Genomic DNA, 57,671 nt, shown 5'->3' on the forward strand with positions numbered 1-57,671 from the left:
ACTTTCGACAAATGCAGAGGCTCCTCCTAAAACAGCTGCAAACCACATCCAGAAAATAGCTCCAGGACCACCAACAGTGATAGCAATCGCAACGCCTGCCATATTTCCAGTACCAATTCTTGTAGCAGCTCCAATAAAAAAAGCTTGCATAGAGGAAATTTCATGCCTATTCTCTTTTATTTTGGGAGATTTTTCAAAAATAGAACGAAAGACCTCTTTTAGTAAAACAATTTGCATGAATTTCATTCTCACCGTAAAGTAGATTCCTATCCCTAATAACATAACCACTAAAATATATGTCCATAAAAAGTCATTCACTGAATTGACAATTACTTCAAACAAAGCCATCTCCCCTTTGTGAATCTGAATATTTGAAATAACACAACTTGCAAGCGCTTACTTTTATGATAGTAAAAATGTTATGATCAATCTATAGAGGTTTTCTGATGATATCAATCGGTGCATCCGATTTAGGGAGGCTTGAAGTTGGAGATCAAACAACTAATGATGTTCCAAACAGCATCAAAAGTATTAAACTTTACAAAAACTGCACAAATGCTTGGTTATGCTCAATCTAGCATCACAGCAAATATTGTGGCATTGGAAGAAGAGCTAGGAACCCCTCTATTTGAAAGGCTTGGAAAAAGGGTGATCTTAACAGAAGCTGGCAAACAATTTCAACAATATACGGATAAAATTTTAGGTTTAACAGGGGAAGCATTAGAGGCTGTTGGCGGGATGAATGAGCCAAGCGGCATTTTGAGAATATGTGCATCTGAAACACAATGCACCTACCGGCTTCCTCACATTTTAACGGACTTTCAAACAAAGTATCCAAAAGTCGAACTGATCTTTCGCCCAGGAATAGCGGAAAAAGATGTTTTAAATCTATTACTAGAAGGACAAATTGATGTCGCCTTATTATCCATGAATCCTGTAGTATCCTCGCATTTACTTGTAAAAGAATTAAAAGATGAACCGATGGCCATTGTATGCTGCCCAACAAATCCTTTGAGCAAAAAACAAAAAGTATATCCAATTGATTTGAACGAGCAAAGATTGTTGTTAACGGAAGACTGTGATTATCGCTACGCCTTTGAACATTCATTAACACAGGCGGGAGCAAAACCGCGAAGTAAACTAGAATTAGCAGATGTAGAAGCCATAAAAAAATGTGTAATGGCAGGCTTAGGAATCGCTGTACTTCCTGAAATTTCTGTGAAAAGAGAAGTTTCAGAAGGCAATATCATCAAAATCAATTGGATGGAACCTTGTTTCTCAACGAAAATTCAACTGTTTTGGCATAAAAACAAATGGATGTCCCCTGCTTTAAAGGCATTTATTGATTTAACAGAGGATTATATACTCATGAACGGCTAGCAGGGATTAACTCTAGATTAAATAAAAGAAGGCTGTTATAACACTTACTGAAGAGATTTGATCATTCTAAATAACTAAACAAAGCTAATCAGTGGCTGTGTATGTTTTGTTTCTTATATTTAGAATGGAAACCTCTGAATCTTAAAAGACTATTTACACAAAAAAACTTACAGGATATACTCTCCCGTAAGTTTTTTCGATTATTTACATTGAATCATTATTTAGAAATCATCCCATGCGGGTCAATGACAAATTTCTTCGCTACACCTGAATCAAAGTCACTGTATCCTTGAGGGGCTTGATCAAGGTTAATGACGGTTGCATTCACTGCTTTGGCGATTTGTGCTCGTCCGCTTAAAATGGATTTCATTAGGCTGCGGTGATATTGCATAACAGGGGTTTGGCCTGTCACAAAGGTATGGGCTTTTGCCCAGCCGAGTCCAATTCGCACTTTCAGTGATCCAACTTTTGCATCAGCATCCACTGCACCTGGGTCTTCTGTGACGTAAAGCCCTGGGATTCCAAGTTTACCACCAACTTTGGTAATATCCATAATTGTATTTAAAACGGTTGCAGGTGCTTCTCCTTGATCTCCATGACCTGAAGCTTCAAAGCCGACACAATCGACGGCACAGTCTACTTCTGGCTCTCCTAAGATATTGGTGATTTGTTCACCGATTCGATCATGTTTTCGTAAATTGATCGTCTCGCAGCCAAAGCTTCTGGCCTGCTCCAGCCTTTGTTCATTCAAATCACCGACAATGACCGTAGAAGCGCCAAGGAGCTGAGCGGAATGCGCTGCGGCAAGACCTACTGGCCCTGCACCGGCAATATATACAGTTGAACCAGGCTTTACTCCAGCCGAATACGCACCGTGAAAACCTGTCGGGAAAATATCGGAAAGCATCGTCAGATCAAGTATTTTTTCCATCGCTTGATCTTTGTCTGGAAATTTCAGCAGCTGAAAATCTGCATATGGTACCATGACGTACTCGGATTGGCCGCCAACCCATCCGCCCATATCAACATACCCATAGGCAGAGCCGGGACGGTCCGGGTTTACATTTAAGCACACATGGGTTTTTTGTTCCTTACACATGACGCATCGTCCACAAGCAATATTAAAGGGAACGGACACAAGGTCTCCTTTTTGAATAAACTCCACATCTCGTCCTACCTCAACGACTTCACCTGTAATTTCATGACCAAGGACGAGTCCTGCAGGCGCAGTCGTACGACCTCTCACCATGTGCTGGTCACTTCCGCAAATATTCGTCGTCACTACTTTTAAAATGACGCCATGCTCACATTTGCGCCCCACATTGGCTTTCGGTACACCCGGGCCATCTCTTAAAATCAAATCAGGGTATCCAATATCCTCAACTGCTACATTTCCTGCTCCTTTATAAACGACACCTTTGTTTCCCGACATTTTTTCATTCCTCCCTTTTTGTTTAAAAATGAAGTCTCTACAATTTTCTCTACTTCTGAAGCAATTCCCTGCTTCAAATGGCACAATTGATTAAAAAAAGCGAAAAATGTCTATCACGGAGAGAAAAATGTATTTTCCAGTCAAATAAAAAAAGAAAATATTGAAAAAAAAGCTAAACTTTTGAAGAACGGTGTCGATATAAGGAATAAGCCAGACAGGTATCCTTAATCGACAAACAAATTCCTTATATATACTATCATTCCTTACACACCTGGCTGGCGCCTACATCATATACAAAAGTCTCTTCGGTGAAGAGACTTTTTTTATTCGTTCAAACATGATTCAATTACACGCAAAGAAGCTCCTCTCACGAAGAGCCTCTTTTTGAATGCTTGTTCATTACCTGGGAAATATTTTCATCATTTTAACGCTTTGATACAGATGTATGTATCATAGTGATAAACCGAAACTTCTCTAAAGTGATACGCTGAAAATAGTCGGCTAATCTCTTGTTCACTATACGATGAAAAAGAATGTGACCGCTTTTGTTCCTTCATCAGTTCCTGCTGTTGGAAAGATAAGAATACTTCTCCATCCACTTGAAGAACACGGTACACTTCCTTCATGACTTGCTCAATATCCTTCAAGTAATAAATGGTCTGCACCGTAAATAATTTATTGAAAGATCTATCTTCAAACGGTAAATGCTCGGCTTTACCAAGAGTCAAGACGGCTTTATCCTGTTCCACAAGCTTCTTATGTTTTCTTTTTGCATATTTGATCATATGACGAGAGGCATCCACTCCATATACTTTACCGCGATCAAGTTTCTCTGCTACCTTCGATAATGTCATGCCTCTTCCAGTACCAATTTCTAAAATCCGGTCATTTTCTTGTATATTTAAGAGTTGAATCGTCCATTCATTGATATTATGATGATTTTTTTCCATATAGCGGGCAACCCATTTTGAGAACAAGCCTTTTGGTTCCCTCATTTGTTTTCCAATCCAGCTTTGAATCAATGTTAACACCTGCTTTGCACCAGTAAATAAAACTATTTACGAATTTTCTTACTTTTCATATCGGCTCACGCCTAACAAAGTTTAAGACCTAGTCCTAATTATTTGTTATTGATTAGACGGCACCTTTTCAGAAAATGTTTCGCAGAACTTAAAAAAATTTTCATCTGCATAGGCGTTTTCATTAATTGTGCTTAGATTGATTTCGTTTTCTGCATGAGCTGCATATTTTATGAATGTATCTTGATTAGATAAAGGTGGTGCTAGATTATGGGCTTTGGTGGAGGTTATGCTGGAGGCTGCGGTGGTTACGGTGGCGGCTTTGCAGGCGGATTCGCATTGCTTGTTGTACTGTTCATTTTGTTGATCATCATCGGTGCAAGCTGGATTTGCTAATGTAAAAGGAGCAGGAAACGATAACGTTTCCTGCTCCTTTTCTTTAATACCAATAAGCTCGGTACTGATACATATATTGTCTGAGCATTTCCTCTTGCTCTCTTTGCATTCGGTACGGATTACCGTATCCATGCTTTAAGGAATGCGGAATGGATGTATATCCGTGCCCCACTGACGGAAACCTCATATATGGTGACATCGACATTCGTTGATCACCTCACAATCTCCTTTTACGGATATCATATGTGCAGATGATCAATGTGGAGCGTGTCTAAACCTGGTCCTTCTCCATCGTATAACAATCAAGCATTGCAAGCATCATAAACATGTCAATCTCCTCCTTTTCAAATTTTTCTTTTCGTGTTTTAGTTCATATACTTTAGTTGTTTCTGCTTCATTTCTTCATAAAATGTTTCGACTTGTTGTTCATAAAGAACCGTTTCAATGTCTTTGTATTTTCGTCGGATCGTTAATGTGATAAAAAATAAATGGATTGTCATATACGCTCACCTCCCTTCAGTTCGCAGCACGCGAAATAGCCCACAGATCTTCTTTGTCAGTTGACCTGCGGGCACAAAAATGCAGATCAAAAGACAGTGTCTTCCAACCTGCAATGGATGATACGTAAAATCCTCGTTTACTTTAACAGTTTTGAAGCGTGTGCACCGTATAAGGTAAAGGAAGGACACGAGCTCTTCCACAGGCTGATGACATGATGAAATTGTTGTTGAATTGATCACAAGTAGATACGAATAACATATTCTTCAGCCTCCTTTACGTTTTTAATTACTTTGTTAGTATATCCAGCAAGCACCATTTTGTAAACCTGTTTTTAGTAAAATAGATGAATTTTGTGTGTTTGACTAAATTTCTACAGTGATTCTTGTCCGATTGTCCAATACAATCAAAAAAAGCCTCCTCACGTATATGAGGAGACTTTTCGAATTAATCTTCATCTAGTTCTTGCAGTTTCTTTTGAAAAAAGATCGCGCGTCTCACACAAAGAAAAGCTGCTAATAAGAAAACACAATCAATTCCCATCATCAGCATTTTTGGAGATGCTTCGATGTGTTGGTTTGGTATGATCGTACCAATATATAAAAAGGTGCTGACAGCAAGCAAAATAAAAGCGTACTGCTTGTAATCTGTCACTAAACCACTCCACTTTTTCTTCACTTGAATCACCTTCCTGTTTAACATGTCTATTGATAGCTTAACATAGTAAAAGAAAGGTAGTGGCATGTAAATCTATCCATTCACTAGTGCATTTAGTCCCTGCTTCATATCATTCAGTAAATCATCCACATCTTCAATCCCGGCGGATATACGAATTAACCCATCAGTGATGCCAAGCTCCTCGCGGCGGTCTTTTGGAATGGACGCATGAGTCATTCGAGCAGGAACAGAGATTAAGCTTTCAACCGCTCCAAGGCTTTCTGCGATCGTAAACAGCTTAAGCTGACCTAAAAAGACATCGACATGTTCTTCTTTTCCAATATCAAAAGAGATCATGCCGCCGTAGCCTGATGCTTGCGTTTTTGCAAGTTCATGTCCAGGATGAGCATCAAGACCTGGGTAATAAACACGTGTCACTGCTGGATGTTGTTCTAAAAACTCAGCGATTTTCTGTGCATTTTGCTGATGTGCTTCCATTCTTAGTCCCAGCGTTTTGATTCCTCTCATGAGAAGCCATGAATCCTGCGGTCCAAGAATTCCACCTGTAGAATTTTGAACAAAATGCAGTTCTTCTCCAAGCTCTTCTGTCGCTGTTACAACAAGCCCGCCTACGACATCGCTGTGGCCGCCTAAATATTTAGTGGCACTATGCAGGACAATGTCCGCCCCATATTCAATCGGCCTTTGGAAATAAGGTGTGAAAAATGTATTATCAACAATCATTAAGATGTTGGCTTCTTTTGTCAATTGGCCGATCGCTTTGAGATCAGTCATTTTGAGTAAAGGATTGGTTGGTGATTCAATGTAAACCGCTTTTGTTTCAGGTAAAATCGCCTTTTTCACTGCTTCAGGATCACTTGTGTCAACAAAGGTCGCTTGAATACCAATACGATTGAGTACCTTTGTGATGACGCGGTACGTTCCGCCGTATACGTCATCTGTCAGGATAATATGATCTCCGCTGTTAAACAGCATCATCACTGCCGTAATGGCAGCCATTCCTGAACCAAATGCGTAGCCGTTTGCTCCTCCTTCAAGGTCACGAATGACGGTTTCTAGTGCCGTTCTTGTTGGATTCGCTGTTCTTGAATATTCATATCCTGTATGCTCGCCTGCTTTCGGCTGCTTATAGGTGCTCACTTGGTATATAGGTACAGACACAGCGCCTGTTTTTTCATCACCAGTTGTTCCGCTGTGTATCATCATTGTTTTTGGTTTCATCTTATTTTCCTCCCTCATAAATACCTTTACTTAAATACCGTTCACTGCTGTCAGGAAAAATGGTGACGATGACTGTCCCAGGTGCTGCCTTCTTCGCTTCTTCTAAAGCGGCAAATAACGCTGCACCCGAAGAACTCCCGATGAGAACGCCTTCTTTTTCAGCAGCTTCTTTCACCATTTGGAAAGCATCATCATCACTGACGGTATATATCTCATCGAATAAAGCAGATTCCATATAATCTGGGATAAATTCAAGACCGATTCCTTCCGTTCTATGCGGACCCGGATCTCCTCCATTTAAAATCGATCCTTCAGGTTCGACAACAACTGTTTTTAACGCCGGATGCTGCTCTTTTAAATAGGCAGCACACCCTTGAAAAGTTCCGCCAGAACCCGCTCCTGAAACGAATATATCGATGTTTCCTTGCAAGTCGGACCATAACTCTGGACCAAGCGTTTTATAGTAAGTCAATGGATTTACTTGGTTTTTAAATTGTAAAACGCAATAGGCATTGCCAAGGCTTGCCTCTAGTTCAAGGGCTCGATCAATCGCACCCTTCATGCCCTCTTTTCTTGGTGTATGAATGATCTCTGCACCGAGCGCCTTCATGAGCTGTTGTTTTTCTTGACTAAAATGTTCTGGTACGCAAAAAATGGTACGCAATTGATGCTTTCTTGCACTAAGGGCAAGCCCAATGCCTGTGTTTCCAGCAGTTGCTTCAATGATGGTTCCGCCAGGGCGCAATTTACCAGATGCCAATGCTTCTCTTATGAGCATATCACCTAAACGGTCTTTAATACTTCCACCCGGATTCATCATTTCAAGCTTTGCATATACCTCTACACCTTCCGGGATGCCAACCCCTGACAGTTTTAAAAGCGGTGTGCGGCCAATTAATTCTGTAATATCCTTTATGACAGCCATATAATTCCCTTCCTTTGTATGGAAAAGAAGGGGGAATCCCCTTCTTTTATTGAGTTTGCTTTATCATACGCAAGACAAGGTCGGTTGAGTGAATCGCTGCTTGCTCAAGAAATCGATCAAAGGAAACATTGGATTCTTTCCCTGCAATATCAGATAGCGCTCGAACAACAACAAATGGCGTTCCAAAGAGCTGGCAAACTTGTGCAACAGCTGCAGCTTCCATTTCCACCGCATATAACTCTGGAAACTTCTCTCTCACAAACGCTACACGATCCGGATCATTCATAAATGAATCTCCGGTTGCAATCGTTCCTTTTGCCACTTGAATATGATCGATCTCTAAAGCCGACTCCTCAGCCAGTTTCACAAGCTTTTCGTCTGCAGTAAAAGCAGCTGGCAACCCTGGTACTTGTCCGTATTCGTAATCAAAGATCGTGACATCCACATCATGATGCCTTACATCAGTAGAGATGACAATATCCCCTACATTTAATGTGTGATGGAAACCGCCAGCTGATCCTGTATTGATCACATAATCCGGCTGAAAGCGGTCAAGCAGAAGTGTTGTGCTGACCGCTGCATTCACTTTTCCAATCCCTGATTTTAATAAAATCACTTCTTTATCTTCATAAACACCTGTTGTGAATTCACACCCAGCGATGTTTTCTTGTGTAGCATTCTTTAGTTGATCTCTTAATATCGTCACTTCTTCTTCCATTGCACCTATGACTGCGATTTTCAAATCAAAAACATCCTTTCATTCCCTTTTCTTCGCTTCTACGATCCAAACAAAATCATTCATTTGATGAAAGGACGTACTAAAACCTTCTTCTTCAAAGATTTGCTTTAGCACATCGATGGATGGATAATATTCCGTTTCTAAATCCTCAGCAAGCTGATCGAATCCTGCCGCTTTCGCTTTGTCGATTTCAGCTTGATGTGCTGCTTGATTTTGAAACATTGTATCAGCAAAGACTATTTTACCATCTGAGTGAAGGATGTTGCTATAGGTGTGAATGGCTTGTTTTTTTTCTTCGTCCGTTAAATGGTGGAAAGCATATGAACTGACAATTGTATCCGGCTCAAATGGCGGCGCTGGAAATGATAAAAAATCCCCATCATGAAACACATCGGGTATTCCCTTTTGAAGAGCCGCTTTCTTCATAGCGTCTGATGGCTCAACGCCAAATACGTTCTTATCAGCTGCGAGCAGTGCCGCTGTTAGATTCCCCGTGCCGCTTCCAAACTCAAGAACATCTTGACCTGCACGGCGAACTATTTCTTTTAAAATAACCGGATACCGGCGAAACACTTCTTCATACTGCTCATCATGACCACTTACCGTGTCATCATAAGAGTCAGCCCAATGATCAAATAAAGAAAGAAACTCACGTCCCATTTTCTTTCCCTCCACTTTATCTATTTATTCCTATGCGTATAGTATGCTTTAATCCGTCGAACAGTTCCTATCCTACCACATCTTCAGTTTCTTTCCTACTAAAAAATACTGGTAGGGGTCGAAAAATATTTGCTCTTTTAGAGGAGAGAGATTAAGATGAATGAAGAGTATGGTGAGGTGGATCAAATGGATTTTCAGTTGGATTTTCTAAAGGATAAAATTGAATTCTTTGAAGCATCGTCTTTAAAAGAACTTGAACAAAAGATCCAAAAACAAATTGAACATAATCAGGCAATTCTGCTGACCGTTCATTCTGTCAGTCATCAAACGACTGTGATCGATGACCGGATTTTGTATACAGCGGTTGTTCATTTTAAGGCGAATATCTAAAAAAAGATAGCATGACTGCTATCTTTTTTTCATGTTTATTTTAATTTCTCAACCTTTACAGGTTTCCAGCCTTTTTCATCTACCCATGTGATTTCCACGCGGTAGCGTTCGCCTGTTGATTTATCACGGATGGTTCCCTTTGCGTCTTGAGGACCTCCGTTATTTCCTAACCAAAGAACTGTCATTTGATCTTCTGAAATTCCCGTTGCATAGGACATGGCTTTCATCATTTCTTTCCAGTCTTTTGAGTTAGAATCATAAGTTGCTGTATGTGAACCGGATTGCTCTGTTCCAACAGGCTCCCAGTCATCGCTTTCGTAAGTTTTGTCTACGTCACTCGTTGAGCCGCCATCTGTTTCTTTGGCGTCTTTTAACGCATCTTTATGAGGCTCTTTTTCATCATCTGACTTCTTCGTATCGTTGTCTTGATCAGATGAGTCATCTTTTTTTGCATCTGAATCATCGGATGTGTCTTTCTTTTGATCTTTCACATCTTCATCTGATTTTTGTTTATTTTCACTTGTTGCAGGCGCCGTTTTAGAAGGTGCATCCGCTACATCTGTGTCTTTCGGTTTATTAAAAATTAACAAACTCGTTGCGACCACCAAAATAAGCACCACAACGATACCAATTAATATGTTAAGCACCATATTCGCCTTTCTGCGCTTATCACGATGTTCAAATCGAGAATTTCTACTCAAAATCTCTGCACTCCTTTGCCTCTGTTCCCTAAGTCGTTACTATTCTAACATGACATGAAGGGATGTTCTATGTCTGTTTCTTTTCAATTTCGTTGACCTTTTTTACAATATCATAAAACGCATCATTTGTCTTAGCCTGGCCACTTGCCTCGTCAAGGTGAACAACGACTAGTGCGTATTTTGGTTTTTCCACCGGAAAGTATCCAGCAAACCATTTATGATAAAGCGGATTCCCCTTTTGATCTTTACTGCCGGTTTGGGCAGTGCCTGATTTCCCTGCCACATCGAATGGAAGGTCTTGAAACCTTCTTCCTGTTCCTTTGTCAGACGTCACCACCTGCCTTAAGTACTTTTGCAGCTTTTGAGCTGTATAGCGGTCAATACTGCCTCCTTCTGGTCGTTTGTTTTGAAAGGTTAGCATCGTTGTTCCGTTTTGATACAGCACTTTTTCAGCGATTTTCACTTCTTTTCGTTCTCCGCCTCTTGCAATCGACGCCATCATATTGGCCATTTGCAAAGGAGTCGTTTTGACATTTTTTTGCCCTATTGCGGTTTGAGCAATGGCTTTTTTGACATGCTTGTCTCTTTTATCCCCCCACACATTGCCGGTTTCTTCACGATCAAACTGTTTGAAATGCTGCTTATGATAAACATCCCCTTCCCAGCCAGCTCGATCAATGAGTCCAAGCTTTGCAGCCGTCTTTTCGATGATTTGATCATCTGTTTGGATCAGCTTGCCAGCAAGTGTTGCAAAGGTATAATTACAGCTCTGCGAAAAGCTCTCAGACAGATTGAGCACTTCCTGCGTTCCTTCTGGCTCTCCATATAAATTCTTTCGACAGTCATACATCGTTTGTGGCTGGTCGAGGTTTTTTTCAATTGCTGCGGCAAGGACAGCGGTTTTAAAAACAGAGCCTGGTGCCATGGCAGTCAGCATGTAATTTCTTGCTTCATGCCGGTTTTTGCTTGTGACGTTTGGCGTACTTGCCATCGCCAGCACACTGCTGCTTTCAATGTCGAGCAGAACAGCACCGCCCTTTTCGACGCCTTTGTCTTTCAAAACCTTCTCCATTTCAGCTTGCATGTTTTCATCAATTGTTGTTTGAACTTGAAGAGGATAAAACGAATGAGCCTCTGCTGTATATTTGACGTCCATCCCAAACAAAGGGTTTCCTCTTCCGTCCACATGATATAACAATTTTGTGTCTTGCTCAGGTAATAGAAATTCGTCAAAGGTGCTTTCCAGCCCAAAAGTACCGATTTCTGTACGGATGGAAAGCTCTTTTTTATCAGGATAACGCTCTCTGAGCAATTCTGGATTCTCACTCGTGAAGCCCAATGTGTGGAGGACAAGTCTTTTTTTGTCCTTCTCTTTCATATATACGCCGTACACACCTGAATATTTCATATCATTGATGTCTTTCAGCTTTTTTTTCGTGATGTCATCTTTGAGAATCAGAGGTTTTTTGGTTTCTGTCAGCTGTTTTTTGAGTGCATCTTCTTCCATCTCAAGAATAGAGGCGGTTTGTTTTAAATGAGGAAGATCATATTGCAGGAAAGGAAATAAGATCACCGCAGGCTGTTCTTTTGTGAGAAGCGCCTCGCCGTTTCGATCTAAAAATTCACCGCGGCCATCTGAAATGACCACTTCTTCTGTACGCTGTTTGACACTTTCTTGTATTAAATTGATATCAAGCTTTGAAAAGGATTCTGTGAAAAACAATTGAATTTCTGCCAGTCTCATGAGAAGACCGAGCAGCAGCATAAAAATAATAGCACCTGTCCATTGAATTCTACGTTTTTTGCGCATAAAAACACCTCGTCCCTATTGTGGACGAGGTGTTTATCGTATAAACGTTATTATGAAATTTTTACAATTTGGACGAACATTTCTCCGCCAGGTGTTTGAACGGTTACTTTGTCGTCTACTTGTTTGCCTAACAGGCTTTTTGCAATTGGTGAATCGTTTGAAATCTTTCCTTCGAACGGATCAGCTTCTGCACTTCCAACGATGGTGTAAGACTCTTCTTCTCCGTCTGGTAATTCAACAAAAGTGACTGTTTTACCAAGTGAGACAATATTTGAGTTTCCTTCATCTTCGATAATTTTGGCATTGCGAATCATATTATCAAGCGTAGTGATACGCCCTTCTACAAACGCTTGCTCTTCTTTAGCAGAATCATATTCCGAGTTCTCAGAGAGGTCTCCAAAGCTTCTCGCAATTTTAATACGCTCTACAACCTCTTTACGTTTAACCGTTTTCAAATATTCAAGCTCTTCTTCTAACTTAAGTTTTCCTTCTTCTGTCATTGGAAATACTTTCTCTTGTGCCATGAATCATTCACTCCTTCTATTAATCCTCATCATACATATTTTCTGCACGTGAGTGACGACTGAAATATACAAGAATGAGGACTTTTTCAGGCCCTCATTCCTTCTGTCCCATATTTGTAAAAGTCCATCTTACATGGCGTCCCTTTTAGATGCAACTATTATGCCTTTTTTTCAGACAGAACCATTATCAGTGGTCCAAAGATGATCTATCTCCATCGCACAAACTATGGAAAGGCACAGGAAGCTCCTGTACCTCGTTCGCCATTTCGATCATATGTAGAAGAATAGCTTATCCATTCTCCATCTTCCAATACATAATATGGTCAGTGTACGATATGTCTATGCTATATTATTACAAAATTGCTTTTTGATCAAGAATTGTTTGAAAATTTGTGATGATTTGTTTGTCGTTTTTTTAATATACTTTTTTAACTTCATTCTTTCGCTATGTGGTAGTGATTTCTCCATCTCTTCTTTTCTTCATTGTTTTATTATCATATCAAACCCTTAAGATTCTTTCTGAGAATGCTGCTTTAATAAAAGTTCACACATAATTAACAAATATTAACAAGGAAATATTTGGTTTTTGTTGAATTCTATCAATGCAAGACCAAATACATGCTAGGGAGTGTTTTAAATGAACATGAAGAAAACAATTGTTTCTGTTCTATCCATCTCTACATTATCTTTTTCACTAATGGGCATGGCTTCGGCCAAAGAAACAGCGGATGTCACAGTCAATAGCAGTTCTTCTGGATTTCAAACTTTAGATGTGATTTCGATTCAAAATTACAGTTTACCTTTAAGAGTTGGTGAGCGCTACTCTGTCTATGATTCTGCAGCTACACGTTATTGGACAGATAACCAGAGTGTAGCTTCTGTTAGCTCTAGTGGACTAGTGACCGCTCATTCAACTGGTAAAGCCACTATCACTCTTTATAAAGGATCATCTGTCTTAGGACAAGTTTTCGTGACTGTTTATTAATATGATGTTGAAAAGACCTTTACAATGTAAAGGTCTTTTTCTTCTCCACCATTTACTCTGCTCGGTTTTGAAGAATGGTTTGAATTTTTGTGACCATTAAGTCGATCGCCACATGATTTTGGCCGCCTTCTGGGATGATGATATCGGCGTACCGCTTAGTCGGTTCAATGAATTGATTATGCATCGGTCTGACAACAGATACATACTGTTCAATGACAGAATCGATTGAACGGCCTCTTTCTTTCGTATCGCGTAAAATGCGGCGAATGATGCGCAGATCTGCATCTGTATCAACATACAGTTTAATATCCATTAAATCTCTTAGGCGTTCGTCTTCTAGTGCAAAAATGCCTTCAACGATGATAACATCCTTTGGTTCAACATGGACAGTCTCTTCTGAACGTGTGTTGAGCTTGAAATCATATATTGGTTTTTCAATGGATTCGTACCTTAAGAGCTGTTCCAAATGCTCAAACATCAGGTCATTGTCGAATGCGAGCGGATGATCATAGTTCGTAAGCAGGCGCTCTTCAAATGGCATATGACTTTGATTTTTGTAATATAAATCTTGCTGAAGCATGAGGATGGAATGTCCTTTAAATTTTTCATAAATTGAATTGGTGACGCTCGTTTTACCTGAACCCGAGCCGCCAGCAATTCCAATGACAACTGGTTTACTCCTCATGTGCCTGTTATTTCCCCTTTCTCATCATGTTGCTAGGGTATACTTTTTGATTGAGCTTGAATTTGACGATTTGCAGCGGATGACGAGCGGCATCTAGTTCATTTCCCTTTTCATCCCAAATCGTCTCAATTTTGCATGTGAAATTCTCAATTTCTGGCCCGAAAAATTCGACTTCGTCCCCTGCTTTAAAGAAGTTACGCTGCTGCAATGTGACGATTTGTTCTTTTTCATCATAATGAAGAACGAGACCTGCGAAATCAAAAGTCGTTTTCTTTCCATGAATGCCAAACATTTGCTCATCCGTTCCCGGTACACCTTCGAAAAAGGCTGGTGCTGTGTCACGGTTTGCACATTTATCTAATTCATCTAACCATTCCTGCTCAATGACAAAATTGTCCGGGTCCGCACAATAGGCGTCGATGACTTTGCGATACACACTCACGACAGTTGCCACGTAATGAATTGATTTCATTCGTCCTTCGATTTTCAAGCTGTCAATTCCCATTTCAATCATTTGAGGAATGGATTCGACAAGCTTTAAGTCTTTTGGACTCATCGCAAATGGTGCGTCTTCCTCTCCAAATAATGGCGCTTCCTCAGAACCTTCTAGTTTATAAAGATCATAATCCCAGCGGCAGGATTGGCAGCAGCCCCCGCGGTTAGAATCTCTTGCCGTCATATGGTTACTGAGCACGCAGCGGCCAGAGTAAGCAATACACATCGCACCGTGAATGAACGTCTCAATTTCAATATCGACCTTTTCTTTCATTTCTCTAATTTCCAGCGCACTTGTCTCGCGAGCAAGCACCACACGCTCAAGCCCTTCTTCTTTCCAAAACTGAACAGCCTTCCAGTTCGAAAGAGATTGCTGTGTGCTTAAATGAACTTCAAGCTTAGGTGCGACACGTTTACACGTTTCAATAATCAGCGGGTCAGCCACAATAATGCCCGCTACTCCAGCGCCTTCAATCCCTTGAAGGTATTCCTCCAGCCCGTCCATGTTTTCGTTGTGGGCAAAGATATTCGTTGTCACATAGATTCGTGCACCATATTTATTTGCAAATGCGACACCTTCAGCCATTTCTTCAATTGAAAAGTTATCGGCATTTGAACGAAGTCCAAATTCTTTTCCGCCTATAAAGACAGCGTCTGCTCCGTAATGTACAGCAATTTTCAGCTTTTCCAAATTTCCTGCTGGTGCAAGCAGTTCTGGTTTTTTTGTAATGACACGTTTCCCGTCAATCATTTCAGAAATACCATCTTTCAATAGTGCCATTTCCTCTGCCTCCTCTTATATTAATAAACCGTTTCTTTAAAGAAGAACCCTGTATCAATTGAACGATTCACTGGCTGAATCTCTTCAATCCGCTTCACCCAGTCCTCTTTCTGATCTTCATACGCGTCTTTGTCAGTCGCTAATAAATCAATTGCTTTTCTATATAAAGACGTCACCTCTGTCATATAAGAAAGTGACTTTAAAATTCCATCAATTTTAAATGAGTCGATGCCTGCATCAACAAATTCCTCTAATTCGTCAATCATACACACATCATTTGGACTCATAATATGAGTGCCGTTTGCATCCTCGAAAATAGGGTATTTGTTTTGACGCTCTTGGTCATGAAGGAATAATCCTTCCTCCATATTTCTGCCTTCGACGTCCATTTGTTTGCCCTGGTATTCAAAGTAGTTGCCAACGAGCGTACGTTTTGATTGGAACATACATGTCATGCCATGGACTTGAATTTCGATTTCCACCTCGGCATTTTCTTTGATGTCGATGACACTGTCCATGTTCAGTTCTTTGGCAAGAACAGCACGCGTTGCACCTTTTCTGCCCCAGTAGTTACAAGTGTAATAGTTTGTCCCAGTCGTTTCTGTACTCCAGTGGAGATTCAGGCTTACCCCTGTTTCTTTAGCGGCCATGATCACAGCTGGGTCTCCAAAGACGACGCCATCTACGTTTAATGCATCGAGAAAGGTTAAGTAATCTCCAAGCAGCTGCACACGATCATTATGAAAAATCGCATTCATCGCCACATACACTTTTTTGTGATGCTTATGTGCAAGCTCAACCGTCTGTTTCACATCTTCTCTTGAAAACTCGCCTGCAAGACGAATACCGTATGTTTGTTCGCCTATTAAGAATGCATCAGCTCCCGCCTCAATTAATGGCAGTACATCTGACACCTTGCTTGGCGTCACAAGCAATTCTGGTTTTTTCATGATTGGTCACCTCTTTTAGTACTAATGGCGATCCCGTCTCCAACTGGAATAATACACGTTTGGAAATCGGGGTTTGACATAAGCCATTGATTGTATCGATCAATTTTTCCAATTAATTGTTTTTTTCTTTTATCTTCTATTTCTTCTTCATAGTTCGTTGCCACTAAACCTTTAAATAATACGTTGTCTGTAATAATCATTCCGTCATGAGCAAGCATCGGTTCAAACAGCTCAAAAAAACGTTTGTACTGACCTTTTGCGGCATCAATAAAGATCACATCATAGGGCGCCATCGTTTGGACTGTTTTAGCCGATTCTATGGCATCACCAAAGAACACGTGTATTCTTTCTTTTAACTTTAATTCCTCAATGTTCCCTGTCGCTTCTTCATAGCGTTTTGCATTTCGCTCAATCGTAAAAATTTCAGCATCTGGTAGAGCTGTCGCCATTCGAATGGCGGAGTAGCCTATTGCTGTTCCAACCTCAAGAATTTTCTTCGGCTTTTTCATCGACAGCAGCTGCAGTAAAAGTTCAATGCTCACCTTTTCCATAATTGGCACATGATGCTCTTTTGCATATGCCTCTAATTGAGCGATTGCATCAGGACTTGGGTGAATTAAATGTTCAATATAATCATTCATTTGATCATCTTCGATAGTCATTATTTGTCTAGCTCCTTCATGACCTGAAAAAGAAGAGTCCTGCCTGTTGCAGCTCTCTTTCTCGTCAATCTTTCGTTCATCTAAGTAAAACAACCCGATATATTTTACCACAAAGAAGTGGACATTGCGAACCTATAAAATGGATATTCCAACGAAAAAAACTGCAGGCAATCTTGAATTGTCTACAGTCTTTTTCGATTCACATGTACATTAATTGCTGCCTGTGATGTATTTGGCTTTCGCTTTGTTGTGCTCATTTAACGTTTTTGTAAAGACGACTTCTCCATTTTTCTTCGCAAGGAAGTACACATAATCCGTTTTATCTGGATGCAGTGCGGCTTTCCATGAAGATTCGCCAGCATTTGCAATAGGTCCAGGCGGCAGGCCCTTGTTGTTATACGTATTATAAGGAGATTTCACCTTGAGATCTTTGTAATAAACACGGGATTTATGTTCACCCAGTGCATAAAGAACAGTTGGATCGGTTTGAAGCGGCATGTCCTTTTTCAACCGGTTATAAAAAACACTGGAGATTTTTGCGCGATCCGTCTTTTCCGTTGCTTCCATTTCAATCAGTGATGCCATCGTTAACACATCATGTATGGACATGTTTCTCTTTTTCATGTCTTTTTCATACGTTCTCACGTATTGATCTGTTTGTTTAATCATCGTTTCAATGATCGTTTCGAGTGATTCATCCTCACGATAAAATGGATACGTCGCAGGGAATAAATAACCTTCTAACGGATGTTTCACCTGTTTGCCATTTACCTGTGATGTCACCGTTTTCGGATATTTTTTCATTAGCGTTTGAATAAACGCAGGATCATCCAGCTTCGCTTGCACTTCTTTCGCTGAAAAATTCGTCTGGTTTGCAATCACTGCCGCAATATCAGACAGCTGTTTTCCTTCTGGAATCACAAGCTGAAAGGCATAGTCTGTCCCTCCAGATGTCAGCTTTTGAATCAGCGTGTCTGCGTCCATCGTTTGTTTCAAATGAAAGTATCCCGCTTTAAAGCCGGACGCATTTTTGTATTTTGCATAATAAGTGAAAATCGTGTCATTCGAAATGAGCCCATTTTCTTTTAAAATGCCCGCAATCTCACGGACAGATGTCCCATTAGGAATATGAATATTAATCGTTTGTTTGCTTTTTTGATCGACCGGTCCAAGTGCTGATTTAACATATAAAAAGCCTGATAATGCTGCAATGATGATGACAGCAAGGACAGATAACAGGACGATCCCCATTTTTCTTTTGAAAAATGGTCGTTTCTTTTGTTCTGAAAACATGCATGGCCCTCCTCACATCTAGCTTTTATAGTACATGATTCGACGGAGTTCGGCAATTACTTGCTCATGCATGTCTTGACAGAACTTGACATAATACGGCTAAACCAACGCCGCCGCCACTCCCAATAGCAGCCATGACATAGCTTCCATTCGGTAAGGCGCGCGCTTCGTAAAACAGTCTCACCATCATCGCAGCCCCTGATGCGCTATATGGATGACCAAGACAGAGTGCACCGCCTCTTTTATTGATTCGGTCATAAGGAATATCCAGCGTACGAGCAATCATCGCTATTTTCAGAGCAAAAGCTTCATTGATTTCAAACAGTGCAACATCCTCTGCCTTGATTTTCTCTTGATGTAGAAGTTTCTTCATCGCATCAATCGGTGCAGCAGCTGGAAAATTGGGATGCATCGCCGTCACAGCACTTCCGGCATATCGCAGCATTGGCTGAAAACCATTTGCCTCCGCTAGCGCTTTTTCCATCACAACGACCGCTGCTGCACCATCTGCTTCTTTGCAGCTATTGGCGGCAGTTACAGATCCTTTCCCCGGTGAAAATACAGGCTTTGCCCGCTGGATCAGTTTTGCCATCGGTCTTATTTTAGCGGCCGCTTCATCTATACTCAGTCCGTCAATTGAAACGATCTCTTCTAAATATGTACCACGTTTGATTGCATCTATACTTCTTTCCCAGCTTAATTGCGCATAGTCATCTTGTTCTTTTCTTGTCACAGAGAATCTCGTAGCGGTCAGCTCTGCTGCTTCTCCCATAGCCGGATCTCCTATCCATTCCGGTGAAAAGCGGGCTCTTTCTTTCATTGGTGATCTCGAAATGCTCTCAGTCCCGCCAGCGATATACATTGAGCCTTCTCCTGATTGAACCATGGCGCAAGCTGTTCGGATTGCTTCTAGACCTGAGGCACACTGCCTATCAACCGTCATCCCGGGTACCAAGAAAGAAAGCCCTGCTTCTAATGAGGACAGACGGGCCATATTCCCGCCGCCTCCTACAACATTTCCTAATATGATGTCGTCCGGCGTCATCCCTTTAGACAAATACTGAATAAGAGGCGCGGCTAATTGCTCTGGACGATAATCCTTCAGCATCCCATTTTTATCACCGAAGGGTGTCCGTTTTGCTTGTACAATTACTGCTTGCATGACAATTGTCCCTCCGCCCACTTTTTCATACTGGCACGTGCTATTTTTCCTCCGGATGTTTCAATTATTTGATCCATGACAAGCCATTTTTTAGGCACCTTGTAGGCCGCCAGTTTTTCTTTGACAACTTGCCGAATCCTCTTTGTGTGCTGTCCTTGTTCAATAATAGCAACAGGGATTTCACCCCAATATGGGTCAGGAACGCCAACTACAACCGATCGCTTCACTTCTGGCAGTTCATTTAGCACACGCTCAATTTCCTCTGGGAAAATATTCAGCCCTCCATAGACGATCATGCCATTTTCACGGCCGCTCATATGCAAATAGCCATCTTCATCCAGCCAGCCCATATCATAAACTGTCAGCCACTCCTTCGGCTGTTTCTCCTCATGTAAGTAGCCTGCAAAAGACATCGGGCTCTTCACATAAATTCTTCCTGTCTCATTTGGCTGGCAGACTGTTTGATCAGCTCGCCTCACTTCAATTTGAATGGGAGAAAAAGGCCGTCCGACAGATGAAGGCTTTTGCAAAAAGTCATTTGAAGATAAGTAGGAAACAAAGCTTAACTCTGATGTGCCGTAAAAATCAAAAAATGTCACATGCGGATAGTTGGTCACGAGTTGTTTCTTTGAAGGAGTGCCCCAATCTGCTCCAGATGATATGACAAGAAGCGGATTGTCTCTCTCAAAAGCGTCTATTTCCAGCAACGATTCTGTTATCGTAGGGACAGTATACATCACAGTAATGTCTCCTGCCTGTAAGGATTTTTTCGCTTTCACTGGCGTAAATTTTTCTAAAATCGTCACTGTGCCGCCAAAGTATAATGTACTGATGGCACCATATAAAAAGTGAGAGGATAAGAGTGTACCAGCTATAAGAACATGATCTTGATGAGTAATTCCAAATGTATCGGCTGTTGTTTGAAAGCTTTTGATCCATGACTGCTGGCGCCTGATAAATGCTTTAGGTGAACCAGTTGATCCTGACGTAAATCCCATATAAAAGATAGGGTCGATCTCGCTGTCGCATTTGTTAGATGGACCTTGTGTGATGAGGCTCATTTTTTCCTTGCATTCAGATAAAGAAAGAACCTGCAAATCTTCGCTGTACTTTTCAAATCTATTTAAATATCGATCCTCGATAATGAGGAGAGCTGCCTCACTTAACAAAAGCTTTTTAGCACATTCCTCACGGCTCCATCTCGGGTCAAGCGGGATAGCTGTCCACCCTGCACAAGCAGCGCCAGCAAATATTTGGAGAAAAGAAGCACCATTTGATAATAAAAAGGCAACTCTTTTTTGCTCATGAGCCGTTTGTTGTAACCATTGCGCTGATAGCCGGACACGCTCATACCAATCTTGATAAGTGATCCTTTCTTGTCCATCAATGATGGCGATATGATCTGGGTTCATTTCTGCATGTGATGCATAGCTTTCCGTTATTCTGTTCAAACTGTTCAAACTGCACGCCTCCCTTTATGCACATCCCTTTTTCGATATGACATAGCCGCAATGATTTTCACCGTGAGAACAGCACATATGCCCGCTTTGATGAGATCACCTGGAATATAAATCAGACTAAGGAGAGCAGCCTGAGTGACCTTGATATCCATCATCATCGCTTGAAAAGGAATGCCGCATAGATACAAAATTCCGATACTGCATACCGTAAAGATCATAAAAAGGTGCAAAGTGGTCACTTTTTTCAGACGGTTGATCCACAAACTAATCATGAGGGCAGCCACTGGATAAGCAAGTAAAAATCCACCGCTTGGTCCAAAAAAGACCCCTATTCCGCCTCTGCCACCTGACAAAAGAGGTGCGCCTGATGCCACAACCAAGAGAAACAGAAGTAAACTGATCAGTGCCTGTTTTGGCTTTAACAGCCCACCAGCAAGCAAAAGACCTGCCGTTTGCATTGTGATGGGTACAGGTGTAAATGTAAGTAAAATCGGCGGGATCAATCCTAACATCCCGATCACCGCAGTCATTAGCGCCATTTGCATCATATCTTGAATTTTCAATTTCCATACCCCTCACTCAATTCATTGTTAAAAATAGAGTAAAAGGTACAGTCTATTATGTCAACATGAAATAAAATAAAGTTAACATATAAACCATAAAAAAAGACCTGTGAAGAAAGATCACGAAGATCCGTTCACAGGCCTTTTATTCGTTCTATTCTTCGTCTTCTTCTTGATCTAAGAACGTATTTAACGTTTCTTCAATCATGTCCCACTCTTCATCCGTTTCAATAGGCTCTAGCTCGCCATCTTCACCGTTTTCATTCGGTGTGAAGCTTGATGCATGAATTTCAATTTCTTCATTGTCTTGCTCAGAAATTGGGTAGTAAAGAACATATGATTTGTTAAAATGGTCGCTTTCAAAAGTAAATAGTACTTCGCAAAGCTGTTCATTTCCATTATCATCAACGATTGTAATTTGCTTTTCTCCGTGTTCCATTTGATTCACCTCATTTTAATTTAAGCTGTCTAAGTACCCTTGCAGGATCATAACAGCCGCCATTTTATCAATGACTTTTTTACGCTTTTGTCTGCTCACATCTGCAGAGATGAGCATTTTTTCCGCTGCCATTGTCGACAGGCGCTCGTCCCAAAGCACAACAGGAACATTGTACGTGTTTTCTAACACTTTCGCAAATGATTGGCTGGCTTCACCTCTAGGACCGACCGTACCATTCATATTTTTTGGAAAACCAAGTACAATTTTATCCGTTCCATATTGCGAGACGATTTCAGACAGGCGGCTGAGACCGAAGTCTCCGCCTGCTTCATCAATTTTAATTGTTTCAATCCCCTGCGCTGTCCAGCCCATTTCATCACTGATCGCAACACCAAGGGTTTTCGTGCCTAAATCTAAGCCTAAAATTCTCATGTTTTACGCCTCTTTATGTGTCTCTAAGTACGATTTAACCAATTCCTCAATTAATTCGTCTCGTTCTATTTTACGAATTAGGTTGCGAGCATCCTGATGTCTTGGAATATAAGCAGGGTCGCCTGACAGCAAGTATCCGACAATTTGATTGATCGGGTTGTATCCTTTTTCTTGGAGTGCGTCATGTACTGTAATGAGCACTTCATTCACATTGGTTTCAGCTGAATCATCAGAGAAGTTAAACTTCATTGTCTTATCAAATGAACTCACTGCTTCTTGCACCTCTCTTCCAACATTCTACTAGCAAGCTTTTTTCTAAACGCTCATCTAATACCATTATTCTACACTACATCGCCTGATTATAAAACGGATTTAACAGATTCTTCGACAGTTGCCAGTGCTTCTTCTAGCTTTTCTGGTTGTTTTCCGCCTGCTTGTGCCATGTCTGGACGTCCGCCTCCGCCTCCGCCACAGATTTCAGCTGCCTGTTTCACAAGTTTCCCTGCATGCAGACCTTTTTCGATGACGTCTTTTGTCACTCCTGCTGAAATGTTTACTTTTCCGTTTTGAACGGCTCCGAGCACAATGACAGCTGAGCCTAATTTGGCTTTTAAGTCATCAACCATTGTTCTTAAATGGTTCATGTCTTTCGCGTTTACTTTTTCAGTTAACACTTTCACTCCGCCGATTTCTGTCACTTTCTCTAAAATAGAGCCTGCTTCAGCCTGGCTTAATTTTGCAAGAAGAGATTCGTTTTCTCTTTGAACCTCTTTTAAATCTGCCTGCAATGAAGCGATACGTTTTGGTACATCCTTCGTATTTGACTTCAGCTCACTCGCTGCCTTCTCTAAAATCGCCAGCTGGTCATTTAATTCTTCGTATGCCCCTTTACCAGTCACCGCCTCAATCCGGCGTGTTCCAGCACCAATACCCGATTCAGAGGCAATTTTAAACAACCCGATTTCCGCAGTATTTTGAACGTGACAGCCGCCGCATAGCTCGATGCTGTAATCGCCTACTTGGACAACTCGGACAATATCGCCATACTTCTCGCCGAAGAGCGCCATTGCACCCATTTCTTTTGCTTCCGCAATCGGCTTCAGGTCAATAGCAACAGAGATGCCTTCCCAGATCTTTTCGTTCACAATTTTTTCTATCTGAGACAATTCCTCTTTTGTGACTTGTCCAAAGTGAGAGAAGTCAAAGCGAAGTCTATTTTCATTCACCAATGATCCTGCTTGGTTCACATGGCTGCCCAAAACGTCTTTTAGCGCCTGGTGCAAAAGATGTGTCGCTGTGTGGTTTTTCACAATGCCTTTTCGAAGAGCTGATTCCACTTCCGCAGTGACTTCAAGTCCTTTTTTGGCTGTACCGCTAACGACGATACCCTCATGAACATGCTGACCATTTGGCGCCTTTTTCACGTCTTTGATGTCGATAATCACTTCAGCGCTTTTCAATGTCCCTTTATCAGCCACTTGTCCGCCGCTTTCCGCATAGAAAGGTGTTTCATCTAACAAAATTTGTACTGTATCGCCTTCATGTGCTTCTGTGATAATTTCACCATTTTGAAGCAATTCGACAATATGGGCATCTGCCGTTAGATTTTCGTAGCCAACAAATGTGCTTTCTACTTTAATATCTCCTAGAGCACCGCCTTGAACCTGCATACTGCCGACATCTTGTCTCGCATTTCTTGCACGTTCACGTTGCTTTTCCATCTCAGCCTGGAAGCCTTCTCGATCCACTGTCATGTTTTCATCTTCTGCGTATTCTTCTGTGAGCTCGACAGGGAATCCATACGTGTCATACAGCTTAAATACATCTTCACCTGAAATCTGTGTGCTGCCTTTGTCTCTTTCTTTTTTGATGACTTCTGACAAAATAGCTAAGCCTTCGTTCAGTGTTTCATGGAAGCGTTCTTCTTCATTCTTGATGACTTTTGCAATAAATTCTTCTTTCGCTTGTACATCTGGGTAGAAATCCTTCATGATTTCCGCCACTACTGGAACTAGGTCAAACATAAACGGGCGATGGATGTGAATGGTTTTTGCATAACGCACGGCACGGCGAAGCAAACGTCTTAGCACATACCCGCGCCCTTCATTGGAAGGAAGCGCTCCATCACTTACAGCAAAGGCAACCGTTCTAATGTGGTCAGCAATAACTTTGAATGCTGTATCTTTTTCCTTTGTCTCGCCATAGCTTTCTCCAGAAATGGTTTCAACTGCACGAATAATTGGCATGAATAGATCAGTATCAAAGTTCGTAGGCACGTTTTGAATGACAGATACCATTCGTTCAAGACCCATCCCTGTATCTATGTTTTTCTTCGGAAGCGGCGTATATGACCCATCTGGATTATGGTTAAATTCAGAGAACACTAGGTTCCACACTTCTAGATATCGCTCATTTTCTCCGCCAGGATATAATTCTGGATCGTTCATATCGTTACCGTATGATTCACCGCGGTCATAGAAAATTTCTGTATTCGGTCCACTTGGGCCCTCTCCAATATCCCAGAAGTTCCCTTCAAGGCGAATAATACGTTCTTCAGGTACACCGATTTTATCTCTCCATAGAACATACGCTTCTTCATCCTCTGGATGGACAGTGACAGATAACAAATTCGGGTCAAAGCCAATCCACTCGTCACTTGTGAGGAATTCCCACGCCCATTCGATCGCTTCTTCTTTAAAATAATCTCCAATCGAGAAGTTGCCGAGCATTTCAAAGAACGTATGATGACGTGCTGTTTTCCCTACGTTTTCAATATCATTTGTACGAATCGATTTTTGCGCGTTGCAAATACGCGGATTGTCAGGTACGACGCGGCCATCAAAGTATTTCTTTAATGTTGCCACGCCGCTGTTGATCCACAAAAGTGTCGGATCATCATGCGGTACGAGTGATGCACTCGGTTCTACAGCATGTCCTTTTTCTTTAAAAAAGTCTAAAAACATTTGGCGTACTTGAGCTGAAGTTAAAGTTTTCATTCAAAAATCCTCCCTTTTCATTCATCAATCTCCACACAAACGAAAAAACATCCCGCCCTATGCAAGCACAAAACGACTTACACAGGGACGAGATGTTCTCGCGGTACCACCCTGATTATAGACAAATTCGTCTATCACCTTCACATCCGATAACGCCGGAAGAGAGCGGCAGTGTTTATCTGCACTCGGGACTAGCTTCCGTTAAAGGTCTGATAAGGCTTTTCTCAGCAAAATAAAGCCTCTCTCTGAAACAGCTTTTTAACGTACTCGGGTCCGTCATTGAATTCAGTATGTAGTATGAATCGAAATTATTATAGACAACTCGGCTCCTCTTGTCAATGAACGCTTCGCCTCATAAGGATATATTGCACAATGATCACCCTGATTATAGCGGCAGTTGGTACGGCTAAAATCATGCCTATTAAACCAAATAACTCTCCACCAGCAAGCAAGACTAGCATAATGACGACAGGATGCATATGAAGACTTCTCCCTACGATAATCGGGCTGAGGACGTTACTTTCTAAAAATTGCAGCACGGCAACTGTAATCAGCACAATAATAACCGATTTCACTGAGATGGTAAACGCAATAAAAACAGCGGGAATCGCGCCAATAATCGGTCCAAAATACGGAATAACATTCGTTGCGCCAATCAGCATACCAAGGACAAGCGGGTACGGGATATGAAACAGCCAGAGCACAATGGCTGCTGCACCCCCAATGAATGAACAGACAAGCAGCTGTCCTCTAATATAATTACCAAGTGATTCATCAACTGCCTTTACAAACGCATGTCCCCTCTTCCGAAATGAGGGCGGCGTCAAATACCATGCAGCCCGCTTCATCGTATTCATATCCTTCACCATATAAAAAACAAGAAAAGGGATGAGCGCTGCAACTAATGCGTAATCAAGTATTACTTTACAGCTAAGAATCATCCGCTCTGCGCCGTTCGCTGCATATGTCTCCGATTGAACAATTAAGCGGTCCAAGCGGTCGTGAAGTCCGTCTGGCCAATGGCTTGTATGATGATGAATATGTGATAAAGCGCCATTATACGTTTCCGCAAGCACAGGAATTTGTTCTGACAGCTCATTTAACTGCTTGATCATGACAGGCGCCCCTTTATAAACCGCAAGCCCAATCCCGCCAAAAAACAGGACATAAATCAATAAGAGACTTAGAGTCCTTGGTAAGCCCCTCGAGTGCAGTTTTTCCACTATCGGATAAAGCAGATAAGAAATAAAAATAGCAATGAGCAGTGGAATCAGAACTGCCTTTAACAACAAAAAAATAGGCATCCATAACTCGTCGAGCTGCAATAAAATGAGCAAGGATGCAAGGACAAGCAGAACCCCTGCAGCATATATCAGAAATTGGATCGGACGTTTCTTCACCTTTTTCACCTCTTTTCTTATTGTTTAACCATCTTCTGCAATTATCCATGTAAATAAAATTTGTCCTAACTTTGTTAAAAATGAATACACATGAAACATACAGCACCATCCAAAGTTACTAAAATGTCTCCACTGAATTCCACCATGTACAAGAGGAGGTTCTTCATGATCACATTCGAAGAAGTCAATAAGCATTATGGCCAGTTCCATGTACTGAAAGACATTAACCTACATATTCAAAAAGGTGAGGTCGTCGTGATCATCGGTCCTTCAGGATCAGGTAAAAGCACGATGCTCAGATGCATCAATCGTCTTGAAAGCATTGATGAGGGAAAGGTGCTTGTCAACGAAGTGCCTGTTCAGCATCCGAAAACCAATATCAATCTTGTCAGGCAAAATATCGGGATGGTATTTCAGCATTTTCATCTCTATCCGCATAAAACGGTGCTTGAAAACATTATGCTTGCGCCAATGAAGGTGAAAAAGGTGAGCAAGGAAGAAGCGAGGGAAACAGCCGAATTTTATTTACATAAAGTCGGTATTCCTGATAAAGCTGACGCCTACCCTTCAAGACTCTCAGGCGGACAGCAGCAGCGTGTTGCCATTGCAAGAGGGCTTGCGATGAAACCGGAGGTCATGCTGTTCGACGAACCGACATCAGCTCTTGACCCAGAGATGATCGGAGAGGTACTAGATGTGATGAAGCAGCTCGCACGAGAAGGAATGACCATGGTTGTCGTCACACATGAGATGGGATTTGCAAGAGAAGTGGCTGACCGTATTGTCTTTATTGATGAAGGCAGAGTTCTTGAAGAATCAACACCGGCTGCATTTTATGAGAAACCGCGTGAGAAACGCGCTCAGCTCTTTCTAAGCCGTATTTTAAATCACTAGGGGGAATGATTTTAATGAAAAAAATGAAACGCTTTGGCCTACTACTCTTTATGACTTGCTGTATTGCCGCATTAGCAGCTTGCGGATCTGCTGAAAAAGGCTCGACTGATGCAAAAAAAGGAAGCTCTTTAGAAACCATTCAGAAAGACAAAAAAATCATATTCGGGGTCAAGAATGATACACGTCTCTTCGGTCTAAAAAATCCTAGCAGCGGAGATATTGAGGGGTTTGATATCGATATTGCAAAAGCCATCGCAAAGGAAATGCTCGGTGATGAAGGAAAAGCAGAATTCAAAGAAGTGACATCAAAAACGAGAATTCCTCTATTGCAAAAAGGAGATATTCATGCAATCGTCGCAACCATGACGATTACCGAAGAGCGTAAAAAAGAAGTCAATTTCTCAGATGTATATTTTGAAGCAGGACAATCACTGCTTGTGAAAAAAGGAAGCGACATTCAATCGATTGATGATTTGAAGAAAGGGACGAAAGTGCTTGCAGTGAAAGGGTCTACTTCTTCTCAAAATATCCGCGAAAAAGCACCTGAAGCGTCTGTATTAGAATTTGAGAACTATCAGGAAGCTTTTACAGCTTTAAAATCAAACCAAGGGCAAGTGCTGACAACTGATAATGCGATCTTATTTGGTATGGCAGATGAGGACTCAAATTACGAAGTCGTCGGCGGCACCTTTACAGATGAGCCTTATGGCATTGCTGTCAAGAAAGGGGATAAGGAATTAACAACGGCCATTAATAAAGCCCTAAAGACATTAAAAGACAATGGGGAGTATGACAAGATTCATCAAAAATGGATCAAAGAATAATGGGTTGACTTGTTAAGAATGATTTTCTCAGGGTGAGCCGCTCATTGGCTCCCCTGTTGATCAGGAAGGAAGTGAACTGATTGCTGCGGTTTTCCATTCTCACTGAAAACTTCAATCTTTATGTAGAAGGCTTTAAATATACCATTGGTGCAAGTGTCATTGCTTTGATTGGAAGCTTTTTGATCGGTACACTCATTGCCATTATGAGGATTGCGCCACTCAGGCCGCTCAACTGGTTAGGAACGGCTTACGTGGAATTTATTCGGAATATTCCGTTATTATTGATTACATTTGTCTTCTTCTTTGGGTTACCCGTGCTGGGTATTGTAGCAGATGGCTTCACCGCTGGCACAATTGCTCTTGCCATTTATACTTCTGCCTTTATTGCTGAAGCCATTCGCGCAGGGATACAAGCTGTACCGCTTGGTCAAATGGAAGCAGCCCGTGCTTCAGGTCTATCCTATAGCGGGACAATGCGGTATATCATTCTGCCGCAAGCGATTAAAATTGTCATTCCCCCTCTTGGGAATCAATTTATTAACCTTGTCAAAAACTCCTCTATTTTAGGAGTCATTGCAGGGTTTGACCTCATGTATCAAGGAGACCTCATCGCTTCTAGAACATTTGTGACATTTGATGTCTACATCTTTGTTGCCATGTTCTATCTGCTATTAACGATTCCGCTCAGTTTAGGCGTTGGTTATTTGGAAAAAAGATTAGCAAGAAGCCACTAGAAAGGAGGACACATTATGGATTTTCTAGGTGCCTACCAGCCTGATCATCTCGCCTTTTTACTTGAAGGATTTGCTGTCACCTTAAAAGTGGCTTTTATCTCCATCATTTTGAGCTTTCTCATTGGATTAGTCATTGGCACATTGCGGTTCGCTCAAATTCCGGTTTTATCAAAGATACTTGCAGTCGTCGTCGAAACCATTCGAAACTTGCCGCTCTTATTGATCATCTTTTTCACCTATTTTGCACTGCCCGAAATTGGCATTAAGCTGAGCATTACAGCCTCGGCTATCGCAGCTTTAACCGTATTTGAATCAGCAATGCTGTCAGAAATTATTCGAAGCGGTTTAAAATCAATTGATAAGGGGCAGATTGAAGCAGCCAGATCTTCTGGTTTAACTTATATCCAAACGTTAAAAATGATTATTATGCCGCAGGCTTTACGCCGAATGGTGCCGCCAATTGTCAGTCAATTCATCTCTCTTTTAAAAGATACGTCACTAGCTGTTGTCATTGCTCTTCCAGAACTACTGCATCACGCTCAAATATTAAACGGTCAGAGCCAATCTTACTTACTGCCCATTTTCCTATTAGCGGCAATGATGTATTTTGTCGTCAATTTCAGCCTATCATTACTGGCGCGCCGATTAGAATATAGGCAGGCATAAAAAAGGACATCCGCTTTTAGCACTTAGCGGATGTCTTTTTGTTTACATCATTCTCATAACGCGTTTTCTTAGCTTTTTCATATCCCGCTTTGATGGCATATCATATCGGCTTGCAAAGTGATATGCGAGTGCGCCTGCACCAAGCGTTAATAGTGAAGAAGTCATTTTGCCCATTCGAAATTCCCCCTTAACACTTATAGTTGAATTGAACGTTCATCATCACTAAACAGATCATCTAAGCTGCTTAGTGTTCCGTCTTCTTCCACTTGGTGTGTAGATATTTTGCCTTTTGACAGCGTCAATTCAATAAAACAGCCCCAGCAATAATATTGATTGACCCCAATTTTTCCGATGTCTTTACATTTGCAATTTGGGCAAATGAGCATAATCAGCACCTCTTTACGTTCGGTTTAGAACAAGTGCTTCCTTTTGAACGTTGATCAAGGTTCCGGCAGCCTGAAGCTGTTTTCGAATCCCTGATAGCTCTGTAAAGAAGCCGTCCGAGAGTTCATATGCTACGATTGTGCCCGAATTTGTGCAAAAGTATACATCTTCCAAAATGCCTAAATTTTCACCGTCAGGCGACTGCATCATTTTCTTTTTTAATTTAGAAAATAAGAGGGATGGGGCGGAGGAATCCATGCCTACTCCCTCCTGGCAGCTCACATATAAGCCTTTGTCTGTCAGCTGATCCCCAGCCGAGAATGGAACGAGTGCACAGTCTTTCTTTTTCCCATCTAACACATATCCTCCGCAGCTGCCTCCGGCTAATAAGCAAATATCTTTTATGGAACCAAGTGAATGAGACGTTTCACCAGTATAGATTGACATTCCTTCAAGCTCTCGACATGTTCTCAAAATGTGCTCAACCACCTTTTGCGGAACAGTCTTATCGTGTGCGTTTGCTTCAAGACTCATACGAAGAAATGGCTTCCATGAACGAAATATGCGAATTTCTTTTCATGCTAATAAAGGCTTCCACATCTGGAAGCCTTTTATTCATGCATAAAATCAAATGGAGTGATTCCCTCCATACCAATATTTGCATCATGCACGCTAAACGGCAGTTCTTTTTGAAGTGCTGCAAGCTCCGCATCCATGACCTCTCCTGTTTGCACGAGCCGCATCGTTAAGGACGTTTGTCTGAGCGAATCCTCATTGTTTTTCACGCCCCACTCCAGTGCTGATTCCTCGCCGCACAGGATTAAAAACTTTTTACTTCGTGTAATGGCTGTGTACAGCAGATTTCGCCGAAGCATTCTGTAGTAGCTTCTCAAGACTGGCAGTACAACAATGGGAAATTCACTACCTTGTGATTTATGGATGGAGCAGCAATAGGCATGTGTAAATTGATGAAAATCCTTTTTAGTAAAAGTGATTTCATTCCCATCAAAGGAGATCACAGCCATATCTTCTTTTTCCGTGTTTTCTTTCGCATAAAAAATCGAGACAATTTCTCCAATATCACCGTTAAAAATATTGTTCTCCGGCTGATTCACAAGCTGAAGCACTTTATCACCGGTCCGGTACACCACATCACCAAACGGGATTTCTCTGCCCTTTGGTTTTTTAGGATTCAAAATGTGCTGCAGCATTTTATTGAGCTCATTAATGCCTGCTTTTCCTTTATACATGGGCGCAAGCACCTGAATGTCTTTAGCTGAATAGCCTTTTTGAGCAGCATTGCTGACCACTTTCTCAATGACTTCTTTCATTTGATCAGCTGAGCATTTTATGAAGGAACGGTCTTTTGAACGTGCGGTAATATCCTTTGGCAGGACACCATTTTTCATATCATGTGCAAGTTCAACAATGCTGGAGCCGTCTGCCTGCCGGTAAATATCTGTGAGGGTAACAGCTGGTACGGCTTGTGATGCAATCAAGTCTCTTAACACTTGGCCTGGTCCGACAGACGGAAGCTGATGTTCATCTCCCACCATGATCACTTGGATATGGTCAGGAATGGCTTTAAACAAGTGATTCGCAAGCCAAATATCTAGCATACTTGATTCATCAATGATGACAAGCTTTCCTTCAATCGGCTGTTCTTCATCATGCGAGAAGCCCTCTGATCCGTTCCAACCAAGCAGCCGGTGAATCGTCACAGCTGGAAGCCCTGTTGATTCTGTCATTCGTTTAGCTGCTCGTCCAGTTGGCGCCGCAAGCACAAATGGAAAGGATTCATCTTTTTTGTAATCACTCGGATTAAGAGATACACCGTGAAGGTCGCTGTAAAGCTCAACAATCCCTTTAATGACAGTTGTTTTCCCAGTCCCAGGTCCGCCTGTTAAAAGCAGCATTGGGGACATGAGTGCCTTTTGAATCGCTTCCTTTTGTGTCGGCGCATACTGGACGCCCAGCCGTTCCTCGAGCTCACCAAGGGCTAGAAGGAATTCTGATTCAGGAAATTGATCTGCATATTCCGTTTGGGAGACGATTTTTTGTATACGTTTGGCGACACTTTGCTCGGCATAAAATAAGGACGGATGATAGCAGCGCTCATCTTCAATGATCATCTCTTTCCCTTCGCCAAGTGCAATGATCTGATTGGCGACGTCCATTTCCGTCACTTTGTACTCATTGCCTGTCTGATTGAGTAGCTTGCGGGTTTCGACGATCAAATCCTTTGTTTGTATGTACGTGTGACCGTCCTGAAGACTGGCTGTCTCCACTGTATAAAGCAAGGCTGCACGGATCCGCTCTGGGTCACTTCCTGAGATGCCGGTTCTAGCACCAAGTTCATCTGCCTTAATAAACCCGATCCCTTCGACATCCTTGACGAGCTGATACGGGTTTTCTTCAATCTTTTGCAACGTCTCACTCTCGTACACTTGATAAATTTTCATGCTGAGCTGCGGGCCAAAGCCGTATTGATTCAGGCTGATCATGATTTTTTCCAATCCTTGATGCTCCTGAAGCGCTGCGGCCAGCTTATCTGCCTTCTTTTTTGATAAGCGCGGAACGTCATATAAAACCGCTGGGTCACGCATAATTTTATGAAGCGTCTGACTGCCAAGCTGTCCAACAATTTCTTCCGCCGTCTTTTTGCCTATCCCCTCAAATAAATCACTTGAGAGATAATGAATAATTCCTTGCTTTGTTGTAGGTACTTCTTTTTGAAAATGAGTTGCCTGAAACTGTTCTCCAAACTTCGGGTGGCTTGTGACTTTGCCATAGAAGGTGTAAGTTTCTTCCTCATGAAGTGCTGGGAAGTAGCCTGTGACAGATACTGTTTTTTCCTCTAAGTTTTCCGATGTTTCAATGACTTTCACCTTTAACACCGAGTAAAAATTACTTTCATTATGGAAAATAACGGCTTGAACTGTCCCCTTTAAAAACGGTTCGTCCTCAAGCTTCATTTGATCTGGATGTTCCTGCACAGGTCTTCCCTCCTTCCGTCTCTATTCTGCTTCTTGAATTAACTTTTGCGCATGCAGTGCCAGCATATGGTCAGGCTGCACATCAATCGCTTTTCCTAACATCTCAAGTGCTTCGTCTTTTTTCTCTAAGTATGCATATGCAACCCCTAAATTATAAAAGGCATCTGCGTGCTCGGGATCACGCGCAATCACCTCAGTAAAGGTTGTCACCGCTTCTTCCAGCAATTGTTCATTGGCTAAGCACATGCCAAATTGGAATCTTGCTTCATTATCATCCTCATTCAGTTCGATGGCACGCTGAAGATAAGGCATCGCAAGCTTTGGCTGCTCTAATTTGATGAGCGTCTGCCCCAGCATATAAAACAAATCACTATTTTCCATGCCCGCTTTTAGTGCTTTTTCAAAATAGTCTTTTGCTTTTATAAAGTCTTCTTTTAATGTGTATACATTTCCTGCCCCGTAATAGGCTGCAGCTGCAGCGGGATCAAGTTCAATTGCTTTTTGAAAGAAATTTAACGCACGTTCAAATTCATTGATGCTTGACAGCAAGTTCGCAAAGTTAATATATGGAACTGGGTCTTTCGGGCTTTCTTCAATGGCTTTCGTAAAAGCTTCTGCTGCTTTTTCGATGTTTCCCTGATTTAAGGCTTCTATGCCGATTTCGTTATGATTCATTCGCTCTCTCATCCTTTCATTAAAAAACCTCAACAGCGACGTTGAGGTTTTGAAAACATGTTACACATACGACAGTTTTTGGCCGTCCTTAAAGACATCGTCAATTGTTCCGCCGCCCAGACATTCATCGCCATCATAAAAGACAACCGCTTGTCCTGGTGTCACAGCACGAACAGGTTCATCAAAGATGACCATCGCTTCTTGCTCACCTGTCATTTTGACCTTCACATGGTGATCTTCTTGACGGTATCTGAATTTAGCTGTGCATGTTAATTCACCATTTTCACCGACAATATGAGGACGAGTCCAGCTGATATTGACGGCTGAAATGCTTTCAGAATATAAAAGTGGATTGTGGAAACCTTGTTCGACAAACAGGATATTTTGTTCCAAGTCTTTTCCAACGACAAACCAAGGATCACCGCTGCCGCCAATGCCTAGACCTTGGCGCTGCCCGATCGTGTAATACATCAGTCCATCGTGCTCCCCTTTGACTTCTCCGTCCATCGTCTGCATCACGCCAGGCTGTGCAGGCAAATATTGACTGAGGAACGTTTTAAAGTTTCTTTCCCCAATAAAGCAAATACCCGTTGAATCTTTTTTCGTTGCTGTTGCGAGCTCTGCTTCTTTTGCCAATTCACGAACCCTTTTTTTCTCTAAATCACCGATTGGGAACATGACTTTATCAAGCTGTTCCTGAGTCAGCTGATTTAAGAAATACGTCTGGTCTTTGTTGGCATCAAGACCTCTTAGCATTTTGACTTCATCGCCAGTTCTGTCGACGCGCGCATAGTGACCTGTTGCTAAATAATCCGCACCGAGTGACAATGCATGCTCAAGGAACGCTTTGAACTTAATTTCTTTGTTACACATGACATCTGGGTTTGGCGTTCTGCCGGCTTTATATTCATCAAGGAAATATTGAAACACTTTGTCCCAATATTGCTTCTCGAAATTCACTGCGTAATAAGGGATTCCAATTTGGTTACACACGCGGATGACATCCTCATAGTCCTCCGTTGCTGTACATACACCATTTTCATCTGTGTCATCCCAGTTTTTCATAAATATGCCGATTACATCGTAGCCTTGCTCTTTTAGCATAAGAGCGGCAACTGATGAATCGACTCCTCCGGACATACCGACCACAACTCTTGTGTCTTCTGGTCTTTTTGTCATCTTCATCAACTCCATTTTCAATGAAACAGCATGTGCGTTTCGTTCTTCAGGTGCTTGGCTGTTTCATTTTTCACACACGAACAAAAGAGAAACGTTTATTTGGCTAAGCGTTTGACAACAGCTGCTATCTTACGCGCCGCCTGCTTCACATGTTCCTCTTCATTCCCAAGACCGAAGCTTATTCTGACTGAGGATGTCAGCTTGTCTGCTTCTTCGCCATACATGGCGCTTAACACGTGCGAAGGAAGGACGGATCCAGCCGTACATGCAGATCCACTTGAAACAGCAATTCCTTCCATATCTAAATTCACAAGTAACGATTCGATGGAAACACCCGGGAAATGAACATTTAAAATATGAGGCAATGTCTCTTTCGGGTGCCCATTGATAGAGAAAGAAAGTGATTCCTCTTCGAATACTTGCAGCATGATTTCTTTGAGCTTACCATAATGCATGGCTTTTTCTCTTCTATTTTGCTTCGTTAATTGAACAGCTTCTGCAAGTCCCACGATCCCTGCCACATTCTCAGTGCCAGCACGGCGTTTTCTTTCTTGTTCTCCTCCGAAAATTTGCGGAGAAAGTTTCACGCCTTCGTTTACATATAAAAAGCCAGTTCCCATTGGACCATTTAGCTTATGGCCAGAAGCAGATAAAAGATCAATATGAAGGTCTGCTACATCGATCGGCATTGTTCCAAACGCCTGCACGGCGTCAGTATGAAAATGTGCAGTGTGATGGTGTAAAAGCTCGCCAATGTCTTTGATGGGCTGAATCACACCTGTTTCATTGTTGCCGTACATGATGGTGACAAGAATCGTATCATCTCTTAGTGCTTGCTTTAGTTGTTCAAGATGAATCAATCCTGTTTCATCCACATCTAAATATGTCACATCAAATCCTAGCTTCTCTAGGCGTTCACATGTATGCAGCACTGCATGATGCTCTGTTTTTGCTGTGATGATATGTTTTCCTTCATGCTGCCTTGCCATCGCCACACCTGTAATGGCCAAGTTGTCTGCCTCTGTTCCTCCGCTTGTGAGGATGATCTCCTGCGGTTTACAGTGTAATTCTCCTGCAATGACTTCCCTTGCTTCATCGAGCCACTTTCTTGCCTCGCGCCCGTATGAATGAATACTAGAGGGATTGCCAAATAACTCTGTAAAGTAAGGCATCATCTTGTCCACAATCCGCTGATCCATAGGCGTTGTCGCTGCATGATCTAAATAGATACGTTCCATTTCCAGTACACCTCTGATCTAAATATAGAACATATACGCCTCTTGATCCTCGTCATCTTTATAGCTTGCCAAGTCTTCAAGAGTTGTATTGTCTAGTACGTCTTTTACTGCATCACGAATACGAATCCAAAGTGCACGTTTTGCTGGTTCTTCGTTTTCGATGACTTCGACAGGACTAATCGGTCCTTCTAATACACGAATAATATCACCCGCTGTTATCTCGCTTGGCTCATGGGCAAGCACATAACCGCCATATGCTCCGCGGATACTTTTCACAAGACGGGCATTGCGAAGTGGTGATACAAGCTGCTCTAAATAATGCTCAGACAAATTATTGTTTTGAGCAATTGATTTTAATGATGTAGGGCCTTCGCCATGTTTTTTGGCTAATTCGATCATGATCGTCAGACCATATCTGCCTTTAGTAGAAATTTTCAAGTTAAACACCTCTGCGTTTTCTATTTCTATGTCATCAATTATTTTTCTGATTTCATATACGCTTATATAGACCAAAAGCAATTATATCATACTTTTAGCCAACTTTCATTTGCGGGTTCTAAGCTCAAAATGAGGACGCATCCCTTTTCTATTTGAAGAAATTTCGGTACTCTATACAAACAAGACATTGCTTTAGGAGAGATAATCATGAAACCTTTAGCGTACCGGATGCGCCCAAGTCATATTGAAGACATCATTGGGCAGGAGCATCTCGTTGGAGAAGGTCAAATTATTAGACGAATGGTCGAGGCAAAACATTTATCCTCGATGATTTTATACGGACCGCCGGGCATCGGCAAAACATCGATTGCGACGGCGATCGCTGGCAGTACAAGCATTGCGTTTCGGACGTTGAATGCGGTCATTCATAACAAAAAGGATATGGAAGCTGTCGCCGCTGAAGCGAAAATGAGCGGCCAGGTCATCCTTATTTTAGACGAGGTTCACAGGCTTGATAAAGGAAAGCAGGATTTCCTTCTTCCTTATTTAGAAAATGGCATGATCATTTTAATTGGTGCAACGACGGCTAACCCCTATCATGCGATCAACCCCGCCATCCGAAGCCGAACACAAATATTTGAGCTGAAACCGCTTGAAACGGAGCAAATCAAAGCTGCGCTAACAAGAGCGTTACAGGATGAACATCGCGGACTTGGCGGTTATGAGGTGACAGTGGACGATGAAGCGATGAATCATTTTGCCAATGGATGCGGCGGAGACGTACGCTCTGCTTTAAATGCGTTAGAACTAGCTGTCTTATCGACAAAAGCAGATGGGGCTGGGCATATAATGATCACTCTTGCCGCAGCAGAAGAATGTTTACAAAAAAAGAGCTTCTCACATGATAAGAATGGTGATGCTCATTATGATGTCCTCTCGGCTTTTCAAAAATCCATTAGAGGATCTGACGCAGATGCGGCGCTACATTACCTTGCCAGACTAATTGAAGCAGGAGACCTTGAAAGCATTTCAAGGAGATTACTCGTGATGGCTTACGAAGATATTGGCTTAGCTAGTCCGCAGGCAGGCCCTCGTGTGTTAAGCGCTGTTCAAACAGCAGAAAGAGTCGGCTTCCCGGAAGCACGAATTCCGCTGGCCAACGCAGTCATTGAGCTGTGTCTTTCTCCTAAGTCCAACTCAGCGTATAAGGCGATCGATGCGGCACTAGGTGACATTCGTTCAGGGAAAATTGGTGAAATCCCTGTTCATTTAAAGGATGCTCACTATAAAGGAGCTACCGCTCTCGGCAGAGGTGTGGATTACTTATACCCTCACGATTATGAAAACGGCTGGGTGAAGCAGCAGTACTTACCTGATCCGCTGAAAAACAAGCAATACTATGAACCGAAGCAAACAGGTAAATTTGAAGGCGCACTAAAACAAGTATATGAGAATTTAAAACGCCAAAAATAAAAAAAGCCCCCTGCGTTATAGCAGGTGGGCTGTCAGATTGTTGACAAAGGGCTAAAATGATCTTGATTTTAGCCCTTTGTCTTCTTTTCAGCGTGATAGCAGGTGGGCTGTTTATTTATCCTTCACACGTGTAATTGGAATATCTTTCAAAAGCTGCATAATGACATGACCACCCATGATCAGTCCTGCAACAGACGGGACGAAGGCATTGGATGATGGCGGCATTTGTGCCTTGCGAATCTTCGCTTCATCATTTCCAACTTCTTTTCTAACATCTTCGCGAATTACAATCGGACTTTCATCAGAGAAAATGACTTCAATTCCTTTACGAATCCCTTCTTTGCGCAGACGCGTTCTTACGACTTTTGCAATTGGATCGGTATGTGTTTTTGAAATGTCATCAATTTTGAAGCGGGTCGGATCTGTTTTGTTTGCAGCTCCCATACTCGAAATGATGTTCACGTTGCGTTTTAGACACTCTTTCATTAAATGAATTTTATAGTGAATCGTATCTGACGCATCGATGACATAATCAAGTGGATATTCAAAAAATTGCTCATAGGTTTCCTCTGTATAAAACATCTTGAGCGCAACAACTTCACATTCTGGATTAATATCAGCGATTCTCGCCTGCATTAAGTCAACCTTTGGTTGTCCAACTGTTGAAAGCAATGCTGGCAGCTGACGGTTTACATTTGTAATATCAATATCATCTTTATCAACAAGAACAATACGGCCAACGCCTGAACGAGCGAGTGCCTCAACTGCAAATGAACCAACGCCGCCCACACCAAGCACTGCAACTGTACTGTTTTTTAATATATCTAAGCCTTCCTTGCCAATGGCAAGCTCGTTTCTTGAAAACTGATGTAACAAGTGCCTCACTCCACCTTTATTTAAAATGAATCGAAAGAATCATATCATATTCAACCTTCTTCGTCATCCTTCTGAAAAAGAAAAAAACACAAAAAAGTCCCGACAACGCCGCCAGCTTTTCCTTCGTTTTGAACCCCGCACCATGCAGGTGGGTGCTTTCTTCCTGACTTTATAAGTCCTCAAAAGAGGCATTTATGCAGAAAGGAAAGGCAAGCTCCCGTATAAAAAAATGTTCGGTCAAAACTAGGTAACCACCGTACGTATCAGGACTTTATTTATTGATTGAAGAAAGCATATCATAGGCATGCCGCTTTTTCAAGCGTTTACATGCCTATATCCATGCGTCTATTTTACTGTTTTACTTTTGTTTTAATGGCTAAACTTAACTCATCCAGCTGCGCCTCGCTCACATGACCTGGTGCATCTGTTAGCACGCAGCTCGCACTTGCTGTTTTCGGAAATGCAATCGTGTCTCTTAAGTTAGAGCGGCCGGCAAGCAGCATCACTAAGCGGTCAAGACCAAGTGCGATTCCGCCGTGCGGAGGAACACCATGCTCAAAAGCATCTAAAAGGAAGCCGAATTGTTCATAAGCCTCTTCTTTTGAAAACCCAAGTAAGCTAAACATTTTTTCTTGAATGTCCTTTTCGAAAATACGAATCGAACCTCCACCAAGCTCATAGCCATTTAGGACAAGATCGTAAGCCTGTGCTTTCATGTCTTCTGGACTTGTCTCAATTAATTCAAGATCGTCGCGCACTGGCATTGTGAAAGGATGATGGGCAGCATAGAAGCGGCCTTCTTCTTCATCTTTTTCAAGCAGCGGCCAATCAACAACCCATAAGAAGTTGAAAAGAGACTCATCGATGAGCCCAAGCTCTTTACCGAGTTTTAGGCGAAGGGCACCAAGTGCGTCATGGACAACAGACGTCTTATCTGCAACAAAAAGTAGAAGGTCGCCTTCTTCAACTTGCAGCTCTTCTTTTAATTCTGCTTGCTTTGCTTTGTCAAAGAATTTAGCTATCGGTCCTTTTAATTCTGCCCCTTCTGCTTTAAGCCAAGCTAGACCTTTTGCACCGTAGTTCGCTGCAAATGCACCAAGGGCATCAATGTCTTTTCTTGAGTAGTTCGCTGCTGCTCCTTTGACATTGATGGCTTTCACAGCTCCACCATTTTTCACAGCTCCGCTAAAGACTTTGAAATCAGAGTCTTTTACCGTGTCTGAGATGTTAACAAGCTTCATCTCAAAACGTGTATCTGGTTTATCAGAACCATAAGAATTCATCGCTTCATCATATGTCATACGAGGTAATGGCAATGTCAGATCTACACCTTTGACATCTTTCATCACCTTTGACATCATCTCTTCAGCCAGCGTCATAATATCCTCTTGACTCATAAAGGACATTTCGATATCGACTTGTGTGAATTCCGGCTGACGGTCAGCACGCAAGTCTTCATCCCTAAAGCAGCGGGCAATTTGATAGTAACGATCCATGCCTGAGACCATTAGCAATTGTTTAAATAATTGCGGGGACTGAGGCAATGCATAGAACTCTCCTTCGTGTACACGGCTTGGAACAAGATAGTCACGTGCACCCTCTGGCGTACTTTTTGTTAAAATCGGTGTTTCAATATCTAGAAAGCCGTTGTCATCTAGGAAATGGCGGAATGCTCTAGTGACTTCATGTCGCATTTTCATCGTTTCAAACATAGCAGGACGGCGAAGGTCTAAGTAACGGTATTTAAGGCGCACATCTTCTGATACCTCATCCGCTTGATCTGAAATCACAAAAGGAGGAGTCTTTGCTTCATTTAACACGCTGACCGTTTCGACTTGTATTTCAATTTTCCCTGTTTTTAAATTTGGATTGATTGTTGCTTCTTCTCTTGCCACAACCGTTCCTTTAATATCAAGGACATATTCATTACGAATCGATTCTGCTGTCTCAAGCGCCTCTTTTGAAAGGTCTGGATTGAAAACAGCTTGTACAATTCCTGTACGGTCACGCAGATCAATAAAGATTAATCCGCCAAGGTCACGTCTTTTTTGAACCCATCCTTTTAATACAACGGTTTGACCGATTTGGTCTTCTGTTACTTCTCCACAATAAAAAGTTCTACCAAACACAAACATTCCACTCCTTCTTTACGCCTTCTTGTGGGCCTTCATCATTTGAATCAGCTCATCAAGCTTCACTTCAATTTGTTCACCCGTTGTCGTATCTTTTACATTCACAATGTGCTGCGCGAGCTCATCTTCACCCAGGACAGCAATAAACTTGGCTTTTAATCGATCAGCCGCTTTAAATTGTCCTTTTAATTTCTTCCCTGTATAGTCCATTTCACTTGAAATGCCTTCTTTTCTCAGACGATTTAATAATGAAACAGCGTAATCTTTCGCATCATCACCGAGTGCAGCAATGTATAGATCAATGCCAGCTTGCAGTGGAAGATCAATCCCTTCAGCATCGATTGCTGATAGGAAGCGCTCAATACTCATAGCAAAACCGATTCCTGGTGATTCAGGACCGCCAATTCCTTCAACAAGTCCATCATATCGGCCTCCGCCGGCTAATGTGGTAATTGCACCAAAGCCTTCAGCATTGCTCATGATCTCAAATGCTGTGTGATTGTAGTAATCAAGACCACGCACTAAGTTCGGATCGACGACATATTCAACGCCTATATCTGTTAAGTATTGTTTGACCTTTTCAAAATAAGTCCGTGATTCATCATTTAAGTAATCTTGAATGGATGGAGCTGTTGCCATCAATTCGTGGTCACGATCCTTTTTACAATCAAGAATTCGCAGCGGATTTTGATGTAAACGAGTTTGACAGTCATGACAGAATTCATCGATTCTTGGTTCAAAGTGCTTAACAAGTGCCTCACGGTAGTCTGCACGGCTCTCTTTGTCACCAAGGCTGTTAATGACGAGCTTTAAGTTAGAAAGACCTGCTTTCTCATAAACACTCATCGCAAGGGATATCACTTCTGCATCAATGGCTGGATCCTTTGAACCTATCGCTTCAATTCCAAACTGATAAAATTGACGATATCTTCCCGTTTGCGGACGTTCATAGCGGAACATCGGTCCAATGTAATACAGCTTTGTCGGCTGCGCCGGCTGTGCAAATAATTTATTTTCAACATAAGAACGTACGGTTGATGCCGTTCCCTCTGGACGAAGGGTGATGCTGCGTCCCTTTTTATCTTCAAATGTATACATCTCTTTTTGAACGATATCGGTTGATTCGCCTACTCCCCGTGAAAACAGCTCTGTATGCTCAAAAATCGGTGTGCGGATTTCTTTGTATTGAAAGGCTGCACATGTATCTCTTGCAATTTGTTCAACATACTGCCAGCGTTCTGACTCTTCAGGTAAAATATCCTGTGTGCCTCTTGGAATATTAAAACTCATTTTTCGTCCTCCTACGACCATCATTCATTTTTTATGTGGACATATAAAAAACCCCCGCCTCTACTATGTGTATAGTAGGGACGAGAGTTATACCCGTGGTGCCACCCTAGTTGGAACATGATCTAGCCATGTTCCCGCTCAAATCCTTAACGCAGATTCACGTTCTCCGCCTATTGACTCATTTTTAGAGCGTTCAGCAGGAAACCTACAGAGTGTTCTTTCGTGATAAATGCCATGCGGATTCGCTTTCAGCCTAAGGCGATTCCTCTCTGCTCACGCAATTTACCCTACTATTCTCTATCATCAGTTCCACATTTTAAATTTTCAAGTGTGTTGATTTATATTATAATAAGGTCGGTGCTGCCACTCTGTCAACCCTTGCCGTGCCTCTTTTTCTTTTCCAGCTCTTCTTTTGACGTACATCCGTATTCAGATGCGGTTTCTTCTAGGAAGCCTGGTTGATCCATTTCGTCGTGCTGCCAGCGATCGATATCACGATGTCCATTATATTGCACTCGTCCTAATTTTCTGCTTAATCTCATGTTTGTACATCCTTTTATCACGTTTTTATTTAGTATAAACAGATTGATTCATTTTTATTAGGGAAACTGCAAGGAATTAGTCCATTACATAACGAATTTACATTCATCGGTTTTACAAGGGAGGGGAAAACACCGTTTTGAATCTAAAAAAACACAATCAAATCATGATGCTTCTTACCTGTTTTGTTCTCATCGCAAGTACTTTGCCCATGACACATGCTACAGCACAAACAGATCAAGCTGTGGTCGCTACAGATGAAATCAATGTGAGAACAGGTCCTGGCTTAAGCTATGGAATCGCAGCTGTTGTGAAGCGCGGAGAAAGCTATCCCATTCTCACGAAACAAGGAGAATGGGTGCAGATCGGGCTATCTAACGGCCAAAAAGGCTGGGTCGTCTCATGGCTGATTACAACATCATCTGGCGGCCAAAAGTCTGCTAAGCCAAAGACGCAAAATCAAAGCTCAGCAGAGAGCAGTTCCATTACATCGACAGCCTCCGATCTTCGCATACGGACAGGCCCTGGGACGTCCTATCAAGTCGTCGGAACTTTCCCGCAAGGCGCTTCCGCTAAAAAGCTGCAGACAAGCGGCGAATGGACAAAAATTTCGTATAAACAAGCAGTAGGCTGGGTTCACTCTGATTATGTGTCAGGCGGCCAAACAGCTTCTCAATCAAGCGCTGGCGAGTCCTCTCGCTCTAAACAGACAGGCACAGTTGGCGTATCAAGCTTAAATGTAAGGCAATCGGCGGCACCTAATGCACAAGTCGTCGCTTCACTTGCCCGCAACACACAGATCACCATTTTGCGCGAGCAGAACGGCTGGTATGAAATTGAGGCAAAAGGCGTGAAAGGCTGGGCAGCAAGCTATTATATCGTCACAAGCAATGGAGCGAGTTCGGCGGGTGAAAAGAATTCATCTTCTTCGGCTTCCCAAAAGAAAGCGTACATTGTCTACGATGGCACCAACATTCGAAAAAGCGCTTCTACCTCTGCTCAGATTGCAGAAAGAGCCACAAAAGGCGCTGCCTATCAAATTGTTCGCACGCAAGGTGACTGGTACGAGGTGACATTATCAAACGGCGGAACTGGTTATGTGGCAAGCTGGGTCGTTCAAACGAATAAAAATAGCAGCGAGGCACCAAGACCACAGCAGGATTCATCGTCAGGAACTGGTTCTTTAAAAGGAAAAACGATTGTTCTTGATCCAGGTCATGGCGGAAAAGACAGCGGCACGATTGGCGCAGATGGAGCCTTTGAGAAGAACATTACCATCAAAACCGCCAATTTGCTGGCAAGCAAATTAAGGGCTTCTGGAGCAAATGTTTATTTAACAAGAAGTGAAGATACTTTTATCAGCCTTCAATCGAGGGTAGCGACATCTCATTACAGAAATGCAGATGCATTTATTAGTCTTCATTATGATAGTTTTATGGACCCAAGCGTCAGAGGAAGTACAGCGTATTATTATCAAGCAGCAAAAGACCAGCAATTAGCGACAAATGTTCATACAGAAGTTGCTAAACGCTCTCAAATCCCTGATAAGGGTGTCAAATTCGGAGATTATTTTGTGTTAAGAGAAAACAAACGTCCTTCTCTTTTATATGAACTCGGCTATTTAAGCAATCCTCAGGAGGAAGCCATCATTTATAGCGCCTCTTACCAAGAACGAGTCACAGAAGGAATGACAGAAGGATTAAAACAATATTTCCGCTAAAAGAAAGAGGCCACTGTGCCTCTTTTTTGTTTGATTGCAAAAGAAAAAGACTCTAAACAAACTCCTTCAAGAGTCTATCTACAGTCTAAATTGAATCTATTCTTTACTATCCATCCAGATGGTGACAGGCCCTGAGTTGGTCAATGACACATCCATCATCGCGCCAAAGCGGCCAGTTTCTACATGAATACCTTTGTCTCTAAGGGCTTTATTGAAACATTCGTAAAGGGCGTTCGCAGCATCTGGCTTGGCTGCTTTCATAAAATTTGGCCTTCTGCCCTTTCTTGTATCACCATAAAGGGTAAACTGAGATACAGACAGCACGCTTCCTTTTACATCCAATAACGAATGATTCATTTTCCCGTTTTCATCTTCAAAAATACGTAAATGTGCAAGCTTATCAGCTAAATAATGCACATCTTCTTCTGTATCTTCGTGTGTGACACCAACGAGTACCATATATCCTTCATTGATGGCACCTGTGATCTCTTCTTCTACCTTCACAGATGCACTTGTCACACGCTGCACAACAAGCCTCATAGACGATATACTTCCTTTCTAATTCATGAATCGGCGAACAGAGTAAATGTCTTTGATTTGTTTAATGCGTTCTACCACTTTGTGCAAATGGTTAATATTTTGGATAAAGATCGCCATATGGATCGTCGCCACTTTGTTACGATCAGACTTACCAGAAACCGACGAGATGTTCGTTTTGGTTTCGTTGACTGCTTGAAGCACCTCATTAAGTAAGCCGCGTCTGTCATATCCTAATATTTCAATTTCCACATTGTATTCTTTACGGTTTCGAGCAGGCTGTTCATGCTCCCACTCAACCGGGATTAACCGTTCCTGCGCTTCTCCTGTCTTCACGTTCGGACAGTCATCACGGTGAACAGATACGCCTCGGCCTTTCGTAATAAAACCAACAATGCTATCACCTGGAACAGGATTACAGCACTTAGATAAGCGGACAAGCAGGTTATCTATCCCTTTGACTCTTACACCTGCTTCTCGTTTCTTCCCGTGATATGTCTTTGGCTCTACAGTCACTTCTTGAACCGTTTTTTCTTGTTCTTCTTGATCTCTTTGTTTTCTTTCTTTTTCAGTTAAACGATTGGCGACTTGGAGTGCAGTAATTCCGTTATAACCAACCGCTGCATACATGTCCTCTTCGTTTGAAAAATTAAATTTGTCAGCCACTTTTTGCAAGTTTTCAGCTGTCAGAATGTCTTTGACATCAAACTCAAGGTTTTTGATTTCTTTCTCCACGAGTTCTCGGCCTTTTTCGACATTTTCTTCACGGCGCTGTTTTTTGAAAAACTGTCTGATCTTGTGCTTCGCTTGGGAGGTTTGGGCAAGTTTGACCCAATCCTGACTTGGCCCATAGCTGTGCTTTGATGTCAGAATTTCAATAATGTCACCTGTTTTCAATTTATGATCGAGCGTGACCATCTTTCCGTTGACCTTCGCACCGATCGTTTTGTTCCCGATTTCCGAATGAATCCGGTAAGAAAAGTCAATCGGAACAGAACCCGATGGCAGTTCAATGACATCTCCTTTTGGTGTAAAGACAAACACCATATCAGAGAAGAGATCAATTTTTAACGATTCCATAAATTCTTCTGCATCTGTCGATTCATTTTGGAATTCAAGGATTTCTCTAAACCAAGAGAGCTTCTTCTGGAAAACAGCTTCCTCCGTTGATTCTGCTGACTCTTTTCCTTCTTTATATGCCCAGTGCGCAGCAATTCCGTACTCTGCGATTTCATGCATTTCCACTGTACGGATCTGAACTTCAAGCGGGTCACCTTTTGGCCCAATCACTGTTGTATGAAGCGATTGGTACATGTTCGGCTTTGGCATTGCAATATAATCCTTAAACCTGCCTGGCATCGGCTTCCAGCATGTATGGATAATCCCAAGCACGGCATAGCAGTCTTTAATGCTGTCAACCAAAATACGAACGGCCAGCAGATCATAAATTTCATTAAACTGCTTATTTTGCAGGACCATTTTGCGATAAATACTATAAATATGCTTTGGTCTTCCGGAAAATTCAGCCTTGATGTTTACCTCTGACACACGATCTTTTACTTCATTGACAACCTCGTCCAAGTATTCCTCACGTTCCGCTCGTTTACGCTTCATGAGATTCACGATCCGGTAATATTGCTGCGGATTTAAGTAACGGAGCGCTGTATCTTCAAGCTCCCACTTAATCTTTGAAATCCCTAATCTGTGCGCAAGCGGTGCAAAGATTTCAAGGGTTTCATTTGAAATTCTACGCTGCTTTTCCTGCGGAAGGTGTTTGAGCGTTCTCATATTGTGCAGACGGTCTGCCAGTTTAATCAAGATGACGCGTATATCCTGCGCCATTGCCACAAACATTTTTCGATGGTTTTCGGCCTGCTGTTCTTCTTGTGATTTATATTTAATCTTCCCGAGCTTTGTTACACCATCAACAAGCATCGCAACTTCTTCGTTAAAATGCTCTTTTAAATCCTGTAATGTCACATCTGTATCCTCGACAACATCGTGCAGGAAACCGCCTGCAATGGTCGATGGGTCCATTTCAAGGTCAACAAGAATCCCCGCCACTTGAATTGGATGGATAATATAAGGCTCACCAGATTTCCGGTATTGCTCCTTATGTGCATTTTCAGCATATTCATATGCTCGCTCTATAAATTGAATATGTTCAGCGGACAGGTATTCTCTTGCCTTGTCAATGACCTGCTGCGCCGTTAAAACTTGTTCGTTCGCCATGGAATCACCTTTTTAAATGAAAACTGTATTGTAGTTTATTATCAAGAAAAATTCGATAGATGTAAAGAGAAGAAGTCCGCTAAAAGATTTTTGATAGGAAAAAAGCACCCTTCTTACCGAGTGCTTTTTGCGTAAAACTCCATTAGTATTGCATTAACGTCAAGATGTCGTAACCGTCAAGCTTCTTTCTGCCGTCCAGGTACGTCAGCTCAATCAAGAATGCAATTCCTGCCACAACGCCGCCCAATTCCTCTACAAGCTTAATGGACGCTTCGATTGTTCCACCAGTTGCAAGTAAGTCATCTGTAATCAATACACGCTGACCAGGACGAATCGCATCTTTATGAATCGTTAATACATCTTTCCCATATTCTAAGCCGTATTCGACTTTAACGACTTCACGAGGAAGCTTTCCTTCTTTACGAACCGGTGCAAAGCCTACACCAAGTGCGTATGCTACAGGACAGCCAATAATGAATCCACGCGCTTCAGGTCCAACAATAAGATCAATGTCTCTTTCCTTCGCGTATTCAACGATTTGATCCGTTGCATAACGGTACACTTCGCCTTTATCCATTAACGTTGTAATATCTTTAAATTGTACACCTTCCTTTGGGTAGTCAGGTACAACTGTCACATATTGTTTTAAATCCATCTTTTCCTTTTCCTCCTCGTACGTCAAAGCACAGTTGAGACTTCGCTCATCATGCTATTCAGCCATTCCTTCAGCTCTTTGGCTGAGGAATATGTTAGTGTTTGATCGAGTTCCATCAATCGTTGTTTTGCTGTATAGGATGCTGATGCCGTTAAATCTTTTTTAGGGGCATCACGTACTATTGACAGCACACCATTCTCTATTTTAACAAAACCGAGTTCAAAAAACACCTTTGTCATAAAAATCATTGTATCTTTTGTCCAGCCTCTATGTTTCGCAAGCTCCATTCCTTGTTCCTTGAGAGGGAAACTTCCTCGTTTTAACAAGAATCCATAAAACCATTTGAATTGATCACGACTAGGGAAAGAGGACATGAAATGATCTTCTTTTCTTTGGAAAACTGTATACACTCTAGCTGGCTTTTGATTTTCTAACAGCTGCCTTAGCAAGTGTTCATCTGCAGGGACATCTGCAAAGACGACATACTTGCCTTCAACATCGAGTGTTGAAACATTTTCTGCATGGACATGATGAATCGGGATGCTGACTTCCTCTTTTGTTTCTTCGTCGAAACAGACCACCACATATTTTTCGGGGTCAAGCGTGGAGATTGTCTTTTCCCAATCCTTTTTGCCGCGCAAATCAAACAGCTGCCATTCATCTACTCGGGCATCTTTTAGCATGAGCTGTGGTTTCTTCCGGTTATTCCATTCATTGATGGACATTTCACCAATGACGGAAATCCGGCTACCTGTGACAATTTCTTCTTTCAATTGACCTTGATGAAAACCGACACAGTCAAGCAGTTTGTCTTCATCTTTCAGAGACATTTTGATATGATTTTGATTTGCTCCAATGGTTCGGATTTCTTCAAGTCTCGCATCTTCAATCATGATGAATGGCTTTGGATTCTGCATGCCAAATGGTGACAGCATCCCCACTTCTTCAATCGCTTCAACCGTCAATTCGTCTACCTTGCATACAGCATCGACCCGCTGAATCGGAATAAAGTCTTCCTCTGTCAACGTTTCATTCGCATATTGATTTAATCTTTCCCTTAGTAAATGGACATCATCCGCTCGAAGTGTCATGCCCGCAGCCATCGGGTGCCCGCCGAAATGCGGCAGAATGTCGCGGCATTTGCTTAAATGGAAAAATAGATCGAAGCCGGGAATACTCCGTGCTGAACCTTTTGCCATTTGCGTCTCTTCATCTATTCCAAGCACAATCGCCGGACGAGAAAATGTATCTGTCAATTTAGAGGCAACAATTCCAACAACACCCGGATTCCAGCCAGCTTTCGCTACAACAATGGCAGACTGGTCATCACCTGTCTCTTCCACCATTTGAATGGCTTCTTCTGTGATCGTACTCACAATTTTTTGACGTTCTTTATTCAGTTCTTGTACAAAACGAGCGAGTTCTTCTGCTTCATCCTTCTCCTCTGTCATGAGAAGATGAACAGCTGGATCTGCCTGTTCAATTCGTCCTACAGCATTCAGCCTTGGCGCAATTTGAAAGCCGACCGTTTCCTCATTTGCTTCTTCAAGAGTAGCACCCGCTTCTTTCAATAACGCCTTCAGGCCCGGTCTATTCGACTGCCGAAGCTGCATAAGCCCTTTTTTAGCGAGCCATCTATTCTCATCATGAAGCGGCACAAGATCAGCTATTGTCCCAATTGCCGCAAGATCTAACAGCTGAGCTGGCAGCTTACCAAGAAGAGCATGAGTCACTTTAAATGCTACGCCTACACCGGCAAGTTCTTTAAAGGGATACTCACAGCCTGGCTGCTTAGGATGGACAATCGCAAGTGCTTCAGGCAGCTCTTCGCTTGGTTCATGGTGATCTGTAATGATCAAGTCTAACCCTATTTCTTTTGCAATACGCGCTTCATTTACAGCTGCAATGCCTGTATCGACGGTGATGACAAGCGATGCGCCTTGCTCTTTGATATATCGAAAAGCCTGTTCATTAGGCCCGTAGCCTTCTTTAAATCGATCTGGAATATAAAAGTCTACTTTCGCAGACAACTCTTTTAATGTATGTAAAAGCACAGACGTACTTGTCACACCATCCGCATCATAGTCTCCGAAGATCACAATCGATTCCTGCTGTTCGATTGCTTTGTTGATGCGCTCTACTGCTTCTTTCATTCCTTTTAATAGAAATGGATCATGAAATTCGGCTTTTTGATCAAATAAAAAAGACCTCGCTTCTTCTACTTCTTCGAGTCCTCTTTTTACAAGAAGCGATGCAGTCAGCGCTGAAATATTCAGATTTTCAGAGAGTGATTTCACTTTTTCTTCGCTTGGATGTTCATATTCCCAGCGCATTTTGGATAATAACATAAATTCACCCCTCAACCACACTATTATACTAGAGTGGCCTGAGGGGTTTCAATTTTTATTTTATGAAATTGTGCTGGAAGATTATTTTTCCTTCCGATCAAATGATGCTGGCTGTTCTTTTAAAGGCGTCACATTCGGTTTCTTTTGAACGTCTTTGTCGATCTTTTTATTCGAAACAGCAGGTGCAGGTGCGGCTGCACGCTCAGCTTTTAAAGCCTTTAGTTCACGTTTTAGTTTCACAATTTGGAAAATCCCTGCAAAAGCCACAATGAGTCCGCCCATGAGCACAGAACCAATAATGACAAGGATGAGCGGCCATTCAGCCGATCCAAATAAGTAGTCAACTTGCACTGGCCGCACATTGATTACGGCAAATACTGAGACAATTAATACGAAAATAAATGCGAGTATGATGGTCCATTGTTGTTTGTTCATCTACATATCCCCCAAGCTTTTTCTTTTATTCTTCCCTTTCCATTGTCCTTTTTAAACCCAGAAAGAAAAAGCGGAAGAAAATCTATCAGCATGGGCATGAATTAGCTGCTGAGTTTTTCTTTAATGAGGTTCTTTATTTCTTGTCTTTCTCCAGAAATAACAAGGGTATCCCCTTCTTCAATGACCGTTTCAGGTCCTGGATTTAACATTTTCTCATGTGATTTCCTCACGATAGCGATGACTGTTACTTGATAGTTTTGGCGGACATTGAGGTCTCCGATGGTTTGCTGAATAGCTGGTGCATTCTTTTCAATCTTAAACCATTCAATCATCAGTTCATCAATGGCTACTTCAACAGTTTCAAGCGCTTTCGGCTTATATACCATGCCGCCTAAGATTGCTGCAATTTGTCTTGCTTCTTCATCGTTTAGCAAGATACCAGAAATAGATTCTTCATGATCGTCCTCTTGAAAATGATACATTTCTCTCCTGCCGTCATCGTGTGTAATGATGGCAAGCTTTTCATTATTTTTTGTGATCATTTCGACTTTGTGACCGATACCTGGCAGTTCAGTTTCCCGAACCTTCATAACAGCCCCTCCAATGAATAAAGCCAAATGCCTCAAACGGGCACTTGCTTTCTATACTGATCTAAACGTATGTCATTATAGCAAAAGACTATTTCAAGATCAATGATACCCGAAATGTTTTTTCGAATCGACTTATTCTCATGAAATCTATAGAAAAAAGACTGCCAAAAAGGCAGCCTTTCTCAATTAAATATCTTGCTCAGTATCAATCTTCGCCGGCTTTTTCATCTCACGGCCTTTCCACATGAGCCAAATTTGCGCTGCGATATATAGAGATGAGTACACCCCTGTTAACAGACCGACAAGTAAGGCGATGGAGAAGTTTGTAATCGATGCCGATCCGAAGATAAGCAGTGCGATCACAACAATTACGACAGTGAGTACCGTATTGATAGATCGTGTAAAGGTTTGCTGTAAACTCAAGTTAACGATGTAAGATAGATCTTCTACCGTTTTTGGTTTACGTTTCTTCATTTGCTCACGAACCCTATCGAACGTCACGATCGTGTCATTGATCGAATACCCGATCACCGTGAGGATCGCCGCAATGAAGGTCACATCTACCTCTAATCGTGTGATACTAAAGAATGCCACAATGAAGAATGCATCATATAAAAGGGAGGCAATCGCTGCAATGGCCATTTTATATTCAAAACGAATGGAAACATAAATAATGATCCCAATCGAAGCAATGATGATGGCATATATAGCATTACGTGCAAGTTCTTTTCCTACAGTAGGAGACACCGTGCTGACATTCGGTTCTGTTCCATACTTATCTTTAAAGTAATCTTTCACTTCTGCAATTTTTTCTTTATTTGGCACACCAACAAATCGTGCCGCTGCTTGATTTTCTTTTTGGCCAGATAACACAACACTATCTGTATCCAGATCTAATTTTTGAAAGTCTTGCTCGATTTGAGCAGTTGACAGCTTGTGGTCACTTTGAATGTCTACTCTTGTACCACTTGCAAAGTCAATACCCGCATTGAGTTTGAAAATTGAAAGGACGATAATCCCCGCAATGGTAATGGCTACTGAGAAAATCATGAAACCTTTTCGCTTGCTGACAAAATCCCATTTATCAAATAGTGTTTTTGGTTCCGTATTTTCTGTTGTTTCATGAATATCGATGATGTCTTTTTGACGAACACCAAACCAGCCTTTCTTGCGATCAAGCGCTCGGCTTTCCACAAGCAGACCAAGAAGGAATCTTGATAGGAATACAGCTGTAATAAAGCTTGTTAAAATGGAAAGGATCAGCATCGTCGCAAACCCTTTTACAGAACTTGTCCCGAAGAAGAAAAGGACGCCCCCTGCAATAATACTCGTTAAGTTTGCATCAAAGATGGTCGCAAATGATCGGCGGTTCCCTGACCTGAAAGCAGAGCGGACAGATTTACCGAGCTTAAGCTCCTCTTTGATTCGTTCATATGTGATGATGTTGGCATCAACCGCCATCCCTACTCCAAGAATCAGTGCCGCAATTCCAGGAAGTGTCAGAACAGCCCCCATCCAGTCAAACACCTGTAAGGTAATATAGATATACGTTGATAACGTAATGACAGCAATAAGACCAGGTATTCGGTAATAAAAAAGCATGAATAAGAAAATGAGGGCAATTCCCACAATCCCTGCAAAGACAGTTTCATTTAATGCCTGTTCACCGAATTGCGCACTCACTGATGTGGAGTACTTTTCAGTTAATTTCACTGGCAGTGCCCCAGCATTTAAAATACTTGCAAGGTCTTTTGCCTCTTGGACAGTAAATTTCCCTTCAATTTGCACGTCACTGCTGTTAATTTCTTGATTCACATTCGGCGCAGAGACATACTTGTGGTTTGATTTTGAGACTTCTTTTTTGAAGGAATCTCCTTTGTGGTAATCAAGCCAAATGACAAGCTGGTTATTCGGCGCCATCGCCGCTACTTTTCTTGTGACGTCACCAAATTTTTTCGCATCCTTTAGTTTAACCGTCACAATTGGCTCATTCGTTTGACTGAATGTTTGTTTTGCACTGTTTTCGACTAGGTCAGCCCCGTTTAGGAGTTCTTTATCATTCGTATCTCTGAAGGATAGCTGTGCTTCAGTGGAAAGAATCTCCCTAGCTCTGTTTTGATCTTTTACCCCCGCAAGCTGCACACGGATACGATTGTTGCCTTCAATCGAGATGTTCGGCTCACTTACACCTAGCACATTGGCTCTTCGGTTTAAAGCCTCCACCGTACTGACGAGGACACTATTTGTAATCTTGTCCTCTTTTTTCACTGGATGTACATCATACAGGACTTCAAATCCACCCTGTAAATCCAGCCCTAGCGTCATATCTTTCGCAACAGGCTTTGTTAGTAAGCCTACGCCAGTTCCGATTAACAGAACCACTAAGAAAAACGCAAGAATGCGCCCTTTTTTCATTATGTATTTCCTCCTTAAACACCTGAATCCATTAAGATGGCTTATTTCAACAGTTCATCTAGCATATTCTTGCCATCTTCACTGTCCAAAAAAGCAGACGTTTTAAACGACTGAACGGTTGCATAGTTCATAAATTCGCCAATTTTCACAGATAAAATATCTGCAACCATTTCATGAATCGGATACTCTTGTTTTTTCTTCCACTTCTTATTCTCTAAGTATGACCATAATTCCTCTAAATCTACATCTTTATAGCCCAAAACGATGAATTCTTCAAGCTTACTGAACAGAAAAGGCTTTAAATGGTCTTTGTAAATTGCAGCCGGATGTTGTGTCAATGGGATGCTCCCCCTTTTCAGTTTTTATCGAGAGACTTGTCATGCTTGGACGATATACACGCATATCTTATTGTATATGATTCTATGTCGTTTGAGAAGGCAGGTGATCTTTGATTTGACGAAGCAAACGTTTTTAAAAGGCACGATTATTTTAATTTTAGCAGGTTTTATCACGAGAATATTGGGTTTTGTCAATCGAATTGTGATTGCAAGGTTCATTGGTGAAGAAGGAGTCGGGCTTTATATGATGGCTGCTCCTACCTTTTTTCTCGCTGTGACACTGACACAATTCGGACTGCCTGTCGCTATTAGCAAGCTTGTCGCAGAAGCAGAAGCTCGTGGAGACAAACAGAAAACAAAACGAATTCTTGTCATGTCTCTTGCGATAACAGGGACACTCAGTTTGATATTCACGCCGCTCTTTTTATGGTTTGCACCCATCATGGCAGAAAATATGCTGACAGATCCTAGAACGGTCTATCCACTGCTTGCCATTACGCCCGTTGTCCCAGTCATCGCCATTTCTAGTGTGCTGAGAGGATATTTTCAAGGCAGACAGCAAATGAGCCCGCTTGCCATTTCTCAAGTGCTGGAACAGGCTGCAAGAATTTCTCTAGTAGCCGTATGTACAACAGCTTTTCTTCCGTATGGAATTGAATATGCGGCAGCAGGTGCGATGATTTCATCTGTCATTGGAGAGATGATTTCACTTGCTTATTTACTGATTGCCTTTCGTTATAAAAAGACCATTCGTATTCGAAAACGATTTTTCAAGGCGATTCATGACGGTAAGGACACGTTTAAGCAGCTGATGAGTATTGCCCTGCCAACAACAGGCAGCCGATTTATCGGCAATATTTCGTGGTTTTTAGAGCCGATAGTTGTCGCGCAGAGTCTTGCCATTGCTGGATATGCGGCTGTTGAGGCGACAAGACAGTACGGGGAATTGACTGGTCTTGCGCTGACTCTTTTGACACTGCCAAGCTTCATTACGTATTCACTCTCCACGGCATTAGTCCCGGCGATCAGTGAAGGAATGGAGCAGAACAAACGCAAAACGGTCGAATACCGGCTGAAGCAGGCAATGCGTCTTTGTCTACTCAGCGGAGGTATTTCCTGTATTATTCTTTTCGTTTACGCAGAAGATTTAACGCTCTTTATGTATGGTTCATCCCATGCGGCTATTTATGTGAAATTCATGGCACCATTTTTTCTTCTATATTATTTTCAAGGGCCGCTTCAAGCCGTCTTGCAAGCACTCAATTTGGCTGGTGCGGCGATGACGAATAGTCTGATAGGTGCTGTTGTGAAAACAGGAATGATCTTTGTTCTTGCTTCACAGCCGGGCTTTGGCATTATGGGGGCAGCACTTGCGATATTAATCGGCATCGTCCTTGTCACGCTGCTTCATGCGGCAACTGTCGGTAAAGTACTGCCTATTCATTTACCAATGAAGGAATATGGGATATGTGTTCTTGTGATCATCGGCACTGGGGTGGTGAGCCTTTGGCTGAAATCTCAAATGAACGGATTCTTTTCTGCCCCGATTGAGCTAGTCATGCTGATTTTTGTGACGTGCGCGCTGTATGTCATTCTATTAATCTGTCTCGGTCTAGTGAAGAAAGAAGAGCTGCGCCGCATCCCGTTTATTGGGAAGCTGCTCTAGCTCATCTTTTTTTGATCACTTCATCTTTCAAATCAATATAAAATGTCTTTTGATTAAAGCTGCAGTACGAAATCTGCTCTATATCATGATAGCCCCTTTTGGTCAGCTCATCTTTCAACCATTGTTCATTTTGATTAATTTGCTTCAGGTGATCATGCTGCACAACCCCATCTGCAATAAGTGGCAGCTCAAGCGCAGCATGTGTGCGCTTGTTTTCTTTTTCAACGACGGCGAGCTTTCCAGATGGCTCTAAAATGGCGTAAGAGACATCCTGAATGCTATCGATGTTGTTTTCTCTTAATTGTATGAGCAGGTCATCAAAATTGTATCTCTGTTTTCTCATCGCACCTTCGTCGATTTTCCCATTGATGATGAGCAGGACCGGTTTGCCGTCAAGAAAGCGCCGGACACCTTGGAATTTCAATGAGAGGTAGGCAAGTGTAATTTGAATGAAGGTTAACAGCAGAATCGGCCATACCGTATGTAACATATGATCCTCGACTTCTTCTATAGCGAGAACTGCAATTTCTGCGATCATCATAAAAATGACAAGATCTAAAATGCTCAATTCTCCAATTTCTCTCTTGCCCATTAACCGAAAAATAAACCATATAAGAAAATATAAAATGATTGTTCTCATGGAGATAATCAAGATATCCTGCATGTGATGAAAACCCTCCTTCTCTCACATAGCTTGTGTCAAAACCCTTTATTTATGTAGAAAAGAAAGCCTCTGCTTTTATCGTGAGAAACATGTCTATTTTTTCTTCGCGTTGAATACATTTTAGTAAAAGACAAGCTTCGGTCAATTGGAGAGGAGACGAATCACATGCAGGAAACGAAACAAATTGGAAAAGGGATTTTATCCGGCTTAATGGCCATTTTTATCGTCATGATTGTCACAAGCTTACTTGTATCGCTCATGCTTACCTTCACAAGTATGCAGGAATCATCGTTTAAATGGATGATTATGATTTTGTCCTTTGTGGCACTTTTATTAGGAGGGATCATTTCTGGAGGAAAAGCAAAGGAGCGCGGCTGGCTCATTGGTGCGATCACTTCGCTGATCTTTTCTCTCACTGTATTTTTGTTTCAATATTTAGGGTTTGGAGCAACCTTTTCACCAGAGCAGTTCATCTATCATGGGGCATTTTTAGGAATTTGTATGCTCGGCGGGATGATTGGCGTCAATCTTCGAGGCAAATAAAAAAAGAGCGGATCTATATCGCTCTTTTTTTTATGGCTATGTATCGGAGGATTAGCCTTTGTCAGCTAATTCTCTAATAGCACGACGATCGAAAGTTAAACGGTTGTTCTCGCTAGTTTTGATGACCACTTTTGATTCATCAATGTAGTCGATTTCACCGTGTAAACCACCGATTGTGACGATTTTATCGCCTTTTGATAAAGATTGCTGCATCTGACGCACAGCTTTTTGTTGCTTTTGCTGTGGACGGATTAATAAGAAGTAAAGCACAGCAAACATGACAACAATCATAATGATTGAACCCATACCACCATCCATTCTATTTCACCCCTTTCTAATGCATTGTAAAGCCTTTTCGTTTATGCGTTAAAAGTTTTTCGCATTCGGTTCGTTAAAACCGTAACGCTCAAAAAACTCTTCTTTAAAATCACCTAAACGATCCTCACGGATAGCTTCTCTCACTTGCTCCATTAATTTTAACAGAAAATGAAGATTATGATAAGTTGTTAATCG

Annotated in this window: 61 protein-coding genes, 1 other RNA gene and 2 other annotated features (2 of these 64 only partly in view); of the genes, 12 read left to right on the forward strand and 50 right to left on the reverse strand. The window is 41.9% G+C overall.

What is annotated here, in order from left to right; all coding sequences use genetic code 11:
- Positions 1-348, reverse strand: the beginning of a protein-coding gene (locus SB660_RS08745; protein WP_410582163.1) for an alanine/glycine:cation symporter family protein. It extends 1,104 nt beyond the left edge of the window; 348 of the gene's 1,452 nt are visible here — the first part of the coding sequence; the start codon lies at positions 346-348; its stop codon lies off the left edge, out of view.
- A gap of 138 nt (positions 349-486) precedes the next feature.
- Between SB660_RS08745 and SB660_RS08750 the strand changes: the two genes are divergently transcribed.
- Positions 487-1,380 (forward strand): LysR family transcriptional regulator, encoded by an 894-nt coding sequence (locus SB660_RS08750; RefSeq protein ID WP_180310461.1) that lies wholly within the window; start codon positions 487-489, stop codon positions 1,378-1,380.
- A gap of 217 nt (positions 1,381-1,597) precedes the next feature.
- On the opposite strand, the gene fdhA is transcribed toward SB660_RS08750, so the two are convergent.
- On the reverse strand, positions 1,598-2,812 hold the full coding sequence (gene fdhA / locus SB660_RS08755; RefSeq protein WP_058014590.1) for a formaldehyde dehydrogenase, glutathione-independent: 1,215 nt from the start codon (positions 2,810-2,812) through the stop codon (positions 1,598-1,600).
- 419 nt (positions 2,813-3,231) lie between these two features.
- Positions 3,232-3,834 carry a class I SAM-dependent methyltransferase gene (locus tag SB660_RS08760; RefSeq protein ID WP_058014589.1) on the reverse strand — a complete coding sequence of 201 codons (603 nt, stop codon included), beginning with the start codon at positions 3,832-3,834 and terminating at the stop codon, positions 3,232-3,234.
- A 336-nt stretch (positions 3,835-4,170) separates the two neighbouring features.
- Between SB660_RS08760 and SB660_RS08765 the strand changes: the two genes are divergently transcribed.
- Complete coding sequence (locus SB660_RS08765) at positions 4,171-4,227, forward strand: YjcZ family sporulation protein (protein WP_269793919.1); 57 nt, start codon at positions 4,171-4,173, stop codon at positions 4,225-4,227.
- A 43-nt stretch (positions 4,228-4,270) separates the two neighbouring features.
- Here SB660_RS08765 and SB660_RS08770 read toward each other — a convergent pair whose 3' ends face one another.
- The 7 genes from SB660_RS08770 to SB660_RS08800 form a co-directional block, all read right to left on the reverse strand.
- On the reverse strand, positions 4,271-4,426 hold the full coding sequence (locus SB660_RS08770) for a hypothetical protein (protein ID WP_223250656.1): 156 nt from the start codon (positions 4,424-4,426) through the stop codon (positions 4,271-4,273).
- 166 nt (positions 4,427-4,592) lie between these two features.
- On the reverse strand, positions 4,593-4,727 hold the full coding sequence (locus SB660_RS08775) for a YrzI family small protein (RefSeq protein ID WP_012010698.1): 135 nt from the start codon (positions 4,725-4,727) through the stop codon (positions 4,593-4,595).
- Between the two features lie 445 nt (positions 4,728-5,172).
- On the reverse strand, positions 5,173-5,403 hold the full coding sequence (locus SB660_RS08780) for a YrhC family protein (protein WP_041815772.1): 231 nt from the start codon (positions 5,401-5,403) through the stop codon (positions 5,173-5,175).
- 72 nt (positions 5,404-5,475) lie between these two features.
- Positions 5,476-6,624: a bifunctional cystathionine gamma-lyase/homocysteine desulfhydrase gene (locus tag SB660_RS08785; protein ID WP_410582167.1), complete on the reverse strand. Its 1,149-nt coding sequence runs from the start codon at positions 6,622-6,624 to the stop codon at positions 5,476-5,478.
- A gap of 1 nt (position 6,625) precedes the next feature.
- The gene (locus SB660_RS08790; RefSeq protein ID WP_410582169.1) at positions 6,626-7,549 is read right to left on the reverse strand and encodes a PLP-dependent cysteine synthase family protein; all 924 of its coding nucleotides are present in this window, start codon (positions 7,547-7,549) and stop codon (positions 6,626-6,628) included.
- A 46-nt stretch (positions 7,550-7,595) separates the two neighbouring features.
- Complete coding sequence (gene mtnN, locus SB660_RS08795; protein ID WP_180310458.1) at positions 7,596-8,291, reverse strand: 5'-methylthioadenosine/S-adenosylhomocysteine nucleosidase; 696 nt, start codon at positions 8,289-8,291, stop codon at positions 7,596-7,598.
- A gap of 15 nt (positions 8,292-8,306) precedes the next feature.
- Complete coding sequence (locus tag SB660_RS08800) at positions 8,307-8,948, reverse strand: class I SAM-dependent DNA methyltransferase (RefSeq protein WP_180310457.1); 642 nt, start codon at positions 8,946-8,948, stop codon at positions 8,307-8,309.
- Between the two features lie 186 nt (positions 8,949-9,134).
- Here SB660_RS08800 and SB660_RS08805 point away from each other — a divergent pair, with 186 nt between their 5' ends.
- Positions 9,135-9,338, forward strand: a complete 204-nt coding sequence (locus tag SB660_RS08805; RefSeq protein WP_034620637.1) for a YrzA family protein — start codon at positions 9,135-9,137, stop codon at positions 9,336-9,338.
- Between the two features lie 35 nt (positions 9,339-9,373).
- Here the strand turns inward: SB660_RS08805 and SB660_RS08810 are convergent, their stop codons facing one another.
- From SB660_RS08810 to greA, 3 genes are all read right to left on the reverse strand, one after another.
- A complete protein-coding gene (locus SB660_RS08810) occupies positions 9,374-10,039 on the reverse strand; it encodes a YrrS family protein (protein WP_410582172.1) in 666 nt (221 codons plus the stop codon).
- A gap of 67 nt (positions 10,040-10,106) precedes the next feature.
- Positions 10,107-11,849 (reverse strand): peptidoglycan D,D-transpeptidase FtsI family protein, encoded by a 1,743-nt coding sequence (locus SB660_RS08815; protein WP_410582174.1) that lies wholly within the window; start codon positions 11,847-11,849, stop codon positions 10,107-10,109.
- A gap of 50 nt (positions 11,850-11,899) precedes the next feature.
- Positions 11,900-12,373, reverse strand: a complete 474-nt coding sequence (gene greA / locus SB660_RS08820) for a transcription elongation factor GreA (RefSeq protein WP_012010706.1) — start codon at positions 12,371-12,373, stop codon at positions 11,900-11,902.
- Positions 12,374-13,010: 637 nt separating this feature from the next.
- Here greA and SB660_RS08825 point away from each other — a divergent pair.
- On the forward strand, positions 13,011-13,358 hold the full coding sequence (locus SB660_RS08825; protein ID WP_058014583.1) for an Ig-like domain-containing protein: 348 nt from the start codon (positions 13,011-13,013) through the stop codon (positions 13,356-13,358).
- Positions 13,359-13,410: 52 nt separating this feature from the next.
- Here SB660_RS08825 and udk read toward each other — a convergent pair whose 3' ends face one another.
- The 13 genes from udk to SB660_RS08890 all read right to left on the reverse strand — a co-directional run bounded on the left by udk (position 13,411) and on the right by SB660_RS08890 (position 26,676).
- On the reverse strand, positions 13,411-14,043 hold the full coding sequence (gene udk / locus SB660_RS08830) for a uridine kinase (protein WP_024423106.1): 633 nt from the start codon (positions 14,041-14,043) through the stop codon (positions 13,411-13,413).
- Positions 14,044-14,050: 7 nt separating this feature from the next.
- Entirely contained in the window at positions 14,051-15,319 is a 1,269-nt protein-coding gene (locus SB660_RS08835) for a peptidase U32 family protein (RefSeq protein ID WP_058014582.1), read from the reverse strand.
- 20 nt (positions 15,320-15,339) lie between these two features.
- Positions 15,340-16,269 carry a peptidase U32 family protein gene (locus tag SB660_RS08840; RefSeq protein ID WP_410582177.1) on the reverse strand — a complete coding sequence of 310 codons (930 nt, stop codon included), beginning with the start codon at positions 16,267-16,269 and terminating at the stop codon, positions 15,340-15,342.
- The gene (locus SB660_RS08845; protein WP_410582179.1) at positions 16,266-16,931 is read right to left on the reverse strand and encodes an O-methyltransferase; all 666 of its coding nucleotides are present in this window, start codon (positions 16,929-16,931) and stop codon (positions 16,266-16,268) included. Before SB660_RS08845 ends, SB660_RS08840 begins: the two co-directional genes overlap by 4 nt.
- Positions 16,932-17,141: 210 nt before the next feature.
- Positions 17,142-18,224 carry an endolytic transglycosylase MltG gene (mltG, locus tag SB660_RS08850; RefSeq protein ID WP_058014579.1) on the reverse strand — a complete coding sequence of 361 codons (1,083 nt, stop codon included), beginning with the start codon at positions 18,222-18,224 and terminating at the stop codon, positions 17,142-17,144.
- Positions 18,225-18,288: 64 nt separating this feature from the next.
- Positions 18,289-19,386: an acetyl-CoA C-acyltransferase gene (locus tag SB660_RS08855; protein WP_410582181.1), complete on the reverse strand. Its 1,098-nt coding sequence runs from the start codon at positions 19,384-19,386 to the stop codon at positions 18,289-18,291.
- Positions 19,374-20,837, reverse strand: a complete 1,464-nt coding sequence (locus SB660_RS08860) for an acyl-CoA synthetase (RefSeq protein ID WP_410582271.1) — start codon at positions 20,835-20,837, stop codon at positions 19,374-19,376. The genes SB660_RS08855 and SB660_RS08860 overlap by 13 nt, the downstream gene beginning before the upstream one ends.
- 5 nt (positions 20,838-20,842) lie before the next feature.
- Positions 20,843-21,409 carry a biotin transporter BioY gene (locus SB660_RS08865; protein WP_058014577.1) on the reverse strand — a complete coding sequence of 189 codons (567 nt, stop codon included), beginning with the start codon at positions 21,407-21,409 and terminating at the stop codon, positions 20,843-20,845.
- A 154-nt stretch (positions 21,410-21,563) separates the two neighbouring features.
- Entirely contained in the window at positions 21,564-21,848 is a 285-nt protein-coding gene (locus SB660_RS08870) for a DUF1292 domain-containing protein (RefSeq protein ID WP_003216483.1), read from the reverse strand.
- Between the two features lie 15 nt (positions 21,849-21,863).
- The gene (ruvX, locus tag SB660_RS08875; protein ID WP_003216519.1) at positions 21,864-22,280 is read right to left on the reverse strand and encodes a Holliday junction resolvase RuvX; all 417 of its coding nucleotides are present in this window, start codon (positions 22,278-22,280) and stop codon (positions 21,864-21,866) included.
- Between the two features lie 3 nt (positions 22,281-22,283).
- Complete coding sequence (locus SB660_RS08880; protein WP_058014945.1) at positions 22,284-22,550, reverse strand: IreB family regulatory phosphoprotein; 267 nt, start codon at positions 22,548-22,550, stop codon at positions 22,284-22,286.
- Between the two features lie 89 nt (positions 22,551-22,639).
- Positions 22,640-25,276 (reverse strand): alanine--tRNA ligase, encoded by a 2,637-nt coding sequence (gene alaS / locus SB660_RS08885; RefSeq protein WP_410582184.1) that lies wholly within the window; start codon positions 25,274-25,276, stop codon positions 22,640-22,642.
- Between the two features lie 80 nt (positions 25,277-25,356).
- Positions 25,357-25,565 (reverse strand) — a binding site (T-box leader).
- A gap of 46 nt (positions 25,566-25,611) precedes the next feature.
- Positions 25,612-26,676, reverse strand: a complete 1,065-nt coding sequence (locus SB660_RS08890; protein WP_058014575.1) for an AI-2E family transporter — start codon at positions 26,674-26,676, stop codon at positions 25,612-25,614.
- 165 nt (positions 26,677-26,841) lie between these two features.
- Between SB660_RS08890 and SB660_RS08895 the strand changes: the two genes are divergently transcribed.
- The 4 genes from SB660_RS08895 to SB660_RS08910 all read left to right on the forward strand — a co-directional run bounded on the left by SB660_RS08895 (position 26,842) and on the right by SB660_RS08910 (position 29,794).
- On the forward strand, positions 26,842-27,570 hold the full coding sequence (locus tag SB660_RS08895; RefSeq protein WP_050943677.1) for an amino acid ABC transporter ATP-binding protein: 729 nt from the start codon (positions 26,842-26,844) through the stop codon (positions 27,568-27,570).
- Between the two features lie 14 nt (positions 27,571-27,584).
- Positions 27,585-28,394 carry a transporter substrate-binding domain-containing protein gene (locus SB660_RS08900; protein ID WP_180310450.1) on the forward strand — a complete coding sequence of 270 codons (810 nt, stop codon included), beginning with the start codon at positions 27,585-27,587 and terminating at the stop codon, positions 28,392-28,394.
- An 80-nt stretch (positions 28,395-28,474) separates the two neighbouring features.
- Positions 28,475-29,128, forward strand: a complete 654-nt coding sequence (locus tag SB660_RS08905) for an amino acid ABC transporter permease (RefSeq protein ID WP_058014572.1) — start codon at positions 28,475-28,477, stop codon at positions 29,126-29,128.
- A 15-nt stretch (positions 29,129-29,143) separates the two neighbouring features.
- Complete coding sequence (locus tag SB660_RS08910; protein WP_003216394.1) at positions 29,144-29,794, forward strand: amino acid ABC transporter permease; 651 nt, start codon at positions 29,144-29,146, stop codon at positions 29,792-29,794.
- 42 nt (positions 29,795-29,836) lie between these two features.
- Here the strand turns inward: SB660_RS08910 and SB660_RS08915 are convergent, their stop codons facing one another.
- The 8 genes from SB660_RS08915 to cymR form a co-directional block, all read right to left on the reverse strand.
- Positions 29,837-29,968: a YrzQ family protein gene (locus SB660_RS08915; protein ID WP_003216198.1), complete on the reverse strand. Its 132-nt coding sequence runs from the start codon at positions 29,966-29,968 to the stop codon at positions 29,837-29,839.
- A gap of 20 nt (positions 29,969-29,988) precedes the next feature.
- Positions 29,989-30,180: a hypothetical protein gene (locus SB660_RS08920; RefSeq protein ID WP_003216308.1), complete on the reverse strand. Its 192-nt coding sequence runs from the start codon at positions 30,178-30,180 to the stop codon at positions 29,989-29,991.
- 13 nt (positions 30,181-30,193) lie between these two features.
- A complete protein-coding gene (locus SB660_RS08925; protein ID WP_224925462.1) occupies positions 30,194-30,652 on the reverse strand; it encodes a PRC-barrel domain-containing protein in 459 nt (152 codons plus the stop codon).
- Between the two features lie 137 nt (positions 30,653-30,789).
- Positions 30,790-33,174: an SF1B family DNA helicase RecD2 gene (gene recD2 / locus SB660_RS08930; RefSeq protein ID WP_410582189.1), complete on the reverse strand. Its 2,385-nt coding sequence runs from the start codon at positions 33,172-33,174 to the stop codon at positions 30,790-30,792.
- A gap of 21 nt (positions 33,175-33,195) precedes the next feature.
- Positions 33,196-33,849 (reverse strand): tetratricopeptide repeat protein, encoded by a 654-nt coding sequence (locus tag SB660_RS08935; RefSeq protein ID WP_180310447.1) that lies wholly within the window; start codon positions 33,847-33,849, stop codon positions 33,196-33,198.
- Positions 33,850-33,909: 60 nt separating this feature from the next.
- The gene (gene mnmA / locus SB660_RS08940; RefSeq protein ID WP_003216305.1) at positions 33,910-35,028 is read right to left on the reverse strand and encodes a tRNA 2-thiouridine(34) synthase MnmA; all 1,119 of its coding nucleotides are present in this window, start codon (positions 35,026-35,028) and stop codon (positions 33,910-33,912) included.
- Between the two features lie 95 nt (positions 35,029-35,123).
- Entirely contained in the window at positions 35,124-36,266 is a 1,143-nt protein-coding gene (locus tag SB660_RS08945; protein ID WP_410582192.1) for a cysteine desulfurase family protein, read from the reverse strand.
- Positions 36,267-36,284: 18 nt separating this feature from the next.
- Entirely contained in the window at positions 36,285-36,704 is a 420-nt protein-coding gene (gene cymR / locus SB660_RS08950; protein WP_117731127.1) for a cysteine metabolism transcriptional regulator CymR, read from the reverse strand.
- A gap of 207 nt (positions 36,705-36,911) precedes the next feature.
- On the opposite strand from cymR, the gene SB660_RS08955 reads away from it, so the two are divergent.
- Positions 36,912-38,177 carry a replication-associated recombination protein A gene (locus tag SB660_RS08955; protein WP_061408780.1) on the forward strand — a complete coding sequence of 422 codons (1,266 nt, stop codon included), beginning with the start codon at positions 36,912-36,914 and terminating at the stop codon, positions 38,175-38,177.
- 111 nt (positions 38,178-38,288) lie between these two features.
- Here SB660_RS08955 and SB660_RS08960 read toward each other — a convergent pair whose 3' ends face one another.
- The 5 genes from SB660_RS08960 to SB660_RS08980 all read right to left on the reverse strand — a co-directional run bounded on the left by SB660_RS08960 (position 38,289) and on the right by SB660_RS08980 (position 43,017).
- The gene (locus SB660_RS08960) at positions 38,289-39,053 is read right to left on the reverse strand and encodes a tRNA threonylcarbamoyladenosine dehydratase (RefSeq protein ID WP_044140034.1); all 765 of its coding nucleotides are present in this window, start codon (positions 39,051-39,053) and stop codon (positions 38,289-38,291) included.
- A 92-nt stretch (positions 39,054-39,145) separates the two neighbouring features.
- Positions 39,146-39,326, reverse strand: a non-coding RNA gene (gene ssrS / locus SB660_RS08965) — 6S RNA.
- A gap of 77 nt (positions 39,327-39,403) precedes the next feature.
- Positions 39,404-41,182: an aspartate--tRNA ligase gene (gene aspS, locus SB660_RS08970; RefSeq protein WP_410582195.1), complete on the reverse strand. Its 1,779-nt coding sequence runs from the start codon at positions 41,180-41,182 to the stop codon at positions 39,404-39,406.
- Positions 41,183-41,200: 18 nt separating this feature from the next.
- Complete coding sequence (gene hisS / locus SB660_RS08975) at positions 41,201-42,475, reverse strand: histidine--tRNA ligase (RefSeq protein WP_410582197.1); 1,275 nt, start codon at positions 42,473-42,475, stop codon at positions 41,201-41,203.
- 73 nt (positions 42,476-42,548) lie between these two features.
- Positions 42,549-42,788, reverse strand: a binding site (T-box leader).
- Positions 42,789-42,846: 58 nt separating this feature from the next.
- Positions 42,847-43,017 (reverse strand): YrzK family protein, encoded by a 171-nt coding sequence (locus SB660_RS08980; RefSeq protein ID WP_003216250.1) that lies wholly within the window; start codon positions 43,015-43,017, stop codon positions 42,847-42,849.
- A 137-nt stretch (positions 43,018-43,154) separates the two neighbouring features.
- Between SB660_RS08980 and SB660_RS08985 the strand changes: the two genes are divergently transcribed.
- Positions 43,155-44,735 carry an N-acetylmuramoyl-L-alanine amidase family protein gene (locus SB660_RS08985; protein ID WP_180310442.1) on the forward strand — a complete coding sequence of 527 codons (1,581 nt, stop codon included), beginning with the start codon at positions 43,155-43,157 and terminating at the stop codon, positions 44,733-44,735.
- A gap of 96 nt (positions 44,736-44,831) precedes the next feature.
- Here SB660_RS08985 and dtd read toward each other — a convergent pair whose 3' ends face one another.
- The 8 genes from dtd to SB660_RS09025 form a co-directional block, all read right to left on the reverse strand.
- A complete protein-coding gene (gene dtd / locus SB660_RS08990; protein WP_169056890.1) occupies positions 44,832-45,275 on the reverse strand; it encodes a D-aminoacyl-tRNA deacylase in 444 nt (147 codons plus the stop codon).
- An 18-nt stretch (positions 45,276-45,293) separates the two neighbouring features.
- Positions 45,294-47,504 carry a RelA/SpoT family protein gene (locus SB660_RS08995; protein ID WP_012010732.1) on the reverse strand — a complete coding sequence of 737 codons (2,211 nt, stop codon included), beginning with the start codon at positions 47,502-47,504 and terminating at the stop codon, positions 45,294-45,296.
- 142 nt (positions 47,505-47,646) lie between these two features.
- The gene (locus tag SB660_RS09000) at positions 47,647-48,159 is read right to left on the reverse strand and encodes an adenine phosphoribosyltransferase (protein ID WP_003216770.1); all 513 of its coding nucleotides are present in this window, start codon (positions 48,157-48,159) and stop codon (positions 47,647-47,649) included.
- A gap of 23 nt (positions 48,160-48,182) precedes the next feature.
- Positions 48,183-50,507: a single-stranded-DNA-specific exonuclease RecJ gene (recJ, locus tag SB660_RS09005; protein ID WP_410582200.1), complete on the reverse strand. Its 2,325-nt coding sequence runs from the start codon at positions 50,505-50,507 to the stop codon at positions 48,183-48,185.
- A gap of 81 nt (positions 50,508-50,588) precedes the next feature.
- On the reverse strand, positions 50,589-50,942 hold the full coding sequence (locus tag SB660_RS09010) for a LapA family protein (RefSeq protein ID WP_058014559.1): 354 nt from the start codon (positions 50,940-50,942) through the stop codon (positions 50,589-50,591).
- A 101-nt stretch (positions 50,943-51,043) separates the two neighbouring features.
- The gene (locus SB660_RS09015; protein ID WP_410582202.1) at positions 51,044-51,532 is read right to left on the reverse strand and encodes a cation:proton antiporter regulatory subunit; all 489 of its coding nucleotides are present in this window, start codon (positions 51,530-51,532) and stop codon (positions 51,044-51,046) included.
- A 186-nt stretch (positions 51,533-51,718) separates the two neighbouring features.
- Positions 51,719-53,947 (reverse strand): protein translocase subunit SecDF, encoded by a 2,229-nt coding sequence (gene secDF / locus SB660_RS09020; protein WP_410582204.1) that lies wholly within the window; start codon positions 53,945-53,947, stop codon positions 51,719-51,721.
- 41 nt (positions 53,948-53,988) lie between these two features.
- Positions 53,989-54,285: a post-transcriptional regulator gene (locus SB660_RS09025; RefSeq protein WP_003216788.1), complete on the reverse strand. Its 297-nt coding sequence runs from the start codon at positions 54,283-54,285 to the stop codon at positions 53,989-53,991.
- A gap of 115 nt (positions 54,286-54,400) precedes the next feature.
- On the opposite strand from SB660_RS09025, the gene spoVB reads away from it, so the two are divergent.
- Entirely contained in the window at positions 54,401-55,951 is a 1,551-nt protein-coding gene (spoVB, locus tag SB660_RS09030) for a stage V sporulation protein B (protein ID WP_410582206.1), read from the forward strand.
- Between the two features lies 1 nt (position 55,952).
- On the opposite strand, the gene SB660_RS09035 is transcribed toward spoVB, so the two are convergent.
- A complete protein-coding gene (locus tag SB660_RS09035) occupies positions 55,953-56,615 on the reverse strand; it encodes a DUF421 domain-containing protein (protein ID WP_144486751.1) in 663 nt (220 codons plus the stop codon).
- Between the two features lie 165 nt (positions 56,616-56,780).
- Between SB660_RS09035 and SB660_RS09040 the strand changes: the two genes are divergently transcribed.
- Positions 56,781-57,158: a TIGR04086 family membrane protein gene (locus tag SB660_RS09040; RefSeq protein WP_058014554.1), complete on the forward strand. Its 378-nt coding sequence runs from the start codon at positions 56,781-56,783 to the stop codon at positions 57,156-57,158.
- 51 nt (positions 57,159-57,209) lie between these two features.
- Here SB660_RS09040 and yajC read toward each other — a convergent pair whose 3' ends face one another.
- Together yajC and tgt are read right to left on the reverse strand one after the other, a co-directional pair.
- Positions 57,210-57,476: a preprotein translocase subunit YajC gene (gene yajC / locus SB660_RS09045; RefSeq protein ID WP_003216659.1), complete on the reverse strand. Its 267-nt coding sequence runs from the start codon at positions 57,474-57,476 to the stop codon at positions 57,210-57,212.
- A 48-nt stretch (positions 57,477-57,524) separates the two neighbouring features.
- On the reverse strand, positions 57,525-57,671 hold the 3' end of the coding sequence (gene tgt / locus SB660_RS09050; protein ID WP_003216540.1) for a tRNA guanosine(34) transglycosylase Tgt. It continues 999 nt past the right edge of the window; only the last 147 of its 1,146 coding nucleotides appear in the window; its start codon lies off the right edge, out of view; the stop codon is at positions 57,525-57,527.

Source organism: Bacillus sp. SIMBA_005, from assembly GCF_046535585.1.
In the GTDB taxonomy this organism is placed as follows: domain Bacteria; phylum Bacillota; class Bacilli; order Bacillales; family Bacillaceae; genus Bacillus; species Bacillus pumilus.

Excerpts from the sequence above, each read along its gene's own strand:
- fdhA (WP_058014590.1), bottom strand. The coding sequence starts at position 2,812 with ATGTCGGGAAACAAAGGTGTCGTTTATAAAGGAGCAGGAAATGTAGCA.
- SB660_RS08770 (WP_223250656.1), bottom strand. The coding sequence starts at position 4,426 with ATGTCACCATATATGAGGTTTCCGTCAGTGGGGCACGGATATACATCC.
- SB660_RS08775 (WP_012010698.1), bottom strand. The coding sequence starts at position 4,727 with ATGACAATCCATTTATTTTTTATCACATTAACGATCCGACGAAAATAC.
- SB660_RS08785 (WP_410582167.1), bottom strand. The coding sequence starts at position 6,624 with ATGAAACCAAAAACAATGATGATACACAGCGGAACAACTGGTGATGAA.
- SB660_RS08790 (WP_410582169.1), bottom strand. The coding sequence starts at position 7,549 with ATGGCTGTCATAAAGGATATTACAGAATTAATTGGCCGCACACCGCTT.
- SB660_RS08800 (WP_180310457.1), bottom strand. The coding sequence starts at position 8,948 with ATGGGACGTGAGTTTCTTTCTTTATTTGATCATTGGGCTGACTCTTAT.
- SB660_RS08805 (WP_034620637.1), top strand. The coding sequence starts at position 9,135 with ATGGATTTTCAGTTGGATTTTCTAAAGGATAAAATTGAATTCTTTGAA.
- SB660_RS08815 (WP_410582174.1), bottom strand. The coding sequence starts at position 11,849 with ATGCGCAAAAAACGTAGAATTCAATGGACAGGTGCTATTATTTTTATG.
- greA (WP_012010706.1), bottom strand. The coding sequence starts at position 12,373 with ATGGCACAAGAGAAAGTATTTCCAATGACAGAAGAAGGAAAACTTAAG.
- SB660_RS08825 (WP_058014583.1), top strand. The coding sequence starts at position 13,011 with ATGAACATGAAGAAAACAATTGTTTCTGTTCTATCCATCTCTACATTA.
- udk (WP_024423106.1), bottom strand. The coding sequence starts at position 14,043 with ATGAGGAGTAAACCAGTTGTCATTGGAATTGCTGGCGGCTCGGGTTCA.
- SB660_RS08835 (WP_058014582.1), bottom strand. The coding sequence starts at position 15,319 with ATGGCACTATTGAAAGATGGTATTTCTGAAATGATTGACGGGAAACGT.
- SB660_RS08840 (WP_410582177.1), bottom strand. The coding sequence starts at position 16,269 with ATGAAAAAACCAGAATTGCTTGTGACGCCAAGCAAGGTGTCAGATGTA.
- SB660_RS08845 (WP_410582179.1), bottom strand. The coding sequence starts at position 16,931 with ATGACTATCGAAGATGATCAAATGAATGATTATATTGAACATTTAATT.
- mltG (WP_058014579.1), bottom strand. The coding sequence starts at position 18,224 with ATGTTTTCAGAACAAAAGAAACGACCATTTTTCAAAAGAAAAATGGGG.
- SB660_RS08855 (WP_410582181.1), bottom strand. The coding sequence starts at position 19,386 with ATGCAAGCAGTAATTGTACAAGCAAAACGGACACCCTTCGGTGATAAA.
- SB660_RS08870 (WP_003216483.1), bottom strand. The coding sequence starts at position 21,848 with ATGGAACACGGAGAAAAGCAAATTACAATCGTTGATGATAATGGAAAT.
- ruvX (WP_003216519.1), bottom strand. The coding sequence starts at position 22,280 with ATGAGAATTTTAGGCTTAGATTTAGGCACGAAAACCCTTGGTGTTGCG.
- alaS (WP_410582184.1), bottom strand. The coding sequence starts at position 25,276 with ATGAAAACTTTAACTTCAGCTCAAGTACGCCAAATGTTTTTAGACTTT.
- SB660_RS08895 (WP_050943677.1), top strand. The coding sequence starts at position 26,842 with ATGATCACATTCGAAGAAGTCAATAAGCATTATGGCCAGTTCCATGTA.
- SB660_RS08900 (WP_180310450.1), top strand. The coding sequence starts at position 27,585 with ATGAAAAAAATGAAACGCTTTGGCCTACTACTCTTTATGACTTGCTGT.
- SB660_RS08910 (WP_003216394.1), top strand. The coding sequence starts at position 29,144 with ATGGATTTTCTAGGTGCCTACCAGCCTGATCATCTCGCCTTTTTACTT.
- SB660_RS08915 (WP_003216198.1), bottom strand. The coding sequence starts at position 29,968 with ATGGGCAAAATGACTTCTTCACTATTAACGCTTGGTGCAGGCGCACTC.
- SB660_RS08920 (WP_003216308.1), bottom strand. The coding sequence starts at position 30,180 with ATGCTCATTTGCCCAAATTGCAAATGTAAAGACATCGGAAAAATTGGG.
- SB660_RS08935 (WP_180310447.1), bottom strand. The coding sequence starts at position 33,849 with ATGAATCATAACGAAATCGGCATAGAAGCCTTAAATCAGGGAAACATC.
- mnmA (WP_003216305.1), bottom strand. The coding sequence starts at position 35,028 with ATGACAAAAAGACCAGAAGACACAAGAGTTGTGGTCGGTATGTCCGGA.
- SB660_RS08945 (WP_410582192.1), bottom strand. The coding sequence starts at position 36,266 with ATGGAACGTATCTATTTAGATCATGCAGCGACAACGCCTATGGATCAG.
- SB660_RS08955 (WP_061408780.1), top strand. The coding sequence starts at position 36,912 with ATGAAACCTTTAGCGTACCGGATGCGCCCAAGTCATATTGAAGACATC.
- hisS (WP_410582197.1), bottom strand. The coding sequence starts at position 42,475 with ATGAGTTTTAATATTCCAAGAGGCACACAGGATATTTTACCTGAAGAG.
- SB660_RS08980 (WP_003216250.1), bottom strand. The coding sequence starts at position 43,017 with ATGAGATTAAGCAGAAAATTAGGACGAGTGCAATATAATGGACATCGT.
- dtd (WP_169056890.1), bottom strand. The coding sequence starts at position 45,275 with ATGAGGCTTGTTGTGCAGCGTGTGACAAGTGCATCTGTGAAGGTAGAA.
- SB660_RS08995 (WP_012010732.1), bottom strand. The coding sequence starts at position 47,504 with ATGGCGAACGAACAAGTTTTAACGGCGCAGCAGGTCATTGACAAGGCA.
- SB660_RS09000 (WP_003216770.1), bottom strand. The coding sequence starts at position 48,159 with ATGGATTTAAAACAATATGTGACAGTTGTACCTGACTACCCAAAGGAA.
- recJ (WP_410582200.1), bottom strand. The coding sequence starts at position 50,507 with ATGTTATTATCCAAAATGCGCTGGGAATATGAACATCCAAGCGAAGAA.
- SB660_RS09010 (WP_058014559.1), bottom strand. The coding sequence starts at position 50,942 with ATGAACAAACAACAATGGACCATCATACTCGCATTTATTTTCGTATTA.
- SB660_RS09015 (WP_410582202.1), bottom strand. The coding sequence starts at position 51,532 with ATGAAGGTTCGGGAAACTGAACTGCCAGGTATCGGTCACAAAGTCGAA.
- secDF (WP_410582204.1), bottom strand. The coding sequence starts at position 53,947 with ATGAAAAAAGGGCGCATTCTTGCGTTTTTCTTAGTGGTTCTGTTAATC.
- SB660_RS09035 (WP_144486751.1), bottom strand. The coding sequence starts at position 56,615 with ATGCAGGATATCTTGATTATCTCCATGAGAACAATCATTTTATATTTT.
- SB660_RS09040 (WP_058014554.1), top strand. The coding sequence starts at position 56,781 with ATGCAGGAAACGAAACAAATTGGAAAAGGGATTTTATCCGGCTTAATG.
- yajC (WP_003216659.1), bottom strand. The coding sequence starts at position 57,476 with ATGGATGGTGGTATGGGTTCAATCATTATGATTGTTGTCATGTTTGCT.